Origin of the sequence: Sphingomonas panaciterrae (genome assembly GCF_036890205.1) — a bacterium.
Taxonomy (GTDB): domain Bacteria; phylum Pseudomonadota; class Alphaproteobacteria; order Sphingomonadales; family Sphingomonadaceae; genus Sphingomonas; species Sphingomonas panaciterrae.
Genome location: NZ_JAKNQR010000001.1, coordinates 952007 through 1008133, shown reverse-complemented (window position 1 = coordinate 1008133; position 56127 = coordinate 952007). Strand labels below are relative to the sequence as shown.

Here is a 56127-nt window from a genome sequence, read left to right as displayed (position 1 = left end):
ACGAGTTTAGCGAGTCGATCAGCAGCGCGGCGCGTCGGGCGAAGCTTTCCTGCTCGTGCTGCTCACGCTCGGTGCGCGCGGTGTCGATGCGCTCGTCAACCGCCACGGTCAGCGCGTGGATCGCCTGTAGCTGCTGATCGAGACGCGCCGCGGCCTGGGTGGCGGCACCCACCGCCGCATCGGCGGTGCTGGCGATCTGCGCAATCTGCTGGTCGAGGCCGGCATCGACGGCGCGGCGGAGCGCGGCAGCACCGGACTTTTCGAGCGCGTCGGCGGCCTCCGGCACGACGCGCGCCAGCACCTCGCGGGCGTGCTCCGCCGCCTGGGTGGCGGTGTCCCGCACCCGAAGCAGCATTTCGATGAGGCGGGGGGCGGCCTCTTCGGCGAAGCGGTTGGCGCGGTCCGCGGCCTCGTCGACCATCTGGCCCATGGCGTCCGCCTTCGCGCGGCCGGTCGCCAGCGTTTCAAGCAATGTGCCGGTCAGCGAGTCGACGTTGCCGCGCTGTTCGGCGATGACCTGGGCAATCGCCTCGATCGCTTCATGGGTGCTTTCCGCAGCGGTGACGAGCGCGAGGAGTTCCGGCTTGGCGGCGACCACGACCGCCTTGGCGGCGACAACGCGGTCGTCGAGCCGATCGACCGCGGCCGGCAGCGTCTCGTCGATCTCGCGCGTGGCAGAATCGAGCGCGAGCAGCAGCGCTTCGGTGGTTTCAATCGCGCGACCCGCCATGGCGTCGCCAGCGGCCAGCGCCTGGGTCATCGCGTCGGCCGAGCCACCGAGCGCCGAAATCGACGCGGCGAGCATCTGCGAGCGTTCGACACCCTGCTGGTGCAGGCGGGCGAGGCGATCCTCGATCCCGCCGAGCGCGCCCTGGAGATCGCCGATCAGCCCGTCGCTGGCATGGCGCTGCTGATCCAGCCGTTCGGTGATGCGGTCGATCACTACCTCGATCACCGCGATCCGCTCAGCGAGCGACTCCGCGCTTTCGCGCGCCGCGGTGTCAAGCGCGGCCTGGTTGGTGCCGACCATCGCCAGCATCGCGTCGGCCTGCGCCGCGATCCCCTTGCGCGATTCATCGATCGCCTGTGCGGTGCGATCAAGCAGTGCGTCGACCGCGGCGGACATTTCGCCGGTGACCGCCTCGAGCCTCGCCCCGGCAGTCTCGCTGGTCGCTTCCATCCGGCCGATGTGCGCGGCGAGCTTCTGCGCCGCGCCGCCAGCGACCGCTTCCGCCTCGCGGCCACGCTCCGCCAGCGCGACGATCTGCGCGTCGAGCGCCGCCGCCTGCTGCCCGGCGGCCAGCCCGGCATTCTCGATGCGGGTGGTCAGCCCCTCAGCCTCGCTCTGCGCCTTGGGCATGGTGGCGAGCAGCACCGACAGGCTGTTCTGCGCCGTGGTCGCGGCCTCCGCCAGCGAACGGGCGTGGACATCGGCCTGGTCGATCTCCTCCGACAGGCCGCGGCCGATCGAGGACAGCCGCGCCGTCGCGCTGTCGCCCAGCGCGCTCAGCTGCCTGGCCTGCTCGGCCAGCTTGTCCCGGTTCGCATCGAGCGCGGCGGCGAGCGAGGCGACGGTGCGTTCGAGCGCGGCGGCCTCCTCGCGCATGGCGGCGGCCGTGGCGCCGAACCGCTCGGCCTCCGCACGGCTGGTGCGCAGCGCGACCAGCCAGATGATCCCTGCCAGCGCGGGAACGGCCACCAGCGCGGCGCCGAACTGCGCCAGATCCAATGCGGACATGGCGGCCAGGTCACCGCGCGCCAGCCAGACGAGCGCCGCGACCCAGATAAGCGATACCCCGACCAGCGCGACCGGTCCGATGGTCCGCCACGGCGATACCGGCTCCACGCCCTCAGGCAGGTATATAGCTTCCTGGTTTTCCACGGTTACCTGCTCGGCGATCACGGCTGGAGATTCCTCCATGTTGTGCATTGCTGCGTCGCTGGGTTTGCGCGTGCGCATGTCGATGATCGTCGGGCCCCCGGTCATGTCGCAGGTGTAACACGAAATCATGTCGCTCAAAGCAAATAGCGGCAACCTGCGATTAAGCGTTGCATGCTAGCGGCATGTGCATGGCGGTTGATCCCGGTGCGATTGATGCGGCGCTGAGCGCGGCGGTGGGCGACGACCCGGCGTTGATCGCGGAGCTGCGCGCTGCCTTTCGCGACAGTGCCCGACGCGGGCTGGCGGCGATCGAAAGCGCGCAGGATGACGCGGCGTGGCAGGCGGCGGCGTGGCGGCTGAAGGGGCTGGCGGCGAGCTTCGGTGCCGTCCGCCTCGCGGCGCTCGCGACGGAAGCGGCGCGCAAGCCTGCGGGCGATGCGTTGATGGTGAAGCAGTTGCGGCAGATGATCGCACGATTGTAAGCTAGCAAGCCCGTCCGGCCGCGGTTCGCGATTGCTCCGGTCCGGGACTGACCGTAACAGCGCCCGATGCTCGCAGGGCTGATCTTTGCCGTACAGGAAGCCGACGACCGGCCCGGGACGCTGGCCGCCACCTTGCCCTTCGCGGGGATGACGGTGGTGGAATATCAGGCGCGCCTGCTGATCGCCGGGGGCGCGGCGCAGATCGTCGTCGTCGTCGCGCGCGTCACCCCCGAATTGCTGGGCGCCGTAGCCCGCATCGGCCGGCGCGGCGTGACCGTCGATACCGTGCGCAGCGCCGCGGAGGCCGCCGCGCGGCTGCACCCTCTGTCGCACCTGCTGGTGCTGGCTGACGGGCTGGTGACGACCGACGCGATCCTGCATCCGATTGCGCGGGAAGGGGGCGATGTCCTGCTGGTCGCCGCGGAGGATGAAGCGGACGCCGCCTATGAGCTGATCGGTGGGGGCGATGCGTGGGCCGGGATCGCGCGCCTCGATGGCCGCCATCTGGGCGATGTCGCCGCCATGCCGCGCGACTATGACGTGCAATCGGCGCTGCTCCATGTGGCGGCGCAATCGGGCGCGCTGCGATTGCAGATGCCCGACGACGAACGCGGCGCGGGGCACGGGATCGAACGGCGGCGCGACACGCTGGAAACACGCAGCCGCGCGGTGGTGAGCGCAGCGGTGGCGAGCCGGTCGGGCTGGTTCCAGCGGTGGATCGTGCGGCCGGTTGCCAAGCTGTGCCTGCCCGCGCTGATGCGGCGCCACGTGCCGACCGCCGCCATGGCCGCCGGTGCGGCGATCGTATCGCTGGGCGGGCTCGCCACGTTATGGGCCGGACAGGCGGCCGTGGGGCTTCTTCTTGCGCTGCTGGGCGTGATCGCAGCGACCATCGCCTCCAGCTTTGCTTGGCTGCGCGACGAGGAGCTGCTGGGGCGGATGACCGATGCGCTGACATATGGCGTACCGGCGATCGCAGCGATGGTGCTGGGCCGGGCGATCGACGCCGAAACGGGCGAGCTCACTGCGCTGATCGTGGCGCTGGCGCTGGTCGTGGCCGGGGCGCTGGGGCTCCGCGCTGTGGCGGCGGATCGCCCGATGTTCTGGGGTGATCCCTCGGCCTATCTGCTGGTGCTGGCGCTCGGCGCGCTGATCGGCTGGCCCATGGTGGGGCTGACCGGAGCGGCGATCTACGCCACGGTGACGCTTGCGCTCGCCATCGAAACTTTACGCGCGCGCTTAGCAGCGCCTTAACGTCGACCGCGCTAGGGCAGGCGCATGTCGGTCGATTCTCGCCCAGGCCTGCCGGGCCTGCCGTCGGACGTTGCCGCGCTGCTGGCGCGTGCGGACGCGGCTGGGCGGGGTGCGCGGCGGTATCTCGCGGCGACGATCGACGACCTGTTCCTGCCGGATGAGTATCGGCTTGATGATCGCACCCGCGCGCGGCTGGGGCTGTTGCTGCGGTCGACGATCGTCGCGATTGGCGCGGACCTTCATGCGCGTTGCTGGGCGCAGCGCGGGGCAGCGCCCGGCAATTCCTTCGAAGCCGCGCCGCTCATCGCCCGGCTGGCGGCGAGTGACGCGCTGCGCGATCCCGAGCTGATCGGGGAGTTGCTGGACCGTACACGGCAGGACCTGCTCGGCGAGGCGCTGAGGGCCAATCGGCCGCCCGGGGCGCAGATGCCGCTGCTGTCGCGGTTGGTGGAGGGCCGGGACCAGGCGGTCGCTGCGGCGGCGCGCAGCTATCGCCTGGCGGAAAGTCGATCGGCCGCGGGCGACGCCGGCGCGGGAGAGTTGCTGACCCCCGCGATGGGGCTGCGCGCTGCATGGCTGGTCGCCGCGGCGCTGCGGCCGACGTTTCAGGCGGAGGGCAGAGACGCCGACCGGCTGATCGTCGCGGCGGTCGAGCAGCATCTGCTTGCCCGCGACGAGGCCGCCAGCCTGGAGCGATGCGCGGCAGAACTGGCGCGGATGATCGACCGCGAGCCGTCAGACCCAGCGACCATGCTGGTGGATGCGCTGGACGATGGGTCGGTCGCGTTGTTCGTTGCCATGCTGGCGCGGCGGATGGCGGTGGCACCGCGCATCGTGGGGGCGCTGACGCTGGAGCCCGGGGGGCACCGCTTGTGGCTGGCACTGCGATCGCTCGACATCGGACGGGCCGCGATCGCGCGGATCGGCTATTTGCTTGCCGAGGCTGATCCGCGGCGCGACCTGGAAGCGTTTGGCGCGCTGCTCGACACGATCGCTGCGGTTCCCGCCGCGGCCGCGCGTGACGCGCTGGCCGATCTGGCGCTGCCGCCGGCGTACCGCGCCGCGATTGCCGCCGTCGAGGGTGGCCCGCGGCCGTGATCGAAGGCATGACCCTTCACGCTGAGGTCGACCCGGCAGACCGGCTGGTCGCGGCGAGCCCCGAGTTCCTGACGCTGAACGAGCGGGCCGGCGGTGCGATGGGGCAGCCGCTCGCCAATCCGCAGATCGCCGCGATGGTACGGTTGTCGCGACGCTTGCAGATCCCGCTTTCACGCGCGGTCACCATCGCCGACATGGATGTGGATATCGATTGCTGGGTACGGGCCGAGCCCGGCCCGCGCGCAACGATGCTGACCATTTCCCCATTGCGCGAGCGTGCTGCGTGGCGGCCGGTGCAGCCCGCGCTGGCAGTGCCGTATCCGGCCGGCGCGGACTGGACCTGGGACGTGGACGCGGCATTGCGGTTGCAGCGCCTGTCGATCGAGGCGGCACAGCGGCACGGGATCGATGCGGCGAGCGTGCTGGGCCAGCCGCTGACGCGGCTGTTCACGCTGCAAAGCGACCCGCATGGTGCCTTGCCGCTGCTGGAGGCGGTCGCGTCAGTCGACGATTTTGCGGAGCAGCCGGCTGTGCTGGCGGGTAGCGTCGACCGCTTCATGCTGGCGGGACATGTGCGGCGCGACCGGGGCGGGGCCTTCGCCGGGTTTGCCGGTGCGGCGTTCGTGCATCCGGCGGAGATCCGGCCCGATCACCGGCCGCGCACCGGGCTGGACGGCGCGTTCAATCACCGGCTGGATCGTATCCTGCGCGCGCCGCTTGGCCGCATCGTCGCCAATGCCGACAGCATCAATGCCGGCGCCGACGGGCCGATCGATCCGCAATATGCCGATTACGCCGCCGATATCGCCAGCGCCGGACGGCATTTGATGGGGTTGATCGACGACCTTGCCGATATCGAGGCGATCGAGCGCGAGGATTTCGCCGCGGAGGCGGAGATCGTCGACCTGGCCGATGTTGTCCGCCGGGGCGCGGGGCTGCTTGCCGTGCGCGCCGCCGATGCGGGCGTGACGATCGATCGTGGCGGCACGGAAGAGCCGCAGCCGGTACGCGGGGAGTTCCGCCGCATCCTGCAGATCATGGTCAATCTGATCGGCAATGCGGTGCGCTATTCACCGCGCGGTTCGACCGTGTGGCTTCGGTTGCAGCGCGATGGCGACCGCGTATTCGCGATCGTTGCCGACCAGGGCAAGGGCATTGCGCCCGAGGATCACGAGCGGGTCTTCGCGAAGTTCGAGCGCGTCGACACCAGCGAGCCGGGCGGCAGCGGCCTTGGCCTCTATATCGCCCGCCGATTGGCGCGGGTGATGGGCGGCGACCTGACGGTCGACAGCGCGCCCGGCGAGGGCGCGCGGTTCGTGCTGAGCCTGCCCGCCGCCTGAAGGCGCGGGGCGACGGCTCAGTTGATGCGGAACAGCCGCAGCGGCGACCCCTTGGGCAGCGGCACCGGAGTCAGCCAGTCGAAGGTCTCGCCATGCGCCAGCCGGTCGTAGAATCCGCCGGGCGCGCGATCGCGATACACCGTCGATTCCGCCATGTTCGGGCAGACCAGCATCATCGTCGCGCCGTGCCGCTTCATGATTGCGCGCGCCTCTTCCGGAGTGCCCTTGAAGGCGTGCTGGACGTCGAGGATCGCGTCGCCATTGCGGTGATAGGGACCGGCGATCGCATTGTGATGCGTCAGCGCGATCAGCCGCGGGCCGAGATCGGTGAAGGTGAAGATCGTCGTCGCGGGGATCCGGTTCAACGGAGTCATCGCGGGCATGGTCAGGCACAGGCCCGTCGCACGATTGACGCGCTTCACATAGGGCTTGGGCACGTCGATCGGCAACGCGCGCAGCAGCATGCCGGCGAACATGCCCGAGATGAGGACGAAGACGGCGCCGGTCGCCAGTACCTTCACGAAGATCGATCGCTGACCGAGGAGCCAGGGCAGCACCATCCAGGCCAGCGCGGTGACGCCGGGGATCGCCATCACCTGAGCCGCGGGACCGCTGCGCACCTGCCACAGCAGCATCAGGGCGGAGAACAGGGCGAACAGGCCGACGCAGGCCCATCCGATCAGGGTCGGGCTGCGCCGCGCGCGCCAGATCGCGATCCCGGCGCCGATCAGACCCATCACCGGCAAGGCGGCGAGCGGGAAGCCGGTGCGGAAGGCGTGGCGATAGATCGGCTTTGCCTCGCGCACGTTGCTGAGCCAATTGGCGTAGAGCTCGTCCGATACCTGCTCCGGGCGCTGCAGGCATTGCGGGAAGAGGGTGGCAAAGCCGCCCGCGATCACTGCGCCGGCGACCGCGGCGAGCGCAAAGCGCACCGCGCGCTTTTCGGGCGACAGGAGTGCGAGCAGCGTCAGCAATGCGCCGGCGGCGACAAAGACGCTGAGCCAGATCGGGGTGAGGGCATCGCAGCGCATCACGCGGTTGGCTTCAGACGCAAAGATCACATAGCCCGCGGCGCATCCGCCGCCCAGCGAGATGGCATAGGCCAGCAGGCGGCGGCGCTCGCCCGCGTCCCACACCCAGCGCAGCGTGATGATCGCGCCCGCCATCGCGCAATAGGGCAGCATCTCCAGCCCGATGGTAAGCGACAGCGCGCTGGCCAGCCCGACGGTGATGCCGCCGCGCGCGCCATCGGGATCGCACAGCCCGGCGACGGTCAGGCTGAGCATCGCCAGCTGCCAGCCATGATGGTCGATGCGGTCGGGCATGAACATCATCAGCGCGACGGTCGAGCCCATCAGGAACACGATCGCGAGCGGCCAGGCGACCGGGGAGACCAGGCGACGGACCGTTGCGCCCAGGCCGATCAGCGTGACGCCGAGCGGCAGCAAGGGGGCGATGCCACAGGCCAGCTTTTCCGCCTCCACCACGCCGACGAACGGGCGCAGCAGCAGGATCAGCCCGGCGATGGGGAGGTCGACGATGCGCGACCAGTGAATGTCGAAGCCGACCGGCGGGTTGAGCCGATAGTTGCGCAGGTCGTACCAGCCCTGCCCGTCAAGCAGCGCCCGCACCTGCATCAGCCGCATGTTGTCGTCGGTGTCCGCCAGCGACAGCCAGTGGATCGCCGCCCACCGTTTCCACACGTAGAAGATCACGATCACCACCCAGGCGATCGTGGTCAGCTTGATCCAGTGCCGGTCCAGTTCGGCGGACAAGGATGAGGGCAACTTGTTCACGGGGCTTTCCTCGCCGACCGCAGGCCATTAGACGCCCACGACATTCTTCCGGTTCGGCCCGGGCGGGCTATCGGTGGCGCCCGCCTCTACCCGAGGCGGCACAAAGGGCAAGGCGTGGACGCTGTTCGCAACAAGTTCGGCTCGGCAGAAATGCGCGAAACATTCTGGCAGTTGGTCCGGTTTGGCGTGGCCGGGGGGCTGGCGACCGGGCTGTATGCGCTGGTCTATTCGCCGCTCGCCGCGTTCAAGATCACGTCTGAGCAGGTCGCCAATATCGCCGGCTATCTGGTGGCGATGCTGTCCGGCTATGTGCTGCACAGCAAGTGGAGCTTTCGCGGGCATGGTGTCTCGGCGAAGACGTCGGCATCCAAGTTTTTCGCGGTGTCGCTGGTCAGCTATGCGGTCAACACTTTCTGGGTGTGGCTGCTGACCGATGATGCGATGCTGGCGGGACCCTGGTGGTGGCCGCTGATCCCGATCGTGGTGGTGACGCCGCTGGTCACCTTCTCGCTCAACCGTCTGTGGGTATTTTCCTGATATGGATCGCCGCGTTTACGACCGTATGGCCGAACATGATTCCACCCATTGGTGGTATCGCGCGCGCCGCGACATCCTGGCCGATTATCTGACGCGCGAGGGGCGGCTGCCGAAAGAGGCGCGTATCCTGGAGATCGGGTGCGGGACGGGGCATAACCTGCCGATGCTGGCGCAATTCGGCCGCGTCGATGCGATCGAGATTGATCCGGCGGCGCGTGACGTGGCGAGCCAGCGGCTGGGCAAGGCGGTGGGCGATGCGCCGCTGCCGGCGCTACCCGGCGTGCCGGACGCGCATTACGACCTGATCGCGGTGCTGGATGTGGTCGAGCATATCGAGGACGATGTCGCCGCGCTGCAGGCGATGCGTGCGCGGCTGGCACCCGGTGGCAAGATCCTGATCACCGTGCCGGCGCATCAATGGATGTGGAGCGCGCATGACGTGGTGAACCACCACCACCGGCGCTATTCCAAGACGACGCTGGTTAAGGCGATCGATGCCGCGGGCCTGCGCCCGCGCAAGCTGGGCTATTTCAACTCGCTGCTGTTCCCGCTCGCCGCGGGGGCGCGGATCATGGGCCGGATCACCGGTCGCGAGGACAGCGACGATACGCCACCCGCCGCGCCGCTGAACACGCTGTTCGAGAAGATCTTCCGCTTGGAACGGCATATGGTCGGCCGGCTGCCGATGCCGCCGGGCGTTTCGATCATCACGCTGGCCGAACCGGCCTGAGCCACAACGCACCCCGACGCGAGCGCCGGGGTGAGCGTGTTGGTCGGTCGTCAACGCGGCGGCGTTGCATCCTGCGGATCGGACGTCGGTGTGGTGCCGCGCGGATCAGTGGTCGACGTGCTGGTGCCGGTGCGCACCGGCGGCGTGCCGGTCACCCTGTCGGGTGTGTTCGCCGTCGGGCTGTTGGGTACGCGGCCCGGTGCGCTGCCTTGCGGGCCCATCACACCGCCATGCTGGCCGTGCTGATCCATTTGGCCGCCCGTGGTGCCGCCAGTGCTGCTGTCGGCCTGTCCCGGCTGGCTGGTCATCGTACCGCCGGGTGCGCCGGTCTGGCCGGCGGTGCCGCCCGCCGATCCGCCCTGCGGGCTGGCGGTCTGTGCGGTCGCCACGGCGGGCAGCAACAGTGCGGCTGCGCCGAATAGTGCGAAGTAACGCATCTTGCCTCTCCTTGTAGATCGCCCTTCAACGGCAGCGTGGCGGGCGTCCTTCCCGCCCGGCCAAGGTAAATGGTCTTGATCCATATGTGTTTATGACGTTGGATCATGGCACCAAGGCCGCGAACGACGGTCACCAGGGCGGCGAGATGATGTGATCCCTTGTGCGATCACCGGGGCGGGACAGGAGAGACATAGCGTGACAATCGCGGCCATTGCTTTGCCCCGCCTGCTGCACATCGGCGGCGGCGCGTCGCGCCGACTGGCGGAGGTGCTGGCGACGCTGGGCCTTGCCCGGCCATTGATCGTCACTGACCCATGGCTGCTGGAAGCGGGGCAGGTCGCGGGCCTGTGTGCGGGGCTGGACGCGGCCGGGATCAATTATCGCCTGTTTGCCGACACTGTGCCCGATCCCACGGTCGCATCAGTCAAGGCGGGGCTCGCCTGCCTCAGTGCGGGCGATCATGATTGCGTCGTCGGGTTTGGCGGTGGCAGTCCGATCGACACGGCAAAGGCGATCGCGCTGCTCGCCGCACATGGCGGCACGATGGCCGACTATAAGGCGCCGCATGTGCAGGATGCGGCGGGGCTGCCGATCATTGCCATTCCGACGACGGCGGGGACGGGGTCGGAAGCGACCCGCTTCACCATCATCACCGACGAGACCACCGACGAGAAGATGCTGTGCGCCGGCCTCGCCTATCTGCCGGTCGCGGCGCTGGTCGATTACGAACTGACGTTCAGCATGCCGGCGCGGCTGACTGCCGACACGGGAATCGATTCGCTGACCCATGCGATCGAGGCCTATGTCTCGCGCCGCGCCAATCCGTTCAGCGACGGCATGGCGTTGCTGGCAATGCGCGCGATCGCGCCCAACCTGCGGCGGGTTTATGCCGATCCCGACGATGCCGCCGCGCGCGAGGCGATGATGCTGGGCGCGACGCAGGCGGGCATCGCCTTTTCCAACAGCTCGGTCGCGCTGGTGCATGGCATGAGCCGGCCGATCGGCGCGCATTTCCATGTGCCGCATGGCCTGTCTAACGCGATGCTGCTGCCGGCCGTAACCCGCTGGTCAGCGCCCGCCGCGCTTGCCCGCTATGCGACCTGCGCACGCACGATGGGGGTCGCGGACGATGCTGATGGCGACCAGCTGGCCGTCGCTCGGCTGCTGGAGGAGCTTGCCACGCTGAACCGCGATCTCGCGGTTCCCGGGCCGGCGGCATGGGGGATCGACGGCGCGCGCTGGCATGCGCTGGTGCCGGTGATGTGCGCGCAGGCGGCGGCGTCGGGATCGCCGGCCAACAACCCGCGCGTGCCCGATGCGGAGGAGATGGCGCAGCTTTATGCCGAGGTGTGGGCCGGCTGATCGGGCGGATCGGCCGGCCGTTTCCGCCTTAGTGCGCGATGACCGGTGCCGCCGTGCCGTCGTCCGCGTCCTCGTCGATCGCCACCACGCGCGGCAGGATCAGCTGGATCGCGGCGAGCGCCGCGAGATAGGTCAGCGAGCAGATCAGGAACATCGGCAGATATCCGTGACCGTTGTCGAGTGACCAACCGGCAAATTCGATCATCGCCATGCCCGAGAGATTCCCGGCAAAGGCACCAATACCGATCGCCGAGCCGACGATGCGCGCGGGGAAGATATCCGTCGTCAGGCCGAACAGGTTGGTCGAGAAACCCTGATGAGCGAACAGGCCGAGCCCGAGGATCGCGGCGGCCACCCAGGCGCTGTCGACACCGACCAGCACGGGGATAGGGACAATCAGCAGTGCATAGATCAGCATCGACGTCTTCCGCGCGGCATTGACGCTCCAGCCGCGGCGCAGCAGCCGCGCCGGCAGGAAGCCGCCGCTGAGGCCGCCCAGCGCCGCCATGAAATAGACGAAGGCGACCGGCAGCCCCAGCGTGCCCTGCGACAGGCCGAAGGTGCGGTGGAACATGTCGGGCATGAAGAACAACAGGAACCACCAGACCTGATCGGTCAGCGCCTTGCCCAGGATCACTGCCCATTGCCGGCGATCCTTCAGCAGGCTGCTCCAAGCGATCTTGGGCGCGGCGGCATCGCGCGCGGCATTGGGCTGTGGCGGGATGCGCATCATCAGCCAGGCGACGACCCACACCAGTCCGAGCCCGCCGGCGATGAGGAAGGTCGCCTTCCAGCCGAACATGAGCGCCATTACAGGGATCAGCAGCGGCGTAAGGATCGCGCCGATGTTGGGCGCGATGCCGACCAGCCCGAGCGCGACCGAGCGATCCTTGCCACCGAAATAGGTCGCGGCGGTCTTCACCGCGGCGGGCGTGCCGATCGATTCGGCGGCGCCGAGTACCGCGCGCGAGGCAACGAAGCCGGACACGGTGGTGGCGAAGGCGTGCGCCATGCCGGCGAGGCTCCACACGCCGACACCGATGGCGAAGCCCCAGCGCAGGCCGATCTTGTCGATGAACCAGCCAGTGCCGAGGAATGCCACCGCTGCCGCGAACTGGAAGGCGGAGGCCATGTGGCTGTAGTCGCGATCAGACCAGTCGAATTCCGCCTGCAGCGTGGGCTTCAGCAGCGCCAGTATCTGGCGATCGACATAGTTTAGCACGATGGCGACGAACACCAGCCCGAGCACGATCCAGCGGCGCCGATCGGCGATTGTCGTCGTCACAGGCCTGTTCCCCTCTTACCAGTCCGACCGATAGGATACCGTTGTCATATCTTCAATCGCGTAAGCGTCGATCCGCCATGATCAACCGCGAGCCTTGCCGTCAGGCGCTTTCCTCGCGGGCGATCTCATGCGCGGGAATGCGGGTGCCTTCGGCCTGGAAGCCGAGCGTGGCGCGGCGATGCACCGTGCCGGCGATATCGGCGACGAGGTACAGCGGGCGGCGCTTCGATTCGATGTACAATCGGCCGAGATATTCGCCGATCATGCCGAGCACGAACATCTGCACCGCGCTGAGCACCGTCACCACCAGCATCGTCGAGGTCCAGCCCTGGACCGGATTGCCCTCGAAATACCCCCAGGCGATGTAGAACAGCAGCAACAGCGCAAGGCCCGCGAGCGCGACCGACGCATGGCTGGCGAAGCGCAGCGGCGCAGTGGAGAAGCCGGTGACCGCGTCAAACGCGAGCCGAAGCATCTTCGACAGCGGATAATTGGTTTCGCCCGCGTGCCGCTCCGCACGATCATAGGGAAAGGGCACCTGGCGAAAGCCGATCCACGCCACCATGCCGCGGATGAAGCGCGCCTGTTCGGGGAGCGACAAAAGCGCATCGAGCGCCCGGCGGCTCATCAGGCGGAAGTCGCCGGTGTCGAGCGGGATCGGCGTGTCGGTCAGCCGGTCGAGCAGGCGGTAAAAAGCGGCGGCGGTCGCCTTCTTGAACAAGGTTTCGCCGGCCCGCTTGCGACGGACGGCGTAGACGACATCGGCATTCTCGCGCGCCATCGTCGCGCGCAATTCGCCGAGCAATTCGGGCGGATCCTGAAGATCGGCGTCGATGATCAGGATCTGTTCGCCCGAGCACAGGTCAAGGCCGGCGGTCAGCGCCAGCTGGTGGCCGTGATTGCGCGACAGGTTGATCGCCACCAGCCGGGGATCGGTGGTGGCGAGATATTGCATGATCGCCCAGCTGTCGTCGCGCGAACCATCGTTGATCAGCACGATCTCGTGATCGTCGCCCACGGCGGCGCGCGCCGCCGCCGACACGCGTTGGTGCAACAGCGGCAGCGTGTCGGCTTCGTTATAGCAAGGAATGACGATCGAAAGGGCAGGGCGGTGCATCCGCGCGGCGTTACAGGATGCTCAGGCCTCCGTCACGACCTTGACGAGCATACCGGGACGAAGCGTGTCGCGATCAGACAGGCCGTTCAGCGTCATGAACCGGTCGCGCTGCGCATCGGTATAGGCCATCTGGCGCGACAGGCTATCGATTGTGTCGCCGGCCTTGACCGTGACGATGCGCAGCTTCTTGCCGCGCACCTTGGCGGCATCCTGCGCCGTGATCGGCGCGACGCTGTCGACAAGGGAGGTGAACGGCCCGATACCGCGGCCGGCCGGCGTCACGATGGTCCAATAATAGGTGGCCGCGGGGAAGCGATAGGCAAGGACCGTGGCGTCGACCGACTGGCCGTTCGCGTTCGCGCGCACGGTGGAATAGGCGTAGTCCAGGCCGTTGGCGCGGCCGGCCTGCGCCGCCGGCGCGGCACTGGCACCCAGCGCGCGGAACTGCTGTGCGACGAAGGTGGGAAGGTCGCTGGTCGCCGCCGCGGCCTTGAACTGGGCCTGGCCACCGCTGCCGGCGACCGTCACCGCATCGCTGCCGTTGGCGATGCGATAGCCGGTCGGCGCGGTAAAGCGCAGGCGCATCACGGGATGGACGAAGGTCTGGCCGTTGACCACGCCCTGCCGGGGATCATCGTCATAGACCATGCCGTCGAGCCGGCGGAGGAACGCGACGTCCTGCTGCTGCACCGGCGCGGCGGCGCGACCGGTCTGCTGCGCCAATTGCCGTGCGCGCTGCACACGCTCGCGGCTGTTGGGGTGAGTCGATGCCCAGGTGGGTGTCCCGGTCTGTTGGCCCGCCAGCCGTGCATTAAGGCTGGTCGACGCGCCAAGCTGTTCCAGCATGTCGGCGGCGGCATAGGGATTGTAGCCGGCGCCGGCGATGTAGCGCACGCCCAGCGCATCGGCGGCATATTCCTGATCGCGGCCGTATTTCAGCGTGTAAAGCTGCGCCGCGTTGCGTGCGCCCGCACCGGCAAGCTGACCGATCGCGCTGTTGCCAGCGACCGCACCGACCACCCCGGCGAGGAGTGATCCGATGCCGGCGGTACGTTGACGCCCGGCGGAGTGGCGCGCGGCGACGTGGCCCACCTCATGCCCCATCACACTGGCGAGCTCCGCCTCGCTGTTCATCAGCGCGAGCAGCTGGCGGGTGACGTACACATAGCCGCCGGGGATGGCGAAGGCGTTCTCGACCGGCGAATTGAGCAGCGCGACGGTGAAATCGCCCTGCGCGTTGGACAGGCCCGATTGCACCGCCACCCTTTTGCCGACCTGCTCGACATAGGCCGCCTGCGGCCCGTCATATTTGCCGCCGAACTCGGCCAGCAATTGCGGGTTGGCTTCCGCGCCCTGCGCCTTCTCACTGGCGGAGATCGACCGCGCCTGTGCGCTGACGGTGGCGGGGATGGTGACCGCCATGGTGGCGGCGGGGAGGGCGAGGGCGACGGAAAGCAGGCGAGTCATGCGGGGCAGGATCCTTTCGGTCCTGTCCTACGCGATGATCCCTGAACAGTTCCGTCGCCCTCGCGCAACAAGTGCCGTGTGGACGCCGCAGCGAAGGCGTCAGGCGGTGCGGGCCTGCTCCTCGACGAGCCGCTGCAGGATGGTCAGCGGCACCGCGCCATATTGCAGCACCTCGTGGAACTGGCGCAGGTCGAACTTGTCACCGCGCAGCTTCTGCGCCGTCTCTCGCGCGCGCACCCAGGCGGCGTGACCCACCTTGTAGCTGCACGCCTGACCGGGCTGGGTGCAGTAACGCTCGATCTCGCGCTGCGAGCGCGGGCGGGCGAAGCCGACCGTTTCGACCATGTAATCGGTCGCCTGATCGCGCGTCCAACGCTTGGTATGGATGCCGGTATCGATGACGAGGCGCGCGGCGCGGAAGAGATAGCTCTGCAGGAAGCCCGCCCGCTCCAGATCGTCGGCATAGCCGCCCAGTTCGTCGGCCAGGCTTTCGGCGTAGAGCGCCCAGCCTTCGCTGTAGCCGCTGAAGAAGCTGAGGTTGCGCAACAGCGGCTGCGGCGCCTTTTGCGCGATCGAGATCTGCAGGTGGTGGCCCGGCACGCCTTCGTGATAGGTGAGGCTGGGCAGCGAATATTTCGGCCAGTCGCCGACGTTCTTCAGGTTGATCCAATAGATCGCCGGGCGCGAGCCGTCGAGCGCGGCGCGGCTGTAATAGCCGTTGGAGGCGCCGTCCTGAATGTCCACCGGCACCGCGCGAATGTCGAGCGGTTCGCTGGGCGGGTTGAGGATTGCCTGACCCAGCTTCGCGGTCATGGCCGCATTGCCCTCGTTCAGGCCCTTGATCAGCGCCGCGCGGCCTTCTGCGGTGTCGGGATAGACCTGTTCCGGCCGCACATTGAGCTCGTTCAGCCGCGCGCCGACATTGCCGCGCGTCAGGCCCTGCTTGCGCAGGATGGTGTCGAGCTGCGCGGTGATTTCCGCCACCTGGTCGAGGCCCATCTGGTGGACCTCTGCGGGCGAGTATTTGGTAGTGGTCGCCTGCTCCAGCGCGGCGGCATAGATGGCGTCGCCCTGCGGCACGTCCCAGATGCCGGCGGAGCTACGCGCCTTGGGACGGAGCGCCTTGATCAGCGCGATCTGACGGTCGAGCGCAGGGTAGATCTCACCCTCCACGATCTTTGCCGCGCGAGCCTGCCAGTCGCCGCCGATGTTCTTCGCCGCGGCGCGCTTCGCCACCGATTGCGCAAGGCCGCTGTCGGCCGCGGGTTGACCGCGAAGCTTCGCCATCTGGCCAAGCGTCAGGTCAAGCGAGAAGTCGGGCGCGAGATAGCCGCGCGAGGCCTCTTCCTTCTGGTTCGCGGTATCCTGGTCGAGCCGCTTGGCGAAGGCGCCGAGGCGATCGAGATAGGCCTCGCAATCGGCCGCATTGTTGATCGTGTGCGAGGAATTCAGGAAGTCGGGCGTCGAGAAATAGCTGCCGCCCTGCTGGAAGATGGTGAAGGGGCGCTGCACGCCGTCCAGCTTGAAGCGATCATAGGGGATCGCGCGGCTTTCCAGCGAATAGAGAATCACTTCACGATCAAGCTTCGAACGGGTCGAAAGCGGCGCGGGATCGACGGCGCGGATCGCGGCGATTGCCTGCTTCAGTTCGGCGCGGGCGCTGGCCTTGCCGGCGGCGGACTGATCGGTCAGGCGATGCTTGAGCGCGGCGTTGGTGCCCTTGTCCATGCCGAGCGAGGTGGCAAGCTCGGGCGACCGCTGCAGCGTCTGCGCGAAAACCTTGTCGAACAGGCTGTTGAGCTGGGCGTCCGCGGGATTGGTGGCGGTGTTCGCGCCAGCGCCGGCCACGCCGGTCTGCGCGCGAAGCGCGTCAGGGATCAGGGCAAAGACGGAGGCAGCGCTTGCCGAGGCAAGGAAGGAACGACGATCCAAGTGCTTAGGCCTTTCGGTAGGAGAGCTGGCCGATCCTAGGCAAGGCAGTGATGTTGCCGCAAGTGGCCACGCGCACCATCAGGCGCCGGGCCATCGGGGACAGGATCAGACGCGCTCGGCCGCGTTCACCGCGTCCGCCGCGCGCAGCGCCGCGATCAGCCGCATCAATTGGTGCGCGTCATGCACTTCCACGTCGATGACATTGGTGTGGAATTGCGTGTCGCGGGTGTCGAGGCGCAGGTTGATGATGTTCGCCTTGTGCTGGCCGATGATCGTGGCGAGCACGCCCAGCGCGCCGGGCTCGTTCTTCACCTCGACCGACACGCGCGCCGTGGCGCCTTCGGTCTTGTTGCCCCATTTGACGTCGATCCAGTCGGTTTCCTCGTCCGATCGTTCGGCGAGTTCGGCCAGCGTCGGGCAGTCTATCCGATGTACCTCGATCGAGGCGTCGGGGCGGCGCAGGCCCACGATCCGGTCGCCGGGGACGGGGTGGCAGCATTCGCCCAGCTCATAGGCGACGCCGGGCGCGAGCCCCTCGATCGAGATCGCGGAGGATTGCGGTGGCGAATGAGCGACATCCGCCCCGGCCGAGCCGGGCATCAGTGCTTCCATCACCTGCGCATCGGTCAGCGTGCGGCGGGCGATCGCCTGCATCAGCGCTGCCTCGTCGGGCAGCTTCAGCCGGGTCAGCGCATGGGCCATGGCGTCGGCGCCGAGCGGGGCGGGCAGGCGAGTGACGATATCCTCGTAGAGCTTGCGGCCGAGCGCGATCGTCTGTTCGCGCTCCACCTGCCGCAGATGCCGTCGGATCGCGGCCAACGCCTTGCCGGTGATCGCGAAGTTCAGCCAGTTGGGCTGGGGCGTCTGCGCCTTCGACCGCAATACCTGGACCTGGTCGCCGTTTTCGATCGCGGTGCGCAGCGGCACCACGCGACCATTGATCTTCGCGCCGACCGCCTGATCGCCAAGGTCGGTGTGGACCGCGTACGCGAAGTCGATCGGCGTCGCGCCCTTGGGCAGCTGGATCAACTCGCCCTTCGGCGTGAAGGCGAAGATGCGATCCTGATACATCGCCATTCGGGTATGTTCGAGCAGCTCCTCGGGGCTGCCCGCGGTATCGAGGATCTCCACCAGGTCGGCGATCCAGCCCTGCTGCGTCTGCGGGCTGATCTTCTCACCCTGCTTGTACGCCCAGTGGGCGGCGAGGCCGAATTCCGCCTCCGCGTGCATTTCCTCGCTGCGGATCTGGATTTCGACGCGCTGATTCTCGTCATGGATGACGGTGGTGTGCAGCGAACGGTAGCCGTTGCGCTTGGGCGTCGAGATATAATCCTTGAACCGGCCCGGCACCATCGGCCAGCGGCGGTGGATATGCCCGAGCGCGGCGTAACATTGGTCCTCATCCTTCACGATGGCGCGAAAGGCCATGATGTCGGACAATTGCTCGAAGTTGATGTGCCGTTCCTGCATCTTGCGCCAGATGCTGTACGGGTGCTTCTCGCGACCGGAGACCTCCGCCTCGATCCCGTGGCGGGCGAGCAGGTCCTTCAGGCCCTGCTTGATCTTCTCGATCCGGTCGCCGCCGCCGGCCTGAAGTTGCTGCAGTCGCCGGGTGATCGACTCATACGCTTCCGGCTCGAGCTGCTGGAAGGCGAGCGTCTGCATCTCCTTCATGAACTCGTACATGCCGATCCGCTCGGCGAGCGGGGCGTAGATATCCATCGTTTCGCGCGCGATGCGCTTGCGCTTGTCCGGATTCTTGATGTGGTGGAGCGTGCGCATGTTGTGCAGCCGGTCGGCCAGCTTCACCAGCAGCACGCGGATGTCGCCCGACATGGCGAGCAGGAACTTGCGCAGGTTTTCCGCCGCGCGCTCGCTTTCGGTCTGCGCCTCGATCTTGGACAGCTTGGTCACGCCGTCGACCAGCCGCGCGACATTGTCGCCGAAGATCTGGCGGATCTGGTCGCTGGTGGCGACCGTGTCCTCGACGGTATCGTGAAGGATCGCGGTGGCGATCGTCTCATCGTCGAGGTGAAGCTCGGTCAGGATGCCGGCGACTTCGATCGGGTGGCTGAAATAGGGATCGCCGCTGGCCCTTTTCTGCGTGCCATGCGCGTTGACCGAAAACACATAGGCGCGATTGAGCAGCGCCTCGTCCGCCTCCGGGTCATACTCAAGGACCCGATCCACAAGTTCATATTGCCGCAACACGGCATCGACTTGAGCAGCCGCCCCGCGCTTTGCAACAGAAAACACAGGATAAACGAAAAGGGCCCGCCCCGTCGGGGGCAGGCCCTTCTCCGTTTATCGGCGGGAGCGCCGATCAGTTGGCGGGCGCAGCGTTCGCGCTCGCCTTGGCAGCGACGGCCTTGCCGCCCTTCGCCTTGGCATTGCAGGTATCGAGTGCGACGGCGTCGAACGCCTGGCCATTGGCAGTGAAAGCGGTGAGCGCGCCAGTGCTGCGCGCCACCAGCTGGCAGGCGGCCATGTCACGCATCGGCGCATTGGTGGCGACATAGGCACCGTTGCGCAGCATCCACGGCGTGTCACGGGTCATCAGAACGGTCTTGGTGGGCGTTTCGGCCGGCGTGGCGACATAGGCGCCATTGGTCTGCGCATGGGCCGCGAAGGACGCCAGCAGCGCGGCGGAAGCGAGTACCGACTTGGCAAGCATGCGAATCATGTGGGCTCTCCCAAAACCTAATAAGCGCGACGTAAATGTCGCACATGCGAGTTTCAATAGGCAACTCGCATGTGCGAGTTGCAATCGACAACTTTTATTTGGTACTCGGCGCATGGAGCGCGATGCGCTACCTTGTTGCGTGAGAAGGAGTATCGATGGGTGAGTTGCGCGAGCCGCTAGGGGAATGCAGTCTTCCCGCCGCGCTGGAATCGATGGGTGAGCGCTGGGCGTTCCTGATCCTGCGCGCGGCCTTCAACGGGCTGAAGCATTTCGAGGAATTCCAGTCCGAGCTCGGCATCGCGCGCAACATCCTGGCCAACCGCCTGTCGCGCTTCGTCGATCACGGAATCATGGAGCGCCGCTCACTGGTCGAGGACCGGCGCAAGATCGCCTATCACCTCACCGACAAGGGTTATGCGCTGCTGCCCACGATGGTCGCGCTGCGGCAATGGGGGGAGAAGTGGGAGACCGGTTGCCCGGCCTTCCCGATCCTGGTCGATGCGCGCGACAACCGGCCGATCCAGCAGGTGGCGGTGCTGAGCCACGACGGCCGTCTGCTGGGGAAGGGTGACATGCACTGGGCGCTGCCCGGCGACCTCGACGCGCCGGAGCGCAACGCCGCTGAGTAAGCGGGCCGGGCGGGGGCGTCGTGCCCGGTGCCCGGTGCCGCGTCCCTAGAGAAACAGTTCGGCCAGAAAGTCGCTCATCGCCTTCCAGCTGCGACGGTCGGCATTCTCGTCATAGCCGAAGCCGGGGGTGCGGCCGGCCGGGACTGAGGTGTCGGTGAAGGCGTGGCCTGCATGGCCATAAGCGTGGATCTGCCAATCGGCCTTGCCCGCGGTTAGCTCCTGACCTAGCGCCACCATCGTGTCCGGCGGGCAGAGCGGATCTTCCCAGCCGTGGCAGATCAGCAGCTTCGCCGTAATCGGATCGACATTGGCGTAATCCGGCCGATCGTAGACGCCATGGAAGCTGACTCCGCCCAGGATCGGCAGCCCGGCGCGCGCCATGTCGAGCACGCATTTGCCACCAAAGCAGAAGCCGATCGCCGCCACGCGGGCGGGATCGACCGAGGCGAAGCCGCGCAACGCTGCGAGCGAGGCGGCAAGCCGATCGCGCAGCAGGCCTCGGTCGGCATCGAGTTCGTCCATATATTCGGACACGTTGCTGCTTTCGCGCGTCTTGCGCCGGCCCTGGCCGAACACGTCGCAGGCCAGCGCGACATAGCCGAGTTTGGCGAGATCCTCCGCCTTCTGGTTGTCAGCTTCCTTTTGCCCCAGGATGTTGGGGCAGACGAGCACGCCCGGGCGCTGCGTCTCGACCTCATCCTCCCAGGTGATCACGCCCTCGAACGGGCCGCCGGGGCCATCATACACCAGGGTCTGCCGCACGATCGCCATCGCAATTCTCCTTCGGCGCGAACTTAAACCTTTCCCTGCGCGCTTGTCGAAGGGCGCCTCCACTCTCTAACAGCGCGGCCATCACAGGCGTCATTGCCAACGGGAGATATCGATGCCCAAGCTCGTCCTGATCCGCCACGGCCAGTCGGCGTGGAACCTCGAGAACCGCTTCACCGGCTGGTGGGACGTGGACGTGACGGAAAAGGGCGCGGCCGAAGCCAAGGCGGCGGGCGAGTTGATGGCGGCTAAGGGCCTCGATTTTGACCTGACCTTCACCTCGCTGCAGACCCGCGCGATCAAGACGCTGAACCTGGCGCTGGAGGCGATGGGTCGGCTGTGGCTGCCGACCGAGAAGCACTGGCGGCTGAACGAGCGCCATTATGGCGGGCTGACCGGCCTCAACAAGGCGGAGACCGCGGCAAAGCATGGCGAGGAGCAGGTGCATATCTGGCGCCGAAGCTTCGACATTCCGCCGCCCGTGGCCGACGCCGGCGGGCCGTACGACCTCAGCAAGGATCGCCGCTATGCCGGGATCGACATTCCCGCGACGGAGAGCCTGAAGGACACGATCGCCCGCGTCCTGCCGTATTGGGAGGAGCGGATCGCGCCGGCGCTGAAGGATGGACAGCGTGTGCTGATCTCCGCGCACGGCAACTCGCTGCGCGCGCTGGTGAAGCATCTGTCAAACATCCCGGATGACGAGATCACCAGCCTTGAGATCCCGACCGGCCAGCCGATCGTCTATGACCTGGACGACGATCTGCGCGCGCTTGACCGTTATTACCTCAGCGAACGCTGAACCTGTAGCAAAGGCCGCCTCGCATGACTGACAATGGCGCGCGCGGCGGCCTGCTGCTGGGGCTGGGCGCGTACACGATGTGGGGCGTGCTGCCGCTCTACTTTCGCCTGCTCGCGTCGGTGCCCGCGCTGGAGGTGCTGGCGCATCGGGTGGTCTGGTCGGCGGTCCTGCTGATCCTGGTGGTCAGCGCGGTGCGGCGCTGGAGCGCGATCCGGGCGGCGGTGAACGCGCGCACGATCGCGATGCTGGTGGCGAGCGCGGTGCTGATCGCGATCAACTGGCTGATCTACATCTGGGCGGTGAACAACGGCCAGACGCTGGCCGGCAGCCTTGGCTATTTCATCAACCCGCTGGTCAACGTCGCGCTGGGTGTCGCCATCCTCGGGGAGCGGCTGCGCAAGTGGCAGGGCATGGCGATCGCGATCGCAGCGGTGGGCGTCATCATCATGGCGCTGTTTGCGATTGATACGCTGTGGATCTCGCTGACGCTTGCCGCCTCGTTCGGCATCTATGGCCTGGTGCGCAAGGTGGTGGCGATCGACTCCCTTGGCGGGTTGCTGATCGAGACGCTGCTGCTGGCGCCGCCGTCGCTGATCTTCCTGCTGGTTGCCGCCGGCGATGGAACGGGCGCGATGGGGCGTGACCTGTCGATCGACGTGCTGCTGGTGGTGCTCGGCGTGATCACGGCGCTGCCGCTGCTGATGTTCGCGGCCGCGGCGCGCCGGCTACCCTATTCGGTGCTGGCGCTGCTGCAATATGTCGCGCCGACGCTCCAGTTCTTCGTCGCCGTGGCGATTTTCGGCGAGCCGCTGCGGCCGCTGCACCTGGTCGTGTTCGGGCTGATCTGGATCGGGTGCGCGATTTTTGCGTGGGACAGCGTTCGCGCCAGCCGCACGGCGCGGCGGGCGGCGCGTGAGGCATTGGGGGCGACCGCCGCACCCTGATCAATGCGCGCCACGCACAGGTTCGCGCCCGGCGGCACCCGTGCTAACGACAGGCCTCCAGCACGCATAATGGAGGTAAGGACATGAACAGCCCGGATTCGACGGTGATCCGCCACCATCTGGTGCTCGCCAACCCCAGCCGCACCAGCTTCGATGGCCAGATCGTCGACACCTATGTCGAGACGGTAGAGCGGCTGGGGCAGCAAGTCGTGGTGCGCGATCTTTATGCGATGGGCTTTGACCCGGTGCTGCGCAACGAGGAACGTCCGATCGAGGGGGACGGGCAGCTTTCCGCCGATGTCGCGGCCGAGCTGGAGCTGCTCGGCGCGTCCGACATCCTGGTGCTGGTCTATCCGATCTGGTTCGCGCTGCCGCCCGCGATGCTGAAGGGCTATGTCGATCGCGTGCTGGGCTCCAACTACAGCTTCCGCGACGTGCAGGCGCAGGCCGGGCATCCGGCGGTGAAGGGCAAGCCGCTGCTGTCGTTCAGCACGTCGGGCACGTCGCTGGCCTGGCTGCACGAAAAGGGGCAGGTCGGGTCGCTGCGCGAGATCTTCGACGCTTATCTGTGGCAGGGGCTGGGGATGACGCGGGCCGAGCATATCCGGATCGATTCGGTCGTGCCGGATATGGATGCCGATTACGCCGCCGAGCAGCTCGAGCGGGTCCGTTCCACTGCCGAGCGCACCTGCGCCATGCTGTTGAGCGATCGCCATTCGGCGCGAACCGCGGCGGTAATGTCACGCACGAACGACTGATCGGGCGACTGAGCGCCACCGCATCAGCCGCCCGCGCCCTCAGGCGGCAAACAGTTCCAGCTGTTGCTTCCTGGGGGCGACGATCGGCTTCAGTTCGGCCTTGTCGGTGAGCGCGACGGGCCGCCAATCATCGGCGACGATGAAGGGGCGGATCTTTGCGATCGACACGGTCAGTCGTGCCACGTCGGCGAGCCGAAGGCGGCGCCAGCGGCGGCTGGTTAGGATGTTCGCTACTGCCTTGGTGCCGAGCCCCGGCACGCGCAGCAGCAGTTCGCGCGGCGCGCGGTTCACGTCGACGGGGAAGCTATCGCGGAACTTCAGCGCCCAGGCGAGCTTGGGATCGATATCGAGCGGGAGCATGCCGGTGGCATCATCCGCCGCTGCGACCACCTCCTTTGGCTGGAAGCCGTAGAAGCGCATCAGCCAGTCTGACTGGTAGAGGCGATGCTCACGCATGAGCGGCGGGCGCTGCAGTGGGAGGACGGCGGAGGCGTCCGGAATCGGGCTGAACGCGGAATAATAGACGCGGCGAAGATCGAAGCGGTCGTAGAGCGTCGCAGCCTTGGTGACGATGTCCCCGTCGGTCGCCGCATCGGCGCCGACGATCATCTGCGTCGATTGCCCGGCCGGTGCGAAGGTGGGGGCTGACTTGTAGCGCTTCTTCGCGTCGCGCGTGTCGAGGATCGAGGATTTCAGGCCTTTCATCGCGCCCTCGATCCGGCCATTGTCCTTTTCCGGCGCCAGTCGCTTCAAGCCGCTGACGGTGGGAAGTTCGACGTTGATCGACATGCGATCGGCGTAGAGCCCGGCCAGGTGGATCAGTTCCGGATCGGCGTCGGGGATCGTCTTGAGGTGGATATAGCCGCGGAAATGGTGATCCTCGCGCAGCGAGCGGGCGACCTCGACCAGTTGCTCCATTGTGTAGTTGGACGAACCGATGATGCCGGAGGAGAGGAACAGCCCCTCGATATAATTGCGCCGGTAGAAGGAAAGGGTGAGGTTCACGACCTCCTTCGCGGTGAAGCGCGCGCGGCGGACATTCGAACTCTTGCGGTTGATGCAATAATGGCAGTCGAAGATGCAGCTGTTGGTGAGCAGGATCTTCAGCAGGCTGATGCAGCGGCCGTCCGGCGCATAAGCGTGGCAAATGCCCATGCCCTCGGTCGAGCCGATGCCCTTGCCGTCGCGCGAGTTGCGTTTAGTCGTCCCCGACGATGCGCAGGAAGCGTCGTATTTCGCTGCATCCGCAAGGATTTCCAGCTTCTGCCTGACATCGAGCTGCGCCATTTGTTCTATATAAGTTCCGCTCGAGCGCTTGTCGACCAGCGATCGACGCTGGCGCAATCGCCGGCTACCGCGGGATCATGCATTCGCGTCGCCTGAACAGCTTCAGCCCTTATCTGCTGCTGCTTGCGACCTGCGTCGCGGGCTGGTGGTTCAAGGCGCATTGCGGCGCGTCGTGGATTGGCGACGAGCAGTACATCACCGGCTGTTATTCGGATGCGGTGCCCTTCTGGGGGCTGCGCGGCGTAGCGGCGGGGCAGGTCCCCTATGTCGAGGCGCGGATCGAATATCCGGTGCTGACGGGGGCGCTGATCTGGCTGGAGGGCCTGATTGCGCGCGTGATCGGTGGGGCGCGGGCAGATGCGGCCGATTTCCTGTTTGTGGTGGCGCTGGTCAACGCGGTGCTGGCGTTTGCCGTGCTGCGGATGATGGAGCGCGCCGGGGTGCCGACGGTGCGGCGCTGGTGGTGGGCGGGGGCGCCGCCGCTGGTGCTGTACCTGGGGCATAATTGGGACATGCTGGCCGTTACGCTGGCCGTGGCGGCTCTTCTGGCTGCGCGGCGGGGGGAGGCGCTGAGCGCGGCGGCGCTGGCGGCGATCGGGACGGCGGCGAAGCTTTTCCCCGTTTTGCTGCTGCCACTGATTGGCCTCCAGGCGCTGTTGCGCGGAGGCAAAGCATGGCGGGAGCGGATCAGATCGGCCGCGATTTTGACGGTCGTGGCCATCATGTTCTGGGCGATGTTCAACGCGCCGGTCGCCTGGCGCGCGTTCGACCATTGGAGCGAATTCTACACCTTCAGCCGCGAGCGCGGCGGGACGGCGGCGGCGGTATGGGAGATCATGGGCGCGCAGGGCTGGTGGGCGAGCGATATCGAGGCTCGCAACCTGTGGTCGTTCATTGCCTTTGCCGGCGGCGCAGCGGCGATCGTGATGCTCGGATGGCGGCGTCATCACGACACGCTGTGGGTGCTGTTCACCCCGGTGCTTGCCTGGTTCCTGCTGACCAACAAGGTTTATTCGCCGCAGTTCGACCTGTGGCTCTATCCCTTCCTGCTTATCACTTCGCGCAAGCTGTGGCCGGTCGCCTGGTTCGTGCTCGGCGATCTGGCGGCGTATTGGGCGGAGTTCTGGTTCTTCGCCTCGCCCGGCGGGGCCGGCATGGGGGTGACGCAGGGGCATATTGCCGTTGCGGCGGCGTTTCGTGCGGCGGCGATGCTGTGGATCATCGTGGATGCGGTGCGCAGCCCGGCGCCGGCGTGGCTGCTTATTCTGCCGCCAGCAACGTCTCCGCAGCCTGAAGGTCGACCGACACCAATCGGCTGACGCCGCGCTCGATCATGGTGACGCCGAACAGGCGGTGCATTCGGCTCATCGTGACGGCATTGTGGGTGACGATGAGGTAGCGCGTCTGCGTCTCGCGGCTCATCCGATCGAGCAGGTCGCAGAAGCGTTCGATATTGGCGTCGTCGAGCGGGGCGTCGACTTCGTCGAGGACGCAGATCGGCGCGGGATTGGTGAGGAACAGGCCGAAGATGAGCGCGACCGCGGTCAGCGCCTGTTCGCCGCCGGACAGCAAGGTGAGCGACTGGAGCCGCTTGCCGGGCGGCTGGGCCATGATCTCCAGCCCGGCCTCGAGCGGATCGTCCGAATCGATCAGTTCGAGATGCGCCTGGCCGCCGTTGAACAGAGTCGTGAACAGGCGGCGGAAATGGCCGTTCACTGCCTCGAACGCCGCGAGCAGGCGCTGGCGCCCTTCGCGATTCAGCGTGCCGATCGAGCCGCGCAGGCGGTTCACGGCCTGGCCAAGCTCCTCGCGCTCGGCGGCATTGCCGCTGGCGCCGGCCTCAAGCTCCGCCAGTTCCTGCTCGGCGACGAGATTGACCGGGCCGACCCGCTCGCGATCACGGACGAGCTTGTCGTGTGCGGCGGCCTCGTCCTGCGGCGAGCGGATCTCGTCACTGTCGAAGCCGATTTTTTCGGGAAGGACGGGGGCGGGACATTCGAAGCGTTCGCCAGCAACGCGGCCGAGCTCGACGCGGCGAAGCTCCTGGCTTTCGGCGCGCGCGGCGGCGCCGGCGCGTGCTTCGCGTGCCTCCGACAGCGTTTCGCCGGCGCGGCGGGCGGTCTCCTCGCTCTGGCGAAGCTCGCTCTCGGCGTTGCGTTCGGCAGCGGCCAGTTCCTCGGCTGTTCGACGAGCCGCATCATGCGCGGCGGCGGTTTCGGCGAGGGCGGCGGCGAGTTCGTCCGGGCGCGCGGCGATGGCGGCGGTTTCGGCCGCGATTTCCGCCTCGCGCTTGCCCATGTCGGCGATGCGCCGGGCGGCGTCGCCGGCACGGGCGCGCCAGCTTTTCACATCGGCCTGAGCGGCGGCGAGACGGGTGCGGGCGTCGTCCCCGGCGCGCTCGGTGGCGGAGCGGGCGGCGCGTGCTTCGGCGACGGCGGTGCGGCGGTGCTCGGCCTCGCGCTGAAGCGGTGTGACGGTGGCCGCGGTGGCGCTGGTATCGGGCAGCGCCGTGAGCGCCGTGGCGGCGGTCGCGTGGTCGCGCGCGGCGTCGTCGCGCTCGGCGGCGGTTCGCGCCGCGCGGGCGTCGAGATCGGTGCGCAGGCCCGCAAGCCGTTCGAGCTGGGCGGTGGCGCGATCCTGCCGGGTGCGAGCGTCTCGGGCGGTGGCATCGGCGCGGGCGAGCTGCTCGCGCGCGGTGCGCGCCGCGGTGCGGGCGGCGGTGATCGTCGCTTCCTCACGGGCGAGATCGGCCTCGGCGGCCTGCACGCGATCGCGGGCGGCGGGGAGCGCTGCGTCGATCGCGGCAAGGCGGTTCAGGCGTTCGAGCCGCTCGGCCGCGGCGGCGCCGCTTTGCCGGGCGACATAGCCGTCCCAGCGGCGGAGCTGGCCGGTGCGGGTGACGAGGCGTTCGCCGGGGGCGAGCGGGCGCTGATCGTCCGTGTCGAGGACGATGATGTGCGCGAGGCGGGGGCTGAGGCGCGCGGGGGCGGTGACGTGGTGGATCAGGCGGTCGGCAGCGGCCGCCGGGGGCGTCGTGGGGGCGGCCGCCGCATATGACCAATAAGTATCGGCTTGCTGGTCGAGGCCGATTTCGAGGTCGTCGCCCAATGCTGCGGCAAGGGCGCGTTCGTAGCCGGGGGCGGCGCGGACGTGATCGAGCAGGCGGTCGCGGCCCTTGCGCTCGGTCGCGCGGCGGAGCGCGGCGGCCTCGCTGTCGAGCGCGGCGAGATCGGCGCGGGCGGCGGCGCGGGTGGCCTGTGCTGCGTCGCGCGCGCTCAGGGCTGCGCGTTCGGCGACCTCGGCGTCGGCCTGCGCGGTGCGGGCTGCTTCGGCTTGGTGAAGGGCGGCTGCGAGCGTCGCGGCGGCGGTATCGCGATCGCGCTCCAGCGGGGCGGCGTCACCGAGCGCGGCGAGCTGCTGCGCGATTTGTGCCACTTCCCGCTCGGCGCGGTCGAGGCGGGTGCGTGCGGCGGCGGCGGCGGCATGGGCGACGCGCGCGTCGGCGGCTTCGGCGGCCTGGCGGGCGAGTGCCTGGGCGAGGGCGACCTCAGCATCGCGGGCGAGGCGTTCGGCGTCCGCCAGTGCGGCCTCGCGGACGGGGAGGTCGGTTGCGGCAGCGGCGATGGCGGTTTCCAGCGCCTTTCGCTCGGTATCGAGCCGGGCGAGCGCCTCGGCGGCGTCATGGGCAAGCGCGCCTTCGCGGCTGCGATCCTCGGCGATGCGCGCGGCGGCTTGTGCAAGGTCGGCGAGGCGGCGGCTGATGGCCTGTTCCTCGGCGCGAAGGGCGGCGAGTTGATGCGCGATTTCTCCGCTGCGGTCGCGGGCGTCGAGCGCGGCGCTGCGGGCGGCGGCGAGCGTTTCGGTGGCCTGCGCCTGTGCGGTGGCGGCCTGCTGCTGGAGAATATTGGCCTGCCTCACGCGCGCCTCGGCCGCTATCGCCTCTGCCTTGGCCAGATCGGCGGCGGTCGCCGCTTCGCGCCAGCGGGCGAAGATCATGCGGGCCTCGGCGACGCGAATCTGGGTGGAGAGGAGGCGGTATCTTTCCGCTTGGCGTGCCTGGCGACGGAGCGCGGCGGCGCGTGCTTCCTGATCGGCGATGACTTCGTCGAGGCGCAACAGATTGGCCTCGGTCGCGCGCAATTTCTGTTCGGCGTCCCGGCGGCGGACGTGGAGGCCGGCGATGCCGGCGGCTTCCTCCAGCATGGCGCGGCGGTCGGTGGGCTTGGCGGCGATGACCGCGCTGATCCGCCCCTGGCTGACGAGTGCGGGGGAGTGGGCGCCGGTCGCGGCATCGGCGAAGAGCAGCGACACGTCCTTGGCGCGCACGTCCTTGCCGTCGATGCGATAGGCGCTGCCGGCGCCGCGTTCGATGCGGCGGACGATTTCGGTCTCGGCGCCGTTCACCTCGGCGAGGAGGGAGACTTCGGCGAAGTCGCGCGGGGGGCGGGTGGCGGTGCCGGCGAAGATCACGTCTTCCATGCCGGCGCCGCGCATCGACTTTGCGCTATTCTCGCCCATCGTCCAGCGCAGCGCTTCGAGCAAATTGGACTTGCCGCAGCCGTTGGGGCCGACGACGCCGGTCAGCCCCGGCTCGATCCTGAGATCGGCCGGATCGACGAAGCTTTTGAAGCCGGAAAGGCGCAGCCGCTTGATCTGCACAGTCGCGCAGTCTTGGCGCGATCAGCGGGCGTTGCGCAAGGGGGCGTCAGTTGCGCTGTGCGATCAGCCCGCGCGCGATCACCTGCGCCTGGATTTCCGCCGCGCCCTCGAAGATGTTGAGGATGCGCGCGTCGCACAGGATGCGGCTGATCTCGAATTCGAGCGCATAGCCGTTGCCGCCGTGAATCTGGAGCGCGGCATCGGCATTGCTCCACGCGGCGCGGGCGGCGAGCAGCTTCGCCATGCCGGCCTCGATATCGCAGCGCTTGCCCGAATCCTTCGCGCGGGCGGCGGCATAGGTGAGCTCGCGCGCGGCGATGAGATCGACGAGGCTCATCGCCAGTTTGTCGGCGACGCGCGGGAAGTGGATGATCGCGCGGCCGAACTGCTGGCGATCGACCGCGTAGGACAGGCCGAGTTCGAGCGCGCGGCGGGCGACGCCGACGGCGCGCGCGGCGGTCTGGATCCGGGCGCCCTCGAAGGTGCGCATCAGCTGCTTGAAGCCCTGGCCTTCCTCGCCGCCGAGCAGGGCGTCGGCGGGGGCGGACATGCCGTCGAAGGAGAGCGCATATTCGCGCATCCCGCGATAGCCGAGCACCTCGATTTCGCTGCCCGACATGCCCGGCGCAGGGAAGGGATCGCCCTCGGTGCCGCGCGGCTTGGGGACGAGCAGCATCGAGAGGCCGGCGTAACCCTTCGCGTCCGGCAGCGTGCGGGCGAGCAGGGTCATGAGGTCGGAGCGGCTGGCGTGGGTGATCCAGGTCTTTGCGCCGTCGATGCGCCAGCCGTCGCCATCCCCCTCAGTGGCGGCGCGGCGCGCGCGGGTCTGAAGCGAGCCGAGGTCGCTGCCGACATCGGGTTCGGTGAAGACGGCGGTGGGCAGCACCTCGCCGCTGGCGATGCGCGGGAGCCACTCGGCCTTTTGCGCTTCGGTGCCGGAGCCGGCGATGAGTTCGCCGGCGATTTCGGAGCGGGTGCCGAGCGAGCCGGCGCCGATCCAGCCGCGCGACAATTCCTCGGTGACGATGCACATGACGAGCTTCGACAGGCCGAGGCCGCCGTAATTCTCGGGGATGCAGACGCCGAACGTGCCGAGCTGCGCCATCTTGGCGACGGTGGCGTCGGGGATCAGATCGTTGGCGAGATGCCAGCCGTGGGCGTGGGGCAGGATCTCGGCATCGGTAAAGCGGCGGAACTGGTCGCGGATCGCGTCCAGCTCGGCATCGTGGAGCGTCTCGCTGGGCCATTCGCCGGCGGCGAGGCGATCGACCAAGGCGCGGCGATCGGCGGCGGCGTCATGATCGAGGAGGTCGGCGCAGGCGGTTGCGAGCGTGCGCGCCGGGGCGGCGAGGCCGAGGTCGGCGGGGCGGAACAGTTCGTTCTGGCCCATCGGCAGGCCACCGACGAGCTGAGCGATGCTCTCCTGAAAGGCGAGGCGGGCGACGAGGGCGTTGACGTCCCCTGAGTTGCGGTCCGCCCAGTCGGCCACCGCCTCCAGCGCGGCGACGGTGGTGGCGACCCAGGCGAAGCCGTGCGCCGCGCGCTGCTCGGTGTCGATCGGCGCGGCGTCCAGCCGGGCCGCGAGGGCGGCACGGGCGTCGTCGCGATAGCGTTGCGCCGCCGCCAGTGCCTCCCCCAGCATTATGCGCGCTCGAAGACCGCGGCGATGCCCTGGCCGCCGCCGATGCACATCGTCTCCAGACCATAGCGGCCGTCACGGCGGACGAGTTCGCGGGTCAGATTGGCGAGGATTCGGCCGCCGGTGGCGCCAATCGGGTGGCCGAGCGAAATGCCCGAGCCGTTGACGTTGAGGATTTCGTTGCGGCTGTCGTCCTGGCTCCAACCCCAGCCCTTGAGCACGGCGAGCACCTGCGGCGCGAACGCCTCGTTCAGCTCGACGAGGTCGATGTCGGACCAGGAGAGGCCGTTGCGGGCGAACAGCCGCTCAACCGCCGGGACCGGGCCGATGCCCATGCGGGAGGGGTCGCAGCCGGCCGCGGCCCAGCTGTGGAACCAGGCGATCGGCTCAAGCCCCAGTTCCTCCAACTTGTCCTCGGCGACCACGAGGCAGGCGGCGGCAGCGTCATTCTGCTGACTGGCGTTGCCGGCAGTGACGACGCCGCCTTCGAGCGGGCGCAGACGCCCAAGCGATTCGAGCGTCGCATCGGGGCGGAAGCCTTCGTCGCGGTCGAAGACGATCGCCTCGCCCTTCTTCTGCGGCACCGAGACGGGGACGAGCTCGTCAGCGAACAGGCCCTTTTCCCAGGCGGCGGTGGCGCGCTGGTGCGAGCGGACGGCATAGGCGTCGGCCTCCTCGCGGCTGATGTTGTAATCCTTGGCGAGGTTCTCGGCGGTCTCGATCATGCCGCTGATGACGCCGAACCGCTCGACCGGCTGCGACATGAGGCGGCCGCGCGTCAGGCGATCGTGGATCGTGAGATTGCCCGAGCGCACGCCCTTGCGGATGTCGGTGGTGTAATGTTCGACGTTGGACATGCTTTCGCAGCCGCCGGCGACGACGACGTCGCTGACGCCGGTCTGCACCATCATCGCCGCATCGATCACCGCCTGAAGGCCGGAGCCGCAGCGGCGATCGAGCTGATAACCCGGCACCTCGATCGGGAGGCCGGCGGCGAGCCATGCCCAGTGGCCGATTGCAGGCGCCTCGCCATTGCCATAGCCCTGCGCGAACACGACGTCGTCGACGCGCGACGGATCAATCTTCGTACGCTCCATCAGCGCCTTCAGGATCGTGGCGCCAAGCTGGCCGGCGGTGAGCGAGGAAAGGCTGCCGCCGAACTTGCCGACGGCGGTGCGGATCGGGGCGACGATGGCGGCGCGGCGCAGGCCGGTGCTGGCGGACATGGGGCAACTCCTGTCAAAAACGGAGATGCGACGGCAGGTGTCCGGGCGCTCTCCTTACTGTGTCTGCGCCTATCGGATGGCCGGTCCGGTTTCAACCACATGGACCGCTTTTCAGCCCGTTGAATGCCGCAGCAGGGAGCGGAAGGGGCATCTTGCGCCGGGTGCATCGGCAACGCTATGACGCGCGCATTCGCAAGGACCCGGTGCAAGCCCGGGTGGCTATCCCGGCCGCTGATCCGCCGGGCAACCTGCACAGATGTCATTTTTCCTGCCGCCTGCCTTGTCGTGCGCGCGGCGTTCTGTGTTGCGTTCAACGAACAGGCTTCATTCTACATGCTTTCCCGTTTCCGGACTGAATGGTTCGCTGGCGCCGGCGATGTGCGACGCGAGGCGCTGGCCGGCATCGTTGTCGCGCTGGCGCTGATCCCCGAGGCGATCGGCTTTTCGATCATCGCGGGCGTCGACCCGAGCGTCGGCCTTTATGCCTCCGTCGCGATCGCCATCGTCATATCGCTGCTGGGCGGGCGTCCCGGCATGATCTCCGCCGCCACCGCCGCGGTTGCCGTGGTGGTGACGCCGCTGGTGCGCGACCATGGCGTGAACTATCTTTTTGCCGCGACCATCCTGATGGGGGTGATCCAGATCGCCGCGGGGCTGCTGCGGCTCGACCTGTTGATGCAGTTCGTCTCGCGATCGGTCATCACCGGGTTCGTCAATGCGCTGGCGATCCTGATCTTCATGGCGCAGGTGCCGCAACTGATCGGCGTCAGCTGGCACACCTATGCGATGATCGCCGCGGGGCTGGCGATCATCTACCTGCTGCCGCGGGTGACGAAGGCGGTGCCGTCGCCCTTGGTGGCGATCATCATGCTGGCGATCGTCAGCATCGCGATGAGCCTGCCGGTGCGTACGGTGGGCGAGATGGGGCGGCTGCCCCAGGGGCTGCCGAGCCTTGCGCTGCCCGACGTGCCGCTGACGCTCGAGACGTTGCGCATCATCCTGCCGTTCTCGCTGACTATGGCGGCGGTGGGGCTGCTGGAATCCTTGCTGACCGCACAGATCGTCGACGACATGACCGATACCGACAGCGACAAGCGGCGCGAGTGCATGGGGCAGGGCGGCGCCAACATGGTCGCGGCGCTGGTCGGCGGCATGGGTGGCTGCGCGATGATCGGCCAGTCGGTGATCAACGTGACGTCGGGCGGGCGCAAGCGGCTGTCGACCTTTATCGCCGGCGCGTTCCTGCTGTTCCTGCTGACAATGCTCGGCCCGATCGTGGGGCAGATCCCGATGCCGGCGCTGGTCGCGGTGATGATCATGGTGTCGATCGGCACGTTCAGCTGGAATTCGATCCCGAACCTGCGCCGCCATCCGCCGACGTCATCGGCGGTGATGCTGGTGACGGTGGCGGTGGTGGTGGCCACGCATGACCTGGCGCAGGGCGTGCTGGCCGGCGTGCTGCTGTCGGGCATCTTCTTCGCGGGCAAGGTGCGGCGGATGTTCGCCGTCGTGCGCGAGGTGGAGGGCGAGCGGGTGCTGTACCGGGTGAGCGGCGAGATATTCTTCGCCTCGGTCGATCGCTTCACCCGCGCCTTTGCGCCCGAGGCGGGACGCGCGGTGACGATCGATGTGTCGGCGGCACATTTCTGGGACATTTCGGGGGTGGGCGCGCTGGACAAGATCGTCGCGCGGCTGCGGCGCGACGGGTCGGTGGTCGAGGTGGTCGGCTATAATCGCGCGAGCGCCGATCTGATCGACCGCTTCGCATTGCACGACAAGACCGGCGTCGAGCTAGGCGCCGTGCCGCATTGAGGGCCTGTCACGTGTGCCGGGACAGGCCCGGCACGACATGACGGCTGGATTGCGAGAAGCCGCACCAAAGCACCACTTTGGTGCGCGAGTGTTACTCTGCCGCCACCTTGGCGGCGTCGCTGGCGGCCTCCAGCTCGGCGGCCTTGGCCTCGACCAGGCGCACGATGTGGTCGATCATGCCTTCGTCCTGGACGACATGGTCGGTGACGCCCGAGAGGTACACCATGTGCTTGCCATTGCCGCCGCCGGTGAGGCCGATGTCGGTTTCGCGCGCCTCGCCCGGGCCGTTGACGACGCAGCCGAGCACGGAGAGCGACATGGGGGTGCGGATGTGCTGGAGGCGTTCCTCCAGCGTCTGCACGGTGCGGATGACGTCAAAGCCCTGGCGCGCGCAGCTGGGGCAGCTGACCACGCGGACGCCGCGGTTGCGGATGCCGAGCGATTTCAGGATCTCGAACCCGACGCGCACTTCCTCTTCGGGTTCGGCCGAGAGCGAGACGCGGATCGTGTCGCCGATGCCGTACCAGAGGAGCGAGCCGATGCCGATCGCGCTCTTCACCGTGCCGCCGACGAAGCCGCCAGCCTCGGTGATGCCGAGGTGAAGCGGGCAATCGACCGCCTCGGCGAGCTGCTGGTACGCGGCGACGGCGAGGAACACGTCGGATGCCTTCACCGCGACCTTGAAGTCGTGGAAATCGCGGTCCTGCAGCAGCTTGATATGGTCGAGCGCGCTTTCGACCAGCGCCTCGGGGCAGGGCTCGCCGTATTTTTCGAGCAGGTCCTTTTCCAGGCTGCCGGCGTTGACGCCGATGCGGATCGCGCAGCCGTTCGCCTTGGCGGCATTGACCACTTCGTTGACGCGATCGGCGGAGCCGATGTTGCCCGGGTTGATGCGCAGGCACGCGGCGCCGGCGTCGGCCGCCTCGAGCGCGCGCTTATAGTGGAAATGGATGTCGGCGACGATCGGCACGCGCGCGGCGCGCACGATCTGCCTCAGCGCGGCGGTGGATTCGACGTCCGGGCAGCTGACGCGGATGATGTCGACGCCGGCATCCTCGCAGCGACGGATCTGGTCGATCGTCGCGCGGGCATCGTCGGTCGGCGTGTTGGTCATCGTCTGCACGGTGACGGGCGCGTCGCCGCCGACGGGCACGTTGCCGACCATGATCTGGCGGCTCGCGCGGCGGTGAATATCGCGCCAGGGGCGTAGGGACATCGAAGGGCTTCCTATCGGCTTTGGCATCGATATAGCGCCTCCAACACATAAACGAAACGTGGGGCAGGACGATGACACTTTCGCTGTACGACGCGGTGATCCCGTCGAACATCCAGATCCTGGGCGCGATCGACCGCCTGCTGGACAAGGCGGAAGCGTTCGCGGCCGAGAAGGGGATGACCGCCGCCGAGCTGATCGACGCGCGCCTCGCGCCCGACATGCTGCCGTTCGGCTATCAGGTGAAATCGGTCGCGGAACATTCGATCGGCGGGATCGAGGGCGTGCGCGGGGGCAATTTCTCGCCCAGCATGGCGCCGTGGCCGACCGACTTCGCCGGCCTGCACGAGCGGATCCAGGGCGCGATCGCCGCGCTGGAGGCGGTCGACCGCGCCGAGTTCGACGCGCTGGCGGACCGCGACACGCAATTTTCCATGGGTGAGTTGCGCATGCCGTTCACCGGCGCGCAGTTTCTGCTCTCCTTCTCGCAGCCCAATTTCTATTTCCACGCGACGACGGCCTACGGGATCTTGCGCGCGCAGGGGATGAAGATCGGCAAGCGCGATTTCCTGGGGGCGCTGCGCATCAAGCGGTGAAGCGTGCGGCCAGCGCGCGGGACTGATCTCCAGCAACGTTTCGAAACAATCCGGGGGCGCTATAGCGCCGCGCCATGGACGACGTTGCGCCGGTTGCGCGCCATTATGGAATCGACTGGTTGCGCATCGGCGCGTTCGGGCTGCTGATCATCTATCATGTGGCGATGGTGTTCGCGCCCTGGCCGTGGGTGGTGAAATGGCCCGAGACGTTCCCGTCGCTGATCGTGCCGATGGCGCTGCTAACGCCGTGGCGGATCCCGTTGCTGTTCGTGGTCGCAGGGTTTGCGACGCGGCGGCTGATCGCGCGCATGCCCAGCATCGGTGCGTTCGCGCATCAGCGCAGCCTTCGCCTGCTGGTGCCGCTGGCCTTCGCCATGCTGGTCTTGTTGCCGCCCGAATTGTGGGTGCGGGCACAACTGGCGGGGGATGCCGATAGCCTCGCTAGGTTCTGGCTGCACGATTACTGGCGCCCCTGGGCGCAGAACGGCCGCGGCTTTCCGCAATGGGAGCATATGTGGTTCGTCGTCTATCTGTGGGCCTATACCATGGTCCTCGCATTGCTGCTGGCGCGGGTCGGCGCGGGGCGGATCCAGGCGTGGTTCGAGTGGCTGGCGGTGGGACGGCGGATCATCTGGGCGCCGATGCTGGCGCTGGCCGGCGCGAAGGTCGCGTTGATGTTCATCGTGCCGGAGACGCACGGACTGACCACCGACTGGTCGGGCCATGTCGGCTATCTGCCGCTGTTCCTGTTCGGCTTCGCGCTGGGCGGATCGCTAGCCTTGTGGCGCGCGATCAGGCAGCATTGGGTGGGCGCGCTGGTCCTTGCCGGGCTCTGCTCGCTGGTCGTCGTCGGGGTCGAGCTGCAGTACCAGGGGACGGACGTGCCGGGCCACGCGCTGATGGCGGCGAACCGCGCGGCGCGGCGGGCGATGGCGTGGGGCGTGATCATAGCGCTGCTGCGACTGGCGGACGGGATGCTCAACCGCGATCACCCGCTGCGCCGGCCGCTCGCGGAAGCGGTGTTCCCGGCCTATCTGATCCATCACCCGGTGCTGGTCGTCCTGGCGTGGGTGATCCCGGCGTTGGGAATGAGCGCGGGCGCAGGCTTTGTCTTCCTGCTGAGCGCGACCGCCGCCGCCTGCGCCGCCTGTTACGTGACCGGCCGCGACATTCCCTGGCTGCGCCCGCTGATCGGCCTGGCGCCAGCGACACCCCGGCCAGCGCGGCGGCTGGCCTAGCGGTATCCGCCCTGCTAGTTCCCCGGCGATGCAGCGGCATTACGGCCTCGACTGGCTTCGGATCGGGGCGTTCGCGATCCTGATCCTGTATCACATCGGCATGGTGTTCGTGCCGTGGGGCTTTCACGCGAAGCTTGGCGCCGAACAATGGGTGACGGTGCCGATGATGCTGTCCAACCCGTGGCGACTGTCGCTGCTGTTCCTGGTGTCGGGCTATGCCAGCCGGGCGCTGTTCGTGCGGCATCCGGGGCCGTGGCCGTTCGTGCGCAACCGCACCGCGCGGCTGCTGATCCCGCTCGCCTTCGGCATGGCGGTGATCGTGCCGCCGCAGCCATGGGTCGAGCTGGTGACGCAGCATGGCTGGACGGGCGGCTTCCTCGCCTTCTGGACCGGCGATTATTTCGCGTTTCGCCGGATCGACGGCATCGCGCTGCCGACGTGGAACCACCTGTGGTTCGTTGCCTATCTGTGGGTCTATACGCTGGCCTTTACCGCGATGCTGGCGATCACGCCGCGCGGTGTTCGGGCGGCGGCGCAGCGGGCGTTCGAGCGACTGTTCGGCGGCGTCGGCGCGCTGATCCTGCCGATGGCCTGGCTGATGCTGGTGAGCGGCGTGCTGTTCCCCGGTGCACGCGAGACGCATGAGATGGTCGGCGATTGGGTGGCGCACGCGACCTATTTCCCGATGTTCGCGCTGGGATACGCCATGGCGGGCAGCGAGCGGATGCTTGCGACCTTTGCGCGCTGGTGGAAGGTGACGGCACTGGCGGCGCTGGTGGCGTTCATGACCGTGGCGACGATCCAGATCGTCTTTGCCGGCTATCGGGTGACGCCGCGGCCGTTCGGCACGATCTTCAGCCTGGCGCGCGGGGTGCAAGGCTGGATGACGATCGCCGCGCTGATCGGCGTCGCGGAGACCTATTGGAACCGCGACCATCGCTGGCGGCCGATGCTGACCGAGGCGGTGTTTCCCTTCTACATCATCCACCAGACGATCATTGTCGTCGTCGCTTATTGGCTGCTGCTCGCCGGCCTGCCGCTCACGCTCGACTTCGTCATTCTGGTGGCGGCGACGGTGGCGGGATGCTGGGCCTTTTACCTCGGCGGGCGGCGCGTACCGTGGCTTCGCCCGCTGATCGGCCTTCGCCTGCATCGCCCGCGCGCGGACATTCCCGATCCCCGACCTGCCATTGTCTGAACACGCCAATTGTCTGACGAAAAGGAACATCATGCGCCTGTTGCTGCCCGTTCTTGCCGCTCTGCTCGCCACCCCTGCCATGGCGAAGGAGGCGCCGCGCTGGTCGCTGGCGATCCATGGCGGTGCCGGGGTGATCGAGCGTGACAAGCTGTCGCCCGAGCAGGACAAGGCGATCCGCGCCGCGCTGAAGCAGGCGCTGGCCGCCGGATCGGCAGTGCTCGACAAGGGCGGCAGCGCGCTGGACGCGGTCGAGGCGGCGATCCACGTGCTGGAGGATGATCCGCATTTCAACGCCGGGCGCGGCGCGGTGTTCACCTGGGAGGGCCGCAACGAGCTGGACGCGGCGGTGATGGACGGGCGCACCCGTGCCGCCGGCGCGGTGGCCGGTGTGACCGCCACGCGCCACCCGGTCAGCCTGGCGCGCGCGGTGATGGAAAAGAGCGACCATGTGTTCCTGGCGGGCGCGGGGGCGGATGCCTTTTCGCGCGCGCAGAAGCTGGAACAGGCCGATCCCGCCTGGTTCGCGACGCCCGAGCGGCGGCGGCAGCTGGAGACGCTGAAGGCCAAGAAGCTGTCGGCGATCGACGTCGACCGCAAGTACGGCACGGTCGGCGCGGTGGCGCGCGATGCCAACGGCCATGTCGCGGCGGCGACCTCCACCGGCGGCGTGACGGGCAAGCGGTGGGGCCGGATCGGCGACGCGCCGGTGATCGGGGCGGGCACCTATGCCGACGATCGCGCCTGCGCCGTTTCCGCGACGGGTGCCGGCGAATATTTCATCCGTGAGGGCGTGGCGCATGAGATCTGCGCGCGCATCCGCTTCAAGGGCGACAGCCCCAAGGCGGCGGCCGATGCGGTGATGGCCGAGGTGCAGGCGCTGGGCGGCGACGGCGGCGTCATCGTCAACACGCCGTCGGGCGAGATCGCCTGGAGCTACAACACGCCGGGCATGTATCGCGGCCGGGTGAGCGCGGGCAGCGCGCCAGCCGTCGCGATCTACCGCGACGAGCCCTGACGCCGCGATCTACCGCGACGAACCCTGACACGAGGAGGAGCGGCGGCTGCCTGCGGGCGGCCGCCGACCTTATTGGCCGAACGAGCCGGCGCGGTAGAGCAGGGTGATCGCCACCCTGCGATTGCGCGGGTCCATCGGATTGTCGGTGATCATCGGTTCGCGATCGGCGACGCCCTCGATCCGGTGGAAGCGGCTTTCCGGCAGCCCGCCGAGTGCCAGCCGCCGGCGGGTCGCCTCGGCGCGGCCGGTGGCGAGCATCCAGTTGTTCATCGCGCGTGGATCGCCATAGGGCAGGCTATCGGTATGGCCGCGGATCATGATCGGGTTCTGCGTTTCCCGGATCCCCTCCGCCACCATGCCGATCAGCGCTGACGCATCGCTTTCGAGCGCGGTCGTGCCGAGCGCGAACATCGAATAATTGGCGTCGTCGACCAGATCGATGCGCATGCCGTTGGGCGTCATGGTGAAGCGGATGTGCTTGGCGAGCTTCGCCAGATTCTGCCGCTCGCGCAGCTGCTTTTCCACCTGCTGCTTCAGCTTGGAGAAATTCCGGCGGTCCTCCTCCGCGATCGCCTGGCGGCTGCGCAGCGAGCCCTTGGCTCCGGTGCCGATCTGCGGCCCGCCAGCGCCGTCAGCGCGCGCAACGATCATCGGCATGCGCGAATTGCCGTCGAGTGGTCCCGTCTTCTCGTCGGTGGTGACCGAGTTGCCGCCCAAGAGCCCACCGCCACCGACGCCAAGCGATTTGGTGTTGAGGATGGTCGGCGCGAAATAGTCGGCGATGCCCTTGCGCTGTTTTTCCGTGGTGGCGCCGAGCAGCCACATCAGGAGGAAGAACGCCATCATCGCGGTCACGAAATCGGCATAGGCGACCTTCCACGCGCCGCCGTGATGGCCGCCGTGACCCTCGATATAGATCTTCTTGACGATGATCTTGGGTGGCTGGTTGCTGCCATGGGGTGCGCGCGCGGCCATGGCTTACTTGCCCCGGAGGCCGTCGAACACCTCGGCAAAGCCGGGCTGGTTGCTGTGCGCGATGCCCGAGCGGGCGGCCTCGATCACCAGCGGCTGCGGGTGGCCGTGGAGCGAGGCGATGATGATCTGCTTCACCACGTGATAGATCGCGGCATCGGCATCGATCACCTGCTTCAGCCGCGAGGCGAGCGGGCTGACGATGCCATAAGCGAGCAGCACGCCGAGGAACGTGCCGACCAGCGCGGAGCCGATCATGCCGCCGAGCACGGTCGGCGGCTGATCGATCGAGCCCATCGTCTTCACCACGCCCAGCACGGCGGCGACGATGCCGAGCGCGGGAAGCGCGTCGGCGAGCGAGGTCAGCGTGGTGTGCGGTCCCTCCACCTCGTGGTGGTGGGTCTTGATGGCGTTATCCATCACTTCCTCGACGGCATGGACATCGAGCGTGCCGGAGGAGACGACCACCAGCCGCAGCGTGTCAGCGACCAGATTGACCAGCGTGTGATCGGCCAGCAGGCGCGGATATTCGGCGAAGATGGCGGAGGACTTCGGATCCTCGACATGCGGCTCCAGCGCGATCGGGCCTTCCATGCGCAGCATCTTCATCAGCTTCGACACGAGGAAGATGACGTCGAGATAATCCTGCTTCTTGTACTTGGGCCCCTTGAACACCTTGGCGAGGCCGCCGCCCATCGCCTTCAGCTCCTTGCCCGAATTGCCGATGATCAGCGCGCCGGCAGCGGCGCCGCCGATGATCAGCATTTCGTGCGGCAGGGCGTGGAGCACCGGGCCCAGCGAACCGCCCGTGAAGGCAAAGCCGCCGAAGACCATGGCGATAAGAACAACAAGGCCGATGGCGGCGAACATCTTTATCCCCGGACGCTACATAAGGTGCTATCTGTCAAACGACCGGCCGGGCGATTTCTTTACCGCAAAAATTGCCCCCGTGAGGAGCGGGCGGGTCAGCGCAGATAGTCGAAGAGCGACAGGCTGGAGAGCTTGGAGAAGCTCGCCTGAGTCGCCTGCAGGATCGTCATCGTCTTTTGCAGCTGGACGATCGTCTCGGTCGGATCGGCATCCTCGATATCGGTGCGCACCAGTTCGCGGTCGTCGGCGCTGGTCTTCAGCTGCGCGAGCTGCAGGTCGACGCGCACCTCGCGCGCGCCGAGCGACGTCTGCATCGCCGTCACCTGATCGCCGACCGTGCCGAGCGTATCGACCGCCTCGTCAGGGATCGGCTGGTCGCCGCGCAGCGCCGCGATGATCGCCGCCATCGCGGTGCCGAGGTCGTCGCCGTCCTTCACGCTAAGGAATTCGCGTGCGTTGACCGTCACCTCGACGCTCTGGCCGTCGCCGATCGGGATCGCTGCCGCCTTGCCATCGGCAAAGGTCAGCGCGCCGGCGGCGCCCGGCGTGACGGCGGTGCCGTCATCCTTGCCGCCGAACAGCGGGAGGCCGCGGGCATCCTTGCCGTTCGCCAGCGCGACGATCGATTCCATGATGCTGTCGAGCTCGGTCGCGATCACTTGCTTGGCGGCGGGCGAATTGGTGCCATTGCGGCCCTGGATCACCAGTTCGGAGGCACGTTGCAGCCGCTCGGTCATCGAGGACAGGTTGGTGCCGGCCTGTTGGAGCGTCGCCTGGGCGAGCTTCACATTGGCGGCGTCCTGCGTGCCATCGGCGTTGGCGCGGTTGATCACCTGCAACCGCTGGTAGCCGACGCTGTCGTCCGAGGGCGCGAGCAGTTTCTTGCCGGTCGCCACCTGTTCGTTGAGCCGGTCGAAGTCCGCCTGCAATTTCTGCATCGACGCGGTCGAGCGGTTGTAGAACAGGTTGGTGGAAAGATTGACGCTCATCAGCGGATATCCAGCAAGGTCTGGAACGTGTCGCGGGCGATCGAGATGACTCGGCTGGACGCCTGATACGCTTGTTGGAAGCGGAGGAGGTCGACTGCCTCGCGATCGAGATCGACACCCGAGATCGCGTCGCGCGCGGCAATCGCGCCGTCGTGGATCGCGCCCTGCGCCTCCGCGACGACACCGCGCGCCTGGATCGCCGCGGCATTGGTCGAGACCATGTTGCCGATCGTGCCTTCGAAGCGCGCGCTGGTGCGCAAATTCTCCAGCGCGGCGAGATTGGCGTTGCCGCGCGTCCCCTCATCCGGTGCCGCCGCGGCGATCCCGCGCGGGTCGGTCATCGTCATGGCGATGTCGGCGGGCGAGTCGCCGACGGTGAACAGCGGCGCACCGGCGGCATTGTCGAGCGTGCGGCCGCCCGCCTGCACCGCGTTGACGCCGGCGACAAACTGGGTGGCGAGCTCGGAAAGCTCGATCCGCGCGCCTGCGATCCGCTGCGCCCCGTCGGCTATTCCGCCGAGCGCGCCGCCCTGCGGGGCCAGCACCGACACGGTGTCGCCATTGGTGACGGCAAAGGCGACGGTGCCTTGCGCGTTGCGCGCGTAGCTGACGGTCGCGACCTGATTGCCGCTCACCAGCGTCGTGCCCGCGCCGCCCCCGGCGCGCACGGTGGCGCGGCCGGCCGCGTCATAGGTGGCGGTGACGTCGACGAGGCCGCTCATCTGTTCGAGGATGGCGTCGCGCTGGTCGGCGAGATTGACGGCGGCGTTGGTGTTGGGCGTGACCCGGCTCAGCCCGTCATTCACCTTGGCGAGCGCGGCCGCCAGGCTGTTGAGATTGGCGACGGCGCCATCGGCGGTCGCGTCCAGTTCCGCCGTGGCGTTGGCGAGCGCGACGCCAGTGGCGGTGAAGGAGGCGGCGAGAGCGCTGGCCTGTTCCAGCATCACCGCGCGCGGCGCGGTGGCGGTCGGATCGGCGGCGACGCCCTTGACGGCATTGAAGAAGGCGGTGAGGCGGCCCTCCAGGCCGGCGCCGGTCAGCGACGACTGGATCCGGTCCATCCACACGCCGCCAGCCTCGGTCCGGGCAAGATCGGCGCCGGCGGTGCGCACGGCGGCGGCCTTGAACTGGTCGGCGGCGCGGGTGACGCCAGTGACGAAGACGCCGTGGCCGGTCGCGCGGCCCGTCGTTCCCGACGCGCTGCTGATCTCCGTCGTCGTGATTGTCCGGCGCGAATAGCCCGTGACCCCGGCGTTGGCGATGTTCTCCGACACCACGCCAAGGGCGGTCTGATTCGCGCGGACGCCCGATGCGCCGATGGAAAGAAGGTCGCTCACGCGGGCCTTGTGGATCAGTCGTGGTTAAGGGGCGGTTGAGGCGGGGGCGCCGGTTCCGCATCTTTTTGGCCGACGTTCTGATTTTCGGCGCTTGTTGCCGAAAGGCCACGCGACAGGAATTCGGTCATCGCCTTGCCGATGCCGAGCGGCGTGTGCTGCGCCATCTGCTGCACCATTTTCTGGTCCTGCATGTCGCGGAAGGTGTCGATGGCCTGGCTGTCGAACAATGGCTCGGCAAGCTTCGCCGCGCGCATCGATTTCAGCATCATGCCGGTGAACACCGCCTCGAACTGCTGCCCGGCGGCCTTCAGGTTTTCGCTGGACGCCTCGCGCTTCAGCCCCGAGTCGATGCCCGTGGTGCCGGAGATGCGGCCGATCTGAACGGGCCCGGTCACAGGACGATCAACTCGGCCTTGAGCGCGCCGGCTTCCTTCAGCGCCTCGAGAATGGCGACAAGATCGGCCGGCGAGGCGCCGATCGCGTTCACTGCCTTGACGATGTCGGCGAGCTTGGGGCCCGGGGCGAGGAGGAACATCGGGCGATGCTCCTCATCCACCGCGACACCCGATTTCTGTTCGCGCGCGGTCTGGCCCTGGCTGAAGGGCGCGGGCTGGCTGATGCGCTGGTTCTCGTCGATCCGGACCGTCAGCTTGCCGTGCGTGACGGCGGCGGGGCCGACGCGGACCGCGGAGTTGATGACCACGGTGCCCGAGCGGGCGTTGACGATGACCTTGGCCGGGGGCTCGGCAGCGGTGACGTCGAGATTCTCGATCGTCGACATGAGCGTCGCGCGCACGTCGGCGCCGACCGGCGCGCGTACCGCGACCGACACCGCGTCGACTGCCTGCGCCACGCCGAAGCCGAGCCGCTGGTTGATCGCCGCGGCGACATTCTGCGCGGTGGTGAAGTCGGCGCGCTGCAGATTGAAGGTGAGATTGGGCGAATCGGCAAAGCCGGTGGCAACCGCGCGCTCGACGGTGGCGCCCTCCGGGATACGGCCGGTGGAGGGCGTGTTGACGACGATCTGCGAGCCGTCCTTGCCCTCTGCGCCGAGCCCGCCGACCGCGAGATTGCCCTGCGCCATGGCGTAGATCTGACCATCGGCACCAAGCAGCGGTGCCATGATGAGGCTGCCGCCGCGCAAGCTCTTCGCCTTGCCCATCGAGGAGACGGTAATGTCGATCCGCTGGCCGGGCTTGGCAAAGGCGGGCAGCTCGGCAGTGATCATCACCACTGCGGCATTCTTCAGCCCCTGGTTCGCATTGGGCGGCAGTTGCAGGCCGAAGCGCGATGCGACCGCCTTCATTGACTGCACGGTATATTCGAGATTGTCGTCGCCCGTGCCGGGCAGGCCGACGACGACGCCATAGCCGGTGAGCTGGTTCGAGCGGATGCCCTGGAAGCCGCCGAGATCCTTGATCCGGTCGGCGGTAGCGGGCGCCGCGACGCACAGCGCCGCGATCAGCAGCGCAGGAAGGGCGAGGAGGGTGCGGAACATGATCATCAGAAGGGGCTCACGACCTGGAAGAAGCGGCTGAGCCAGCCCTGCCGCCCGGCGCGCGCGACATCGCCCTTGCCGGTGTAGGCGATCTGGGCGTCGGCGACGCGGGTCGACGCCACGCGATTGTCGCGGTCCACGTCGGCGGTGCGCACCAGCCCCTTGATCTGGATGAATTCGTCGCCGCGGTTGAGCGTCACGCGCTTCTGCCCCTGAACCAGCATCGTGCCGTTGGGATAGACCTGCGCCACGGTGACCGAGATTTCGCCCGAGAGCGAATTGGCCTGGCCGGCGGTACCGGTGCCGGCGAAATTGCGGTTGCCGCTGGCGCTGGCGTCCGTGGTGTTGAACAGGTTCAGCGGGCCGGTGGTCGGCGGGGTGATGCCGAAGCCGCCGCCCGAATCGAGCTTCGAGGTCGAGGACTTGGACGCCGCGGTCCGCTCCACCAGGACGATCGTCAGCGGATCGCCGACGCGGCGTGCGCGCCAGCCCTCATGCAGCGCGGCATAGCCATCCGCCGCCTGGAAGATCGCGCCTGTCGCCGGGGCCGGCGCCGAAGCGACGGGCAGGGGGTGGACGGCGGTGAAATCCTCTGCCGGTGCCTTCTTGCCGAACAGGCCGGCGTGGGCAGGCGCGGCGAGAAGCGCCAAAGTGCCGAATGCGGTGGCGAGCGGGAGCGTGCGCGACGTCATGGCCGGTCAGTCCTCAGATGTTCTGATTGACGTATTTGAGCATTTCGTCGGTGGCCGAGATCATCTTGGAATTGACCTCATAGGCGCGCTGAGTCTCGATCATGTCGACCAGCTCCTCGACGACGTTGACGTTGCTCGCCTCCAGCATGCCCTGGCGGATCTTCCCGCGGCCGTCCTCGCCCGGAACGCCCATGTTGGCGGTGCCCGATGCGGCGGTTTCGACGAGGTAATTGTCGCCGATCGACTGGAGCCCGGCGGTGTTGGGGAAGCTGGCGACCTGGATCTGCCCGAGGTTCGATGCCTCCGCCTGGCCCGGGATCGTCGCCGACACCGTGCCGTCCATGCCGATGGTGATCGCGGTGGCATTTTCGGGCACGTTGATGCCCGGCATCACCTGATACCCCTCCGACGTGACCAGCAGGCCTTCGGGCGAGCGCGAGAAATTGCCGGCGCGAGTGTAGCCAAGCTGTCCGCCGGGCAGCTGCACCTGGAAATAGCCATCGCCGTCGAGCGCCATGTCGAGGCTGTTGCCGGTAGTGGCGAGCGAGCCCTGTGTGTCGATGCGGGCGGTGCTCTGCACGCGAACGCCGGTGCCGAGGTTGAGGCCGGTGGCGTAGCGCGTTTCCTGCGTCGACTGCGCACCGGGCGCGGTGATCACCTGATAGCTCAGCGTTTCGAACGCCGCGCGATCACGCTTGTACCCGGTGGTGTTCACGTTCGCGAGGTTGTTCGAGATCACCCGCATGCGCGTATCCTGAGCGTCGAGCCCGGTGCGCGCGATGTGCATGGCGGCGGTGGTCATGGTCTAGTTCCTTCTAATCGCGCGCGGGCTTAGCTCGGCATCCGCATGACGGAGGCGGCGCCTTCGTCCATGGTCTTGGCTTCCTTCAGCAGGTTCGCCTGGACCTCGTAGCTGCGCTGGTTCTCGATCATGTCGACGAGTACCTGGGTCATGTTGACGTTGCTTTGTTCGAGCGTGCCGGACGCGATCTTGGCGTCCATATTCTCCGGCAGCACGCCGCCCCCGCGCACGTGCATCAGATTGTCGAGGCCCTTCACCGTCGACGAGCCGCGGTCCGACACCAGCTTCAGCTTGTCGATCACGGTGACTTCGGCGGCGGCCCCGCCCTGCGGCACGATCGAGATCGAGCCGTCCGACCCGATCGAGAGCGAAGTGTACGGCGGGATGGTGATGGGGCCCCCCGCCCCCATCACCAGGTAACCGTCGCCCGTCTGCAGCGTGCCCGATGCAGTGACGGTCAAGTCCCCGCGGCGCGTATAGGCTTCGGTACCGTCGGGCGCCTGTACCGTCAGCCAGGTGTCGGCATCGGTCAGCGCCACGTCGAGATTGCGACCCGTCTGGATCATCGCGCCGACGCTGCGGTCGGCATCGGTGACTTCCTGCGCGGCCGGCGCGCGCGCATCGAAGCGTGCGCCGCCGCCCTTCAGTTCGATCCGGTCGAACACCACGCGATCGGCACGAAAGCCGGTCGTGGAGGCATTTGCCATGTTGTTGGCGATGGCGGCCTGCGCCGCCATGTGCGCCTTGAGGCCCGTCGCCGCCGTATAGACCAGCTTGTCCATGGTTCGATCGATCCAAAGGTGTTCCGTCCACGCCGAAGCGCAAACGGAACACAGCAAGAGTCAGGCCAGAATCACGCGCGGATGTTGAAGATCGTCTGCGAGATCTGGCTGGAGGTATCGAGCGCCTTGGCGTTCGCCTGGAAGTTGCGCTGCGCAGCGATCAGCTCGACCAGCTCCTCGGTAATGTCGACGTTCGATCCCTCGATCGTGCCCGACATCAGCTTGCCGAAGCCGTTCTCGTTCGCGGCGCCCATCGTTGCCGTGCCGGAAAGGCCGCTCGCGCTCCAATATTGCCCGCCGGTCTGGCGCAGGCCCGTCGGGTTGACGAAGTTCGCCAGTGCGACCTTGCCCAGCTTCACCGCGTCGCCGTTGGAATAGCTGGCGGTGATGATGCCGCTGTTGTCGACGGTGATGCCGGCGAATTCGCCGGGCGCGGCGCCGTTCTGCGCGCGCGAAGCGACGCTGAACGGCTGCTTTCCGGCGGTGGTGCCGGTCAGGTCGAAGCTGATCGGCGCGCGGGTCGCGTCGCCAGCGTCGGGGAAGGCGAGCGAGAAGGTGCCGCTGCCCAGCAGATTGCCGCTCGAATCAAAGGCGATGTCGGTGCCGCCCTCGTTCAGTTCGACGTCGCCGACGAAGCTGTGGACGGTCCATTCGCTCGCGGTGCTGGTCGCATTGGCCGGTGCCTTGCGCACGAAATAGTTGGTCAGCGTCTGCGGATTGCCGGCCGCGTCATAGATGGTGGTGGTGGTCGCGCTGCCGTAGCTGGCCGGATTGGTACGGTTGAACTCGACGTCCGACGCGGCGGCGCCGGCGTTCAGATTGGCCTTCAGCGACAGCTTGCTGGTCGCGATCGCCGGGCCGCTGCTGTCGGGAACGCGCACGTCGATCAGCGTGCCGGCGCCGGGCACGGTGCCGTCCGTCTCGACCGCATAGGCCTGCAGGCGGCTGCCCTGCGCATCGGTGATGAAGCGGTTGGGATCGACGCCGAAGCTGCCGTTGCGGGTGTAGGCGATGGTGGTGCCGCCGGGCGCGGTCGTCTTGACCGGGAAGAAGCCGTCACCGGCGATCGCGAGGTCGAGCGACGAGCCGGTCGTCACCAGGCTGCCCGCGCCGAACATCTGCTTGTTCTGCGCCAGCGCGGCGCCCGAGCCGGTCAGGCGGCGCGGATCGCTGGTGAAGTTCGATGCCATGATGTCGGTGAATTCGCTGCGGCTCTTCTTGAAGCCGTTGGTCGAGACGTTGGCGAGGTTGTGCGAGATGGTCGACATGTCGGTCTGCGCAGCCTGGAGGCCGGAAAGCGAAGTGTAGAAGGACATGAGGGAAGCTCCTGGAACGTGGGATAGGTGAGGGGAGAGGTCAGCCGATCTGGCGAACGGCGGTGGCGGGAACCTCACCGATCCCCGGCAAGGTGAGGACGGCAGCGCCGCTGGTGGTCGAAACGGAGGTGACGGGCGCCCAGACGAGGCTGTTGGCGGCGACCGAGCGGCTGCCGTCATTGGCGCTGATGCTGACGGTGAACGGGCCGGCGCCCGCATCCGCGCCGGCGGCGGTCTTGCCGTCCCAGTCGTAGCTGACGGTGCCTGCCTTTTGCGCGCCGAGATCGGCGCTGTGCAGCAGCTGGCCGTTGGCATCCGAGATCGCGACGGTAACGTTGCTGGCATCGGCGCCCAGCTCGATCGCGCCCGCGATACCGCCCGAGGCGCGGCCGTAAGCGACATTGCCCGGCGTCAGCACGGTGCGCCCGACATAGCTGACCGCATCCTGCATGCTGGTCGCGCCCAGCTTGTCGGCGATCGCCTTCAGCGTGGAACCCATTTCGGTGATGCCGGCGAGCGAGGAGAATTGCGCCATCTGCGCAACCATCTGCGTATTGTCGACCGGATCGAACGGATCCTGGTTCTTCATCTGCGCGGTCATCAGCTTCAGGAAATCGGCCTGGCCCATCGTCGGGGACTTGGCCGCGTTCTTTGCCGCCGTGTTCGCGGTGCTGAGGCCGAGGTTGCCGATTGTGGCGTCGAAGGAGGTCGCCATCTATCAGCGCCCCAGCTTCAGCGTGTCGACGATCAACGACTTGGCGGTGTTCATCACCTCGACGTTGTTCTGGTAGCTGCGCGCGGTCTCCATCATGTCGACCAGCTCGCGCGTTTCATCGACCGCCGACTGGTAAACAAAGCCGTCGGCATCAGCCATCGGGTTGTTGGGATCGCGGATCTTGATCGGGTCCTCACCGGCGGTGACGACGCGTTCCACGTTGACGGTAGCCATGCCGCTCGCCTGATCGAACTGTGTCCGGAACACCGGCTTCATGCTGCGATAGGCGGTTTCCGACGAGCCGGTCACCGCGCCGGCATTGGCGAGGTTCGAGGCGGTCGTGTTCATCCGCACGAGCTGCGCGGACATTGCGCGGCCAGCGACCTGGAAGATCGATAGAGGCTGGTTCGCCATGGGTTATTCTCCCTTCAGCGCGCGGGTGAGCTGGTTGATGCGGCCGTTCAGGAACGACAGCGTGGTCTGATACTGGACGGCGTTTTCGGCGAAGGCGGTCTGCTCCTTGCTGAGCTCGACCGTGTTGCCGTCCATCGAGGGCGAGTCGGGCGTGCGGTACAGTGTCGCCTGCTCGACGCCGCCCTGCCGCTCCACCGAGGCGAGCGCCTTGGTGAAATCGATGTCCTTCGCCTTGAAGTTCGGCGTGGAGGCGTTGGCGATGTTGGAGGCGAGCACGTTCATGCGCTGCGCCCGCACCTCGAGCGCCGCGCCATGAACCCCGAAAAGACTGCCGTTGGCCATGGGCCTGAAATCTCCTGCACGTGCCTGTGCGCGCAGTGTCCCAGCAAGGTGTGTGCCACTTCGCCTTGCCGGCAGAGCGCCACCCGCCAGCAAGGCGCGGGCGGCAAGATGTTGCCGGGCGGCCGGCAAGGTTGCCGGGTGGCGGCGGTGAGCCGGCGCGATTGCCGTATCAACAAGGACTTGGCCCGTGGGCGACGGAACTGGCCCGGCGCTTGCGTAGGCGCGGGGATGAACTTTGGTGCCTTCCTCGATCCAACAGCGCTTGCCATCGTGGGCGGCGGCACGGTGGCGTCGGCCATCCTGCGCAGCCCGCTGCGCGATGTGGGCCGCGCGATCGTCGCGCTGCGCGCTTTGCCGCGTCGCCCGTTCAGCGCCGATCCGCTGATCGAGCAGATCGGAGCGTTCAGCCGGATCGCGAAGCGGCACGGGGTCCTCGCGCTGGACCGATCGGTCATTGCCGACCCCGATGTTGCGGCGGCGATCGCCGATATCGTTGACGGGCACGGCCCGGCGCAGGTCGCCGCACGGCTGCACTATCTGCGTCGCGCGCGGATCGAGCGTCACGTGTCGGTTGCCGACATCTGGGCCGGCATGGCGGAAGCCGCGCCGTCGATGGGGATGGTCGGAACGTTGGTCGGGCTGGTCGCGATGTTCGTGCAGATGACCGATCCGCAAGCGATCGGTGGGGCGATGGCGGTGGCGCTGCTGGCGACGCTCTATGGCGCGTTGCTGGGCAATCTAGTCGCGCTGCCGATTGCCGCGCGGCTGCGGACGGCGGCGCGGATCGAGGGGTTCGAGCGCCAGCGGCTGGAGGCGCCGCTCGTCGCGCTGGCCGCGCGCGAGGAGCCGCAGCCGGTCAGCTTCTCGCCCGCGCGGCGGAGCGAGGCGGCATGACGACAGCCGAAGACTTTCCCGTTGCGGCGGCGCATCGGCCATTGTGGCTGATCACGCTGGCGGACCTCGCGCTGCTGCTGGTCGGCTTCTTCGTGCTGCTCCACGCCAATCAGAGTCTGGACCGCGCCGCGCTGATGCAGGCGGTGCGGGCTGCCTTTGGCGAGCCGGCCGCGGCGCCAAGGCCAGATCCATTGCCGCTGGCGGCCGCCGGCATGTTCAACTTCGCACCCGGTTCTGCGCGCCTGCCGGCGGCGCCGGGCAGCCTTGTTGCCTGGGCTGAAGAAGCGGCGCGTGACCCGCGTGTCACGCTGCGCATCACGGGCGCGGTCGACGGGTCACCCGCCGATGTCGATCGCGCGACCGGCAGTGCTGCGGTGCTTGCCGCCGATCGCGCGCGCGCCGTCGCGGCCGCGCTTGCCCCGGTGGCGAATGGCCGCATCATCATCCTGACCGCCGACCGGCCATCGCGCCGGCAGGTCGTCGTTACCTTGTCCCTTACCGGAGAATCCATGTGATCGCGCTCGTCCTGGCGCTCGCTGCGCCTGCCACCGCCACTGCCCATCAGGATACGACCGCACTCGACAAGGCGGTCGCCGCCTTTGCCGGCAAGTCGATCGGCGAGGATGGCGGCCCGCGTGCCGCGATCGACCCGCGGCTGCGGCTGAAGCAATGTTCCACCGTGGCGCTGTCCTGGCGCACCGATGCGCATGATGCCGTGGTGGTGTCGTGCGCCGCGCCGGAATGGCGGCTGTTCGTGCCGATCCGCATGCCCGCCGGCGCGACGGTAGTGACCCGGCCGGGGGGCGCCGCCGCGGCGCCGGCCGCGATGGCGGAAAAGGTCATCAAGCGCGGCGATCCTTTGGTGATCGAGGCGGGATCCGACGGCTTTTCGATCACGCGCGAGGGCATCGCCATGGCCGACGCGGCAGAGGGCCAGCGCCTGATGGTGCGAATCGATGGCGGCAAGATGCCGGTGCAGGCAGTGGCCGTTGCCGCTGGTCGCGCGACCCTGCCCGGATGGGTGGAGTGAAAAAAATCCTAAAGGTGCCTGGCTGCCGGCCGTTTATGCCGGTGGGATCGAGGTGCAACGGGGATTTTTATGGTCGAACCGATCGGGACAAGACCGCGCGACCGCATCGCCGGCGTGTCGCGCGTTGCGACGCCGGCGGCCGCCGCCGGCGTGACGAAACAGCCGCAGGCCGCGCCGACGCCGACCGTGGCGGCGCAGCTGTCGGCCAGCGCGCCGGTCGATGTGGAGCGCGTCGCCAAGATCAAGGAAGCGATTGCCAAAGGCACGTTTCCGCTTTCCCCCTCCACCATCGCCGACGCGCTGATCGCCGCCCGCTACGAATGGATGTCGAATGACAAGGCGTGATGCCCTTATCCGCGTGATCGACACGCTGCACGGCGAGATCGCCGCGCTGAAGGCGAACAATGTCGCCGAGCTGGAAAAGGCGACCTCGGCAAAGCTGACCGCGATCGAGACGCTGCGGGGTCTGGGCGAGGGGCCCGCGGGGCCGGAGCTTCGCGACCTGGCCGACGAGGCCAACCGGCTCAACGACACCTGCCGGATTTACGTGAACCTGATGGCGGCCAATGTGCGCCGTCGCCTGCAGCTCCTCACCGGTGAGGACAGCAATTCCTATCGTCGGGCGCCGGCCTACGCCTGACCTGTCATCGTTCTGTGGTGCGGGCGGCGTTCGGGCCGCGCAGCACCTGTTTGCCGTTCGACCTGGCCTGCCCCTGATTCCCCGCTGACGCGCACGCCTTCTGGCACACTCCTTGCTGATCGTTCCTGCGAACAGGGAATGTTTCAGCACCGATGACCGTCAACGCTCTTAATGCCGCCGCTGGGCGGGTGCAGACCGCGATCCAGCGCGCCGCTGCCAAGACCGGGATCGATTTCGATTACCTGCTTGGCCAGGCGAAGGTGGAAAGCGGCTTCAACGCATCGGCGCGTGCCCGCACCTCGTCGGCGAGCGGCCTGTATCAGTTCATCGAGCAGAGCTGGCTGGCGGTGGTGAAGAACCATGGTGCGGAGCATGGCATGGGCTGGGCCGCGGACGGCATCCAGCGCAATGGCGCCGGCCGGCTGACGGTGAGCGATCCCGGCCTGCGCCGCGCGATCCTCGACCTGCGCAACAACCCCGAAGCCGCGTCGCTGATGGCGGCCGAACATGCGTCCGACAACAAGGATGCGCTGGAGGCGAGCCTTGGCCGCGAGGCGACCGGCACTGACCTCTACATGGCGCATTTCCTGGGGCTGGGCGGCGCCAAGCAGTTCCTGAAGGCAATGCAGGTATCGCCCGATCGCACCGCGGCGAGCATGTTCCCCGCCGCGGCCGGCGCGAACCGCAACGTGTTCTTCAACCGTGACGGCTCCGCCCGCTCGCTGTCCGACGTGTACGAGCGGTTCGGCGCGAAGCTGGGCGACGGGGCGGGGCCTGCCGGCAGCACCGGCAATGCCGGCAATTCGTTGCCGCGTCTGCAATTTGCCGCCCAGATGCTCGACATGGAGGGGGCGACGGTGATCACCGGCGCGAACCAGTCCGCATCCGACGCGATGACCTGGGCCAATGCCGCCATGGGCCGGACCGCCAATCAGGCATCCGCGCAGGCAGCCAACCTGCTGCGCCCGTCGCCGGACAATGCGCGGCTGGCGTACATGATGCTCGCGAGCATGGGGGGCTGACCTAAGTGAAGCTGCTCGCCAATTCACGCCAGGTGGCGCTGCCCGCCGCGATCCTGCTGCTGGTGCTCGTGATGGTCGTGCCGATCCCGGCCTTCCTCCTCGACATCTTCTTCGTCGCCAATATCGCGATCAGCTTGGCCGTGCTGATGGTCGCGCTGAACGCGCAGAAGCCGCTCGACTTCTCGTCCTTTCCGACGGTGCTGCTGTTCGCGACGCTGTTTCGCCTGGGCCTCAACGTCGCGTCGACGCGCGTCGTGCTGGTGCACGGACATGAGGGCGAGGCGGCGGCCGGCCATGTCATCGAGGCGTTCGGCAGCTTCCTGATCGGCGGCGACTATATCGTCGGCATCTTCGTCTTCGCGATCCTGATGATCATCAATTTGATCGTGGTGACCAAGGGTGCTGGCCGCGTGTCCGAAGTGTCGGCGCGCTTCACGCTGGATGCGTTGCCCGGCAAGCAGATGGCGATCGACGCCGATCTCAACGCCGGCCTGATGACGCCCGACGAAGCGAAGAAGCGCCGCATCGAGGTGTCCACCGAGGCGGATTTCTACGGCTCGATGGATGGTTCGTCGAAGTTCGTGAAGGGCGACGCGATTGCCGCGATCCTGATCCTTGCGGCGAACATCATCGGCGGGTTGATCCTAGGCCCCGTCAGCCACGGGCTGTCGATCGCCGAAGCGGCCAAGACCTATACGCTGCTCGCGATCGGTGACGCGCTGGTCGCGCAGCTGCCGGCGCTGATGCTGTCGATCGCTGCCGCCGCGATCGTGACCCGCGTGTCGAGCGAGAAGGATCTTGCCGGCCAGATCGGCAGCCAATTCGGTAGCCCGCGCACCTGGACGCCGGTGGCCGGCATCCTTGGCCTGTTGGGCGTCATGCCGGGCATGCCGCACCTCATTCTGCTGCCCGCCGCCGCGATCGCCGGCTTCACCGCGTGGAAGCTGCACAAGATCGCGCAGCGCCCGGCGCCCATCGAGGAAGTCGCCGCGCCCGAGCCGGTCGACCAGTCGCGCATCGGCTGGGAGGAAGTGACCGACGGCATGATGGTCAATCTCGACATTGGCTATGGCCTCGTGCCGCTGGTCGATGAGCGCAAGGGCGCGCCGCTGATGGGCCGGATCACTGGCGTGCGCCGGCAGCTGTCGAAGGAACTCGGCTTCGTCGTGCCGCAGGTGAAGGTGCGCGACGACATCAACCTCGCTCCCTACACCTATCGCCTCCTCGTGGGCGGCGTGGTCGTCGGCGAGGATCAGGTGTCGCCGGACGAGATGCTGGCGCTCGACACCGGCACCGGCTTCGGCGAGTTGCAGGGCAAGAAGGCGAAGGACCCCACCTTTGGCCTCGACGCGACGTGGATCGCGCCGGGTGATGCCGATGCCGCGACCGGCGCGGGTTACCTGGTGGTCGATAGCGGCACCGTGATCGCGACGCACCTAAACCACGCGCTGGGCGCCAATGCCGCCGACCTGCTGGGCGCGGACGAGGTGCAGGCGCTGCTCGATGGGCTGAAGGAGCGCAACCCGCAGCTCGTCGCCTCGATGGTGCCGCAGCCGCTGTCGCTCACCACGCTGACCAGCGTGCTGAAGGCGCTGCTGAACGAAGGCATCACGCTGAAGGAATTCCGCCGTATCGCCTCTGCCGTCGCAGTCGTGGCGCAGCGCACGCAGGATGCCGAGGAAATCGTCGAGCTGATCCGCCCGGAACTGGGCCCGCTGATCATCCAGAAATTGTGCGGCGTGCGCGAGCCGCTGCGCGTGATGACGCTGGAAGGCGGCCTCGAGGGCCTGCTTGGCCAGGCGATGCGGTCCGACCCGTCGCGCCGCCATGTCGTCGAGCCCGAGCTCGGCCGCCGCATTGTCGATGCGCTGCAGCGCGCCGCCCAGCCGATGATCGCCGAGGCCAAGCCCTTCGCACTCGTCGTGCAGCCCGCGATCCGCGTCGCGATCCGCAAGTTGGTCAAAACCTGTCTGCCGGATACCCCCGTCATGAGCTTCTTCGAAGTCCCCGAGGACAAGGCCGTCGAGGTCGTCGCCGTGATCGGCGCGAATGACACGCATCCTGCAATTGGTGCGGGCCAGCCCCAGATGGCGGTGGCGGCGTGAGCGCGATGCCGATGGCCGCAGCCTTCGCCGAGGCGATGCCGCTGACCTATTCGCCGCGGCAGCGCGCGCGCGATGAAGGGGCATTGGTGCGCGAGCACCTCCCGCTCGTCCGCCGGCTGGCGTGGCATGTCCATGGCAGCGTTTCGACCGCGATCGAGGTGGAGGATCTGGTGCAGACCGGGCTGGTCGCGCTGGTCGAGGCGGCGGGATCGTTCGAGGATCGCGGGCAGGTGACGTTCAAGCAATATCTTACCACCCGGCTGCGCGGGGCGATGATCGACGAGCTTCGCCGCCACGCCGCGATGACGCGCGGGGCGATCAAGCGGCGGCGCGACTATGCCCGCACGGTGCAGACGCTGACCGGCGAGCTTGGTCGCCCACCCAAGGATGACGAGACGGCAAAGCGGCTGGGGGTGACGGTGGAGAAGCTTCGGCTGGATTACGCCGCCGCGGAGGCGGTGAAGTTCGAATCGATCGACGACGTTTATGTCGACGACCAGCCCTGGTTCGCCAGCGATGA

General features: G+C 67.9%; 53 protein-coding genes and 1 other annotated feature (2 of these 54 only partly in view). Of the genes, 25 read left to right on the top strand and 28 right to left on the bottom strand.

Annotation, left to right across the window (positions count from 1 at the left end; translation table 11 throughout):
• A protein-coding gene (locus L8F96_RS04970) for a coiled-coil domain-containing protein (protein WP_334655330.1) crosses the window boundary here: on the bottom strand, window positions 1-1987 show its 5' portion. It extends 320 nt beyond the left edge of the window; only the first 1987 of its 2307 coding nucleotides appear in the window; the start codon lies at window positions 1985-1987; its stop codon lies off the left edge, out of view.
• An 83-nt stretch (window positions 1988-2070) separates the two neighbouring features.
• Here L8F96_RS04970 and L8F96_RS04965 point away from each other — a divergent pair, with 83 nt between their 5' ends.
• The 4 genes from L8F96_RS04965 to L8F96_RS04950 all read left to right on the top strand — a co-directional run bounded on the left by L8F96_RS04965 (window position 2071) and on the right by L8F96_RS04950 (window position 6056).
• Window positions 2071-2364 (top strand): Hpt domain-containing protein, encoded by a 294-nt coding sequence (locus L8F96_RS04965; protein ID WP_046409952.1) that lies wholly within the window; start codon window positions 2071-2073, stop codon window positions 2362-2364.
• A 66-nt stretch (window positions 2365-2430) separates the two neighbouring features.
• Window positions 2431-3618 carry a hypothetical protein gene (locus L8F96_RS04960; RefSeq protein ID WP_296219693.1) on the top strand — a complete coding sequence of 396 codons (1188 nt, stop codon included), beginning with the start codon at window positions 2431-2433 and terminating at the stop codon, window positions 3616-3618.
• A 24-nt stretch (window positions 3619-3642) separates the two neighbouring features.
• On the top strand, window positions 3643-4716 hold the full coding sequence (locus L8F96_RS04955) for a hypothetical protein (protein WP_334655328.1): 1074 nt from the start codon (window positions 3643-3645) through the stop codon (window positions 4714-4716).
• Between the two features lie 8 nt (window positions 4717-4724).
• Window positions 4725-6056, top strand: a complete 1332-nt coding sequence (locus tag L8F96_RS04950; protein WP_334655326.1) for a sensor histidine kinase — start codon at window positions 4725-4727, stop codon at window positions 6054-6056.
• A 17-nt stretch (window positions 6057-6073) separates the two neighbouring features.
• On the opposite strand, the gene L8F96_RS04945 is transcribed toward L8F96_RS04950, so the two are convergent.
• A complete protein-coding gene (locus L8F96_RS04945) occupies window positions 6074-7852 on the bottom strand; it encodes an AcrB/AcrD/AcrF family protein (RefSeq protein ID WP_334655324.1) in 1779 nt (592 codons plus the stop codon).
• Window positions 7853-7966: 114 nt separating this feature from the next.
• Here L8F96_RS04945 and L8F96_RS04940 point away from each other — a divergent pair, with 114 nt between their 5' ends.
• Window positions 7967-8389, top strand: coding sequence for a GtrA family protein (locus tag L8F96_RS04940; RefSeq protein WP_231621968.1), 423 nt, complete (start codon window positions 7967-7969; stop codon window positions 8387-8389).
• Window position 8390: 1 nt separating this feature from the next.
• A complete protein-coding gene (locus L8F96_RS04935; protein WP_046409958.1) occupies window positions 8391-9119 on the top strand; it encodes a class I SAM-dependent methyltransferase in 729 nt (242 codons plus the stop codon).
• 50 nt (window positions 9120-9169) lie between these two features.
• Here L8F96_RS04935 and L8F96_RS04930 read toward each other — a convergent pair whose 3' ends face one another.
• Window positions 9170-9556, bottom strand: a complete 387-nt coding sequence (locus tag L8F96_RS04930; protein WP_136450770.1) for a hypothetical protein — start codon at window positions 9554-9556, stop codon at window positions 9170-9172.
• Between the two features lie 196 nt (window positions 9557-9752).
• Here L8F96_RS04930 and L8F96_RS04925 point away from each other — a divergent pair, with 196 nt between their 5' ends.
• Entirely contained in the window at window positions 9753-10919 is a 1167-nt protein-coding gene (locus tag L8F96_RS04925; protein WP_136450769.1) for an iron-containing alcohol dehydrogenase, read from the top strand.
• A gap of 28 nt (window positions 10920-10947) precedes the next feature.
• Here the strand turns inward: L8F96_RS04925 and L8F96_RS04920 are convergent, their stop codons facing one another.
• The 6 genes from L8F96_RS04920 to L8F96_RS04895 all read right to left on the bottom strand — a co-directional run bounded on the left by L8F96_RS04920 (window position 10948) and on the right by L8F96_RS04895 (window position 19403).
• Window positions 10948-12204, bottom strand: coding sequence for an MFS transporter (locus tag L8F96_RS04920; RefSeq protein WP_245995274.1), 1257 nt, complete (start codon window positions 12202-12204; stop codon window positions 10948-10950).
• Window positions 12205-12304: 100 nt separating this feature from the next.
• On the bottom strand, window positions 12305-13321 hold the full coding sequence (locus L8F96_RS04915) for a glycosyltransferase family 2 protein (RefSeq protein WP_136450768.1): 1017 nt from the start codon (window positions 13319-13321) through the stop codon (window positions 12305-12307).
• Between the two features lie 21 nt (window positions 13322-13342).
• Window positions 13343-14788, bottom strand: coding sequence for a M48 family metalloprotease (locus L8F96_RS04910; RefSeq protein WP_334655315.1), 1446 nt, complete (start codon window positions 14786-14788; stop codon window positions 13343-13345).
• Between the two features lie 99 nt (window positions 14789-14887).
• Window positions 14888-16720: a DUF885 domain-containing protein gene (locus L8F96_RS04905; RefSeq protein WP_334655313.1), complete on the bottom strand. Its 1833-nt coding sequence runs from the start codon at window positions 16718-16720 to the stop codon at window positions 14888-14890.
• 105 nt (window positions 16721-16825) lie between these two features.
• The gene (locus tag L8F96_RS04900) at window positions 16826-18931 is read right to left on the bottom strand and encodes a RelA/SpoT family protein (RefSeq protein WP_136450766.1); all 2106 of its coding nucleotides are present in this window, start codon (window positions 18929-18931) and stop codon (window positions 16826-16828) included.
• Window positions 18932-19043: 112 nt separating this feature from the next.
• Entirely contained in the window at window positions 19044-19403 is a 360-nt protein-coding gene (locus L8F96_RS04895; RefSeq protein ID WP_334655311.1) for a CC_3452 family protein, read from the bottom strand.
• Window positions 19404-19558: 155 nt separating this feature from the next.
• Here L8F96_RS04895 and L8F96_RS04890 point away from each other — a divergent pair, with 155 nt between their 5' ends.
• On the top strand, window positions 19559-20032 hold the full coding sequence (locus L8F96_RS04890) for a winged helix-turn-helix transcriptional regulator (protein WP_334655310.1): 474 nt from the start codon (window positions 19559-19561) through the stop codon (window positions 20030-20032).
• A gap of 45 nt (window positions 20033-20077) precedes the next feature.
• Here L8F96_RS04890 and L8F96_RS04885 read toward each other — a convergent pair whose 3' ends face one another.
• Window positions 20078-20803, bottom strand: coding sequence for a dienelactone hydrolase family protein (locus L8F96_RS04885; RefSeq protein ID WP_046409969.1), 726 nt, complete (start codon window positions 20801-20803; stop codon window positions 20078-20080).
• Window positions 20804-20915: 112 nt separating this feature from the next.
• On the opposite strand from L8F96_RS04885, the gene gpmA reads away from it, so the two are divergent.
• The 3 genes from gpmA to L8F96_RS04870 all read left to right on the top strand — a co-directional run bounded on the left by gpmA (window position 20916) and on the right by L8F96_RS04870 (window position 23304).
• On the top strand, window positions 20916-21602 hold the full coding sequence (gene gpmA / locus L8F96_RS04880; RefSeq protein WP_046409971.1) for a 2,3-diphosphoglycerate-dependent phosphoglycerate mutase: 687 nt from the start codon (window positions 20916-20918) through the stop codon (window positions 21600-21602).
• Window positions 21603-21625: 23 nt separating this feature from the next.
• Window positions 21626-22546: an EamA family transporter RarD gene (gene rarD, locus L8F96_RS04875; RefSeq protein WP_334655308.1), complete on the top strand. Its 921-nt coding sequence runs from the start codon at window positions 21626-21628 to the stop codon at window positions 22544-22546.
• Between the two features lie 83 nt (window positions 22547-22629).
• Window positions 22630-23304: an NAD(P)H-dependent oxidoreductase gene (locus L8F96_RS04870; protein ID WP_145118151.1), complete on the top strand. Its 675-nt coding sequence runs from the start codon at window positions 22630-22632 to the stop codon at window positions 23302-23304.
• Window positions 23305-23343: 39 nt separating this feature from the next.
• Here L8F96_RS04870 and L8F96_RS04865 read toward each other — a convergent pair whose 3' ends face one another.
• Window positions 23344-24591, bottom strand: coding sequence for a putative DNA modification/repair radical SAM protein (locus L8F96_RS04865; RefSeq protein WP_334655306.1), 1248 nt, complete (start codon window positions 24589-24591; stop codon window positions 23344-23346).
• Window positions 24592-24668: 77 nt separating this feature from the next.
• On the opposite strand from L8F96_RS04865, the gene L8F96_RS04860 reads away from it, so the two are divergent.
• On the top strand, window positions 24669-25910 hold the full coding sequence (locus tag L8F96_RS04860) for a hypothetical protein (RefSeq protein WP_334655304.1): 1242 nt from the start codon (window positions 24669-24671) through the stop codon (window positions 25908-25910).
• Here the strand turns inward: L8F96_RS04860 and smc are convergent.
• Genes smc through L8F96_RS04845 form a run of 3 tightly spaced genes read right to left on the bottom strand, consistent with a single transcriptional unit; the run spans window position 25852 to window position 32115 of the window.
• A complete protein-coding gene (gene smc, locus L8F96_RS04855; RefSeq protein ID WP_334655302.1) occupies window positions 25852-29250 on the bottom strand; it encodes a chromosome segregation protein SMC in 3399 nt (1132 codons plus the stop codon). The two genes, L8F96_RS04860 and smc, sit on opposite strands and share 59 nt — an antisense overlap.
• Before the next feature lie 46 nt (window positions 29251-29296).
• Complete coding sequence (locus L8F96_RS04850; protein WP_334655300.1) at window positions 29297-30892, bottom strand: acyl-CoA dehydrogenase family protein; 1596 nt, start codon at window positions 30890-30892, stop codon at window positions 29297-29299.
• Window positions 30892-32115: an acetyl-CoA C-acetyltransferase gene (locus tag L8F96_RS04845; protein WP_334655299.1), complete on the bottom strand. Its 1224-nt coding sequence runs from the start codon at window positions 32113-32115 to the stop codon at window positions 30892-30894. The genes L8F96_RS04850 and L8F96_RS04845 overlap by 1 nt, the downstream gene beginning before the upstream one ends.
• Window positions 32116-32308: 193 nt before the next feature.
• Window positions 32309-32364 (top strand) — a sequence feature (sul1 is cis-regulatory element that is thought to sense ions involved in sulfur or methionine metabolism; They are found in Alphaproteobacteria).
• An 84-nt stretch (window positions 32365-32448) separates the two neighbouring features.
• Here L8F96_RS04845 and L8F96_RS04840 point away from each other — a divergent pair.
• Window positions 32449-33927, top strand: a complete 1479-nt coding sequence (locus tag L8F96_RS04840; RefSeq protein WP_334655298.1) for a SulP family inorganic anion transporter — start codon at window positions 32449-32451, stop codon at window positions 33925-33927.
• A gap of 91 nt (window positions 33928-34018) precedes the next feature.
• Here L8F96_RS04840 and ispG read toward each other — a convergent pair whose 3' ends face one another.
• A complete protein-coding gene (gene ispG / locus L8F96_RS04835; protein ID WP_334655297.1) occupies window positions 34019-35143 on the bottom strand; it encodes a flavodoxin-dependent (E)-4-hydroxy-3-methylbut-2-enyl-diphosphate synthase in 1125 nt (374 codons plus the stop codon).
• A gap of 71 nt (window positions 35144-35214) precedes the next feature.
• Between ispG and L8F96_RS04830 the strand changes: the two genes are divergently transcribed.
• From L8F96_RS04830 to L8F96_RS04815, 4 genes are all read left to right on the top strand, one after another.
• A complete protein-coding gene (locus L8F96_RS04830) occupies window positions 35215-35736 on the top strand; it encodes a DUF1993 domain-containing protein (RefSeq protein WP_334655296.1) in 522 nt (173 codons plus the stop codon).
• Window positions 35737-35810: 74 nt separating this feature from the next.
• Complete coding sequence (locus L8F96_RS04825) at window positions 35811-36974, top strand: acyltransferase family protein (protein ID WP_334655295.1); 1164 nt, start codon at window positions 35811-35813, stop codon at window positions 36972-36974.
• 28 nt (window positions 36975-37002) lie between these two features.
• On the top strand, window positions 37003-38172 hold the full coding sequence (locus L8F96_RS04820) for an acyltransferase (protein WP_334655294.1): 1170 nt from the start codon (window positions 37003-37005) through the stop codon (window positions 38170-38172).
• Window positions 38173-38251: 79 nt separating this feature from the next.
• The gene (locus tag L8F96_RS04815) at window positions 38252-39187 is read left to right on the top strand and encodes an isoaspartyl peptidase/L-asparaginase family protein (RefSeq protein ID WP_417158944.1); all 936 of its coding nucleotides are present in this window, start codon (window positions 38252-38254) and stop codon (window positions 39185-39187) included.
• A 69-nt stretch (window positions 39188-39256) separates the two neighbouring features.
• Here L8F96_RS04815 and L8F96_RS04810 read toward each other — a convergent pair whose 3' ends face one another.
• The 13 genes from L8F96_RS04810 to L8F96_RS04750 all read right to left on the bottom strand — a co-directional run bounded on the left by L8F96_RS04810 (window position 39257) and on the right by L8F96_RS04750 (window position 49916).
• The gene (locus L8F96_RS04810) at window positions 39257-40162 is read right to left on the bottom strand and encodes a flagellar motor protein MotB (protein WP_136450751.1); all 906 of its coding nucleotides are present in this window, start codon (window positions 40160-40162) and stop codon (window positions 39257-39259) included.
• 3 nt (window positions 40163-40165) lie between these two features.
• Window positions 40166-41029, bottom strand: a complete 864-nt coding sequence (gene motA, locus L8F96_RS04805) for a flagellar motor stator protein MotA (protein ID WP_046407760.1) — start codon at window positions 41027-41029, stop codon at window positions 40166-40168.
• 95 nt (window positions 41030-41124) lie between these two features.
• Complete coding sequence (locus L8F96_RS04800; protein ID WP_334655290.1) at window positions 41125-42018, bottom strand: flagellin N-terminal helical domain-containing protein; 894 nt, start codon at window positions 42016-42018, stop codon at window positions 41125-41127.
• The gene (gene flgK / locus L8F96_RS04795; protein WP_334655289.1) at window positions 42018-43355 is read right to left on the bottom strand and encodes a flagellar hook-associated protein FlgK; all 1338 of its coding nucleotides are present in this window, start codon (window positions 43353-43355) and stop codon (window positions 42018-42020) included. The genes L8F96_RS04800 and flgK overlap by 1 nt, the downstream gene beginning before the upstream one ends.
• Before the next feature lie 14 nt (window positions 43356-43369).
• A complete protein-coding gene (locus L8F96_RS04790) occupies window positions 43370-43750 on the bottom strand; it encodes a rod-binding protein (RefSeq protein ID WP_334655288.1) in 381 nt (126 codons plus the stop codon).
• Window positions 43747-44853, bottom strand: coding sequence for a flagellar basal body P-ring protein FlgI (locus L8F96_RS04785; RefSeq protein WP_334655636.1), 1107 nt, complete (start codon window positions 44851-44853; stop codon window positions 43747-43749). The genes L8F96_RS04790 and L8F96_RS04785 overlap by 4 nt, the downstream gene beginning before the upstream one ends.
• A 5-nt stretch (window positions 44854-44858) precedes the next feature.
• Window positions 44859-45545, bottom strand: a complete 687-nt coding sequence (locus L8F96_RS04780) for a flagellar basal body L-ring protein FlgH (protein WP_296220254.1) — start codon at window positions 45543-45545, stop codon at window positions 44859-44861.
• A 13-nt stretch (window positions 45546-45558) separates the two neighbouring features.
• Entirely contained in the window at window positions 45559-46347 is a 789-nt protein-coding gene (gene flgG, locus L8F96_RS04775; RefSeq protein WP_125944158.1) for a flagellar basal-body rod protein FlgG, read from the bottom strand.
• Window positions 46348-46376: 29 nt separating this feature from the next.
• Window positions 46377-47129 carry a flagellar basal body rod protein FlgF gene (locus L8F96_RS04770; protein WP_334655286.1) on the bottom strand — a complete coding sequence of 251 codons (753 nt, stop codon included), beginning with the start codon at window positions 47127-47129 and terminating at the stop codon, window positions 46377-46379.
• A gap of 71 nt (window positions 47130-47200) precedes the next feature.
• Window positions 47201-48445, bottom strand: a complete 1245-nt coding sequence (locus L8F96_RS04765; RefSeq protein ID WP_334655284.1) for a flagellar hook protein FlgE — start codon at window positions 48443-48445, stop codon at window positions 47201-47203.
• 40 nt (window positions 48446-48485) lie between these two features.
• Window positions 48486-49160 carry a flagellar hook assembly protein FlgD gene (locus L8F96_RS04760; protein WP_046407773.1) on the bottom strand — a complete coding sequence of 225 codons (675 nt, stop codon included), beginning with the start codon at window positions 49158-49160 and terminating at the stop codon, window positions 48486-48488.
• Window positions 49161-49163: 3 nt separating this feature from the next.
• Window positions 49164-49574, bottom strand: coding sequence for a flagellar basal body rod protein FlgC (gene flgC, locus L8F96_RS04755; RefSeq protein ID WP_046407775.1), 411 nt, complete (start codon window positions 49572-49574; stop codon window positions 49164-49166).
• Window positions 49575-49577: 3 nt separating this feature from the next.
• Entirely contained in the window at window positions 49578-49916 is a 339-nt protein-coding gene (locus tag L8F96_RS04750; RefSeq protein WP_046407777.1) for a flagellar basal body rod protein FlgB, read from the bottom strand.
• A gap of 228 nt (window positions 49917-50144) precedes the next feature.
• On the opposite strand from L8F96_RS04750, the gene L8F96_RS04745 reads away from it, so the two are divergent.
• The 8 genes from L8F96_RS04745 to L8F96_RS04710 form a co-directional block, all read left to right on the top strand.
• Complete coding sequence (locus L8F96_RS04745; protein WP_136450745.1) at window positions 50145-50810, top strand: motility protein A; 666 nt, start codon at window positions 50145-50147, stop codon at window positions 50808-50810.
• A complete protein-coding gene (locus L8F96_RS04740; protein ID WP_334655279.1) occupies window positions 50807-51325 on the top strand; it encodes a flagellar motor protein MotB in 519 nt (172 codons plus the stop codon). The genes L8F96_RS04745 and L8F96_RS04740 overlap by 4 nt, the downstream gene beginning before the upstream one ends.
• On the top strand, window positions 51322-51840 hold the full coding sequence (locus L8F96_RS04735) for a flagella basal body P-ring formation protein FlgA (RefSeq protein ID WP_231621856.1): 519 nt from the start codon (window positions 51322-51324) through the stop codon (window positions 51838-51840). The genes L8F96_RS04740 and L8F96_RS04735 overlap by 4 nt, the downstream gene beginning before the upstream one ends.
• 69 nt (window positions 51841-51909) lie before the next feature.
• Entirely contained in the window at window positions 51910-52185 is a 276-nt protein-coding gene (flgM, locus tag L8F96_RS04730; RefSeq protein WP_334655278.1) for a flagellar biosynthesis anti-sigma factor FlgM, read from the top strand.
• The gene (locus L8F96_RS04725) at window positions 52172-52480 is read left to right on the top strand and encodes a hypothetical protein (RefSeq protein WP_046407784.1); all 309 of its coding nucleotides are present in this window, start codon (window positions 52172-52174) and stop codon (window positions 52478-52480) included. Before flgM ends, L8F96_RS04725 begins: the two co-directional genes overlap by 14 nt.
• Before the next feature lie 152 nt (window positions 52481-52632).
• Window positions 52633-53502, top strand: a complete 870-nt coding sequence (locus L8F96_RS04720; RefSeq protein WP_125944163.1) for a lytic transglycosylase domain-containing protein — start codon at window positions 52633-52635, stop codon at window positions 53500-53502.
• Window positions 53503-53507: 5 nt separating this feature from the next.
• Window positions 53508-55607 carry a flagellar biosynthesis protein FlhA gene (flhA, locus tag L8F96_RS04715; RefSeq protein ID WP_294442336.1) on the top strand — a complete coding sequence of 700 codons (2100 nt, stop codon included), beginning with the start codon at window positions 53508-53510 and terminating at the stop codon, window positions 55605-55607.
• A gap of 5 nt (window positions 55608-55612) precedes the next feature.
• Window positions 55613-56127: the 5' portion of a sigma-70 family RNA polymerase sigma factor gene (locus L8F96_RS04710; RefSeq protein WP_082102724.1), read on the top strand. It continues 223 nt past the right edge of the window; the window shows 515 of its 738 coding nt (coding positions 1-515); the start codon lies at window positions 55613-55615; its stop codon lies off the right edge, out of view.

Bases quoted from the DNA above. Each gene is read 5' to 3' on its own strand.
- L8F96_RS04965 (WP_046409952.1), top strand. From the start codon at position 2,071: ATGGCGGTTGATCCCGGTGCGATTGATGCGGCGCTGAGCGCGGCGGTG.
- L8F96_RS04960 (WP_296219693.1), top strand. From the start codon at position 2,431: ATGCTCGCAGGGCTGATCTTTGCCGTACAGGAAGCCGACGACCGGCCC.
- L8F96_RS04955 (WP_334655328.1), top strand. From the start codon at position 3,643: ATGTCGGTCGATTCTCGCCCAGGCCTGCCGGGCCTGCCGTCGGACGTT.
- L8F96_RS04950 (WP_334655326.1), top strand. From the start codon at position 4,725: ATGACCCTTCACGCTGAGGTCGACCCGGCAGACCGGCTGGTCGCGGCG.
- L8F96_RS04935 (WP_046409958.1), top strand. From the start codon at position 8,391: ATGGATCGCCGCGTTTACGACCGTATGGCCGAACATGATTCCACCCAT.
- L8F96_RS04930 (WP_136450770.1), bottom strand. From the start codon at position 9,556: ATGCGTTACTTCGCACTATTCGGCGCAGCCGCACTGTTGCTGCCCGCC.
- L8F96_RS04915 (WP_136450768.1), bottom strand. From the start codon at position 13,321: ATGCACCGCCCTGCCCTTTCGATCGTCATTCCTTGCTATAACGAAGCC.
- L8F96_RS04910 (WP_334655315.1), bottom strand. From the start codon at position 14,788: ATGACTCGCCTGCTTTCCGTCGCCCTCGCCCTCCCCGCCGCCACCATG.
- L8F96_RS04895 (WP_334655311.1), bottom strand. From the start codon at position 19,403: ATGATTCGCATGCTTGCCAAGTCGGTACTCGCTTCCGCCGCGCTGCTG.
- L8F96_RS04890 (WP_334655310.1), top strand. From the start codon at position 19,559: ATGGGTGAGTTGCGCGAGCCGCTAGGGGAATGCAGTCTTCCCGCCGCG.
- L8F96_RS04885 (WP_046409969.1), bottom strand. From the start codon at position 20,803: ATGGCGATCGTGCGGCAGACCCTGGTGTATGATGGCCCCGGCGGCCCG.
- gpmA (WP_046409971.1), top strand. From the start codon at position 20,916: ATGCCCAAGCTCGTCCTGATCCGCCACGGCCAGTCGGCGTGGAACCTC.
- rarD (WP_334655308.1), top strand. From the start codon at position 21,626: ATGACTGACAATGGCGCGCGCGGCGGCCTGCTGCTGGGGCTGGGCGCG.
- L8F96_RS04870 (WP_145118151.1), top strand. From the start codon at position 22,630: ATGAACAGCCCGGATTCGACGGTGATCCGCCACCATCTGGTGCTCGCC.
- L8F96_RS04865 (WP_334655306.1), bottom strand. From the start codon at position 24,591: ATGGCGCAGCTCGATGTCAGGCAGAAGCTGGAAATCCTTGCGGATGCA.
- L8F96_RS04860 (WP_334655304.1), top strand. From the start codon at position 24,669: ATGCATTCGCGTCGCCTGAACAGCTTCAGCCCTTATCTGCTGCTGCTT.
- L8F96_RS04850 (WP_334655300.1), bottom strand. From the start codon at position 30,892: ATGCTGGGGGAGGCACTGGCGGCGGCGCAACGCTATCGCGACGACGCC.
- L8F96_RS04845 (WP_334655299.1), bottom strand. From the start codon at position 32,115: ATGTCCGCCAGCACCGGCCTGCGCCGCGCCGCCATCGTCGCCCCGATC.
- L8F96_RS04840 (WP_334655298.1), top strand. From the start codon at position 32,449: ATGCTTTCCCGTTTCCGGACTGAATGGTTCGCTGGCGCCGGCGATGTG.
- ispG (WP_334655297.1), bottom strand. From the start codon at position 35,143: ATGTCCCTACGCCCCTGGCGCGATATTCACCGCCGCGCGAGCCGCCAG.
- L8F96_RS04830 (WP_334655296.1), top strand. From the start codon at position 35,215: ATGACACTTTCGCTGTACGACGCGGTGATCCCGTCGAACATCCAGATC.
- L8F96_RS04825 (WP_334655295.1), top strand. From the start codon at position 35,811: ATGGACGACGTTGCGCCGGTTGCGCGCCATTATGGAATCGACTGGTTG.
- L8F96_RS04820 (WP_334655294.1), top strand. From the start codon at position 37,003: ATGCAGCGGCATTACGGCCTCGACTGGCTTCGGATCGGGGCGTTCGCG.
- L8F96_RS04815 (WP_417158944.1), top strand. From the start codon at position 38,252: ATGGCGAAGGAGGCGCCGCGCTGGTCGCTGGCGATCCATGGCGGTGCC.
- L8F96_RS04810 (WP_136450751.1), bottom strand. From the start codon at position 40,162: ATGGCCGCGCGCGCACCCCATGGCAGCAACCAGCCACCCAAGATCATC.
- motA (WP_046407760.1), bottom strand. From the start codon at position 41,029: ATGTTCGCCGCCATCGGCCTTGTTGTTCTTATCGCCATGGTCTTCGGC.
- L8F96_RS04800 (WP_334655290.1), bottom strand. From the start codon at position 42,018: ATGAGCGTCAATCTTTCCACCAACCTGTTCTACAACCGCTCGACCGCG.
- L8F96_RS04785 (WP_334655636.1), bottom strand. From the start codon at position 44,853: ATGTTCCGCACCCTCCTCGCCCTTCCTGCGCTGCTGATCGCGGCGCTG.
- L8F96_RS04780 (WP_296220254.1), bottom strand. From the start codon at position 45,545: ATGACGTCGCGCACGCTCCCGCTCGCCACCGCATTCGGCACTTTGGCG.
- flgG (WP_125944158.1), bottom strand. From the start codon at position 46,347: ATGACCACCGCCGCCATGCACATCGCGCGCACCGGGCTCGACGCTCAG.
- L8F96_RS04770 (WP_334655286.1), bottom strand. From the start codon at position 47,129: ATGGACAAGCTGGTCTATACGGCGGCGACGGGCCTCAAGGCGCACATG.
- L8F96_RS04765 (WP_334655284.1), bottom strand. From the start codon at position 48,445: ATGTCCTTCTACACTTCGCTTTCCGGCCTCCAGGCTGCGCAGACCGAC.
- L8F96_RS04760 (WP_046407773.1), bottom strand. From the start codon at position 49,160: ATGGCGACCTCCTTCGACGCCACAATCGGCAACCTCGGCCTCAGCACC.
- flgC (WP_046407775.1), bottom strand. From the start codon at position 49,574: ATGGCGAACCAGCCTCTATCGATCTTCCAGGTCGCTGGCCGCGCAATG.
- L8F96_RS04750 (WP_046407777.1), bottom strand. From the start codon at position 49,916: ATGGCCAACGGCAGTCTTTTCGGGGTTCATGGCGCGGCGCTCGAGGTG.
- L8F96_RS04745 (WP_136450745.1), top strand. From the start codon at position 50,145: ATGAACTTTGGTGCCTTCCTCGATCCAACAGCGCTTGCCATCGTGGGC.
- L8F96_RS04740 (WP_334655279.1), top strand. From the start codon at position 50,807: ATGACGACAGCCGAAGACTTTCCCGTTGCGGCGGCGCATCGGCCATTG.
- flgM (WP_334655278.1), top strand. From the start codon at position 51,910: ATGGTCGAACCGATCGGGACAAGACCGCGCGACCGCATCGCCGGCGTG.
- L8F96_RS04725 (WP_046407784.1), top strand. From the start codon at position 52,172: ATGACAAGGCGTGATGCCCTTATCCGCGTGATCGACACGCTGCACGGC.
- L8F96_RS04720 (WP_125944163.1), top strand. From the start codon at position 52,633: ATGACCGTCAACGCTCTTAATGCCGCCGCTGGGCGGGTGCAGACCGCG.